At 76.8% G+C, this 56285-nt stretch carries 56 protein-coding genes and 1 pseudogene (2 of these 57 only partly in view); 30 read left to right on the top strand and 27 right to left on the bottom strand.

Annotated elements, in window-relative coordinates; genetic code table 11:
* Positions 1 to 488: the start of a flavin-containing monooxygenase gene (locus tag ACI78S_RS14215; RefSeq protein ID WP_456974336.1), read on the bottom strand. 1054 nt of this gene lie to the left of the window's left edge; the window shows 488 of its 1542 coding nt (coding positions 1-488); its start codon is at positions 486 to 488; its stop codon lies off the left edge, out of view.
* A 100-nt stretch (positions 489 to 588) separates the two neighbouring features.
* Here ACI78S_RS14215 and ACI78S_RS14220 point away from each other — a divergent pair, with 100 nt between their 5' ends.
* Positions 589 to 1485 (top strand): short-chain dehydrogenase/reductase, encoded by an 897-nt coding sequence (locus tag ACI78S_RS14220; RefSeq protein ID WP_456974338.1) that lies wholly within the window; start codon positions 589 to 591, stop codon positions 1483 to 1485.
* 75 nt (positions 1486 to 1560) lie between these two features.
* Here the strand turns inward: ACI78S_RS14220 and glpK are convergent, their stop codons facing one another.
* Positions 1561 to 3048, bottom strand: a complete 1488-nt coding sequence (gene glpK / locus ACI78S_RS14225) for a glycerol kinase GlpK (protein WP_456974340.1) — start codon at positions 3046 to 3048, stop codon at positions 1561 to 1563.
* Between the two features lie 35 nt (positions 3049 to 3083).
* Here glpK and ACI78S_RS14230 point away from each other — a divergent pair, with 35 nt between their 5' ends.
* The 6 genes from ACI78S_RS14230 (at position 3084) to ACI78S_RS14255 (ending at position 8167) form a co-directional block, all read left to right on the top strand.
* The gene (locus ACI78S_RS14230) at positions 3084 to 3566 is read left to right on the top strand and encodes a polyadenylate-specific 3'-exoribonuclease AS (protein WP_456974342.1); all 483 of its coding nucleotides are present in this window, start codon (positions 3084 to 3086) and stop codon (positions 3564 to 3566) included.
* Positions 3563 to 4057 (top strand): hypothetical protein, encoded by a 495-nt coding sequence (locus ACI78S_RS14235; RefSeq protein WP_456974344.1) that lies wholly within the window; start codon positions 3563 to 3565, stop codon positions 4055 to 4057. The genes ACI78S_RS14230 and ACI78S_RS14235 overlap by 4 nt, the downstream gene beginning before the upstream one ends.
* Positions 4058 to 4124: 67 nt before the next feature.
* Positions 4125 to 4643: a GNAT family N-acetyltransferase gene (locus ACI78S_RS14240; protein WP_456974346.1), complete on the top strand. Its 519-nt coding sequence runs from the start codon at positions 4125 to 4127 to the stop codon at positions 4641 to 4643.
* 132 nt (positions 4644 to 4775) lie between these two features.
* Entirely contained in the window at positions 4776 to 5801 is a 1026-nt protein-coding gene (locus ACI78S_RS14245) for a 6-phosphofructokinase (protein ID WP_456974348.1), read from the top strand.
* 25 nt (positions 5802 to 5826) lie between these two features.
* A complete protein-coding gene (locus ACI78S_RS14250) occupies positions 5827 to 7164 on the top strand; it encodes a class II 3-deoxy-7-phosphoheptulonate synthase (protein WP_456974350.1) in 1338 nt (445 codons plus the stop codon).
* A complete protein-coding gene (locus tag ACI78S_RS14255; protein ID WP_456974352.1) occupies positions 7157 to 8167 on the top strand; it encodes a threonine aldolase family protein in 1011 nt (336 codons plus the stop codon). The genes ACI78S_RS14250 and ACI78S_RS14255 overlap by 8 nt, the downstream gene beginning before the upstream one ends.
* A gap of 37 nt (positions 8168 to 8204) precedes the next feature.
* Here ACI78S_RS14255 and ACI78S_RS14260 read toward each other — a convergent pair whose 3' ends face one another.
* The 6 genes from ACI78S_RS14260 to ACI78S_RS14285 all read right to left on the bottom strand — a co-directional run bounded on the left by ACI78S_RS14260 (position 8205) and on the right by ACI78S_RS14285 (position 13842).
* Complete coding sequence (locus tag ACI78S_RS14260; protein ID WP_456974354.1) at positions 8205 to 9452, bottom strand: S8 family serine peptidase; 1248 nt, start codon at positions 9450 to 9452, stop codon at positions 8205 to 8207.
* 57 nt (positions 9453 to 9509) lie between these two features.
* Positions 9510 to 9992 carry a bacterioferritin gene (gene bfr, locus ACI78S_RS14265; RefSeq protein ID WP_456974356.1) on the bottom strand — a complete coding sequence of 161 codons (483 nt, stop codon included), beginning with the start codon at positions 9990 to 9992 and terminating at the stop codon, positions 9510 to 9512.
* Positions 9993 to 10097: 105 nt separating this feature from the next.
* Positions 10098 to 10292 carry a (2Fe-2S)-binding protein gene (locus tag ACI78S_RS14270; protein ID WP_456974358.1) on the bottom strand — a complete coding sequence of 65 codons (195 nt, stop codon included), beginning with the start codon at positions 10290 to 10292 and terminating at the stop codon, positions 10098 to 10100.
* 110 nt (positions 10293 to 10402) lie between these two features.
* Positions 10403 to 11323 (bottom strand): deoxyribonuclease IV, encoded by a 921-nt coding sequence (locus ACI78S_RS14275; protein WP_456974360.1) that lies wholly within the window; start codon positions 11321 to 11323, stop codon positions 10403 to 10405.
* Between the two features lie 11 nt (positions 11324 to 11334).
* Positions 11335 to 13332, bottom strand: coding sequence for a Stk1 family PASTA domain-containing Ser/Thr kinase (pknB, locus tag ACI78S_RS14280; RefSeq protein ID WP_456974362.1), 1998 nt, complete (start codon positions 13330 to 13332; stop codon positions 11335 to 11337).
* A 90-nt stretch (positions 13333 to 13422) separates the two neighbouring features.
* Positions 13423 to 13842: a pyridoxamine 5'-phosphate oxidase family protein gene (locus ACI78S_RS14285; protein ID WP_456974364.1), complete on the bottom strand. Its 420-nt coding sequence runs from the start codon at positions 13840 to 13842 to the stop codon at positions 13423 to 13425.
* Between the two features lie 78 nt (positions 13843 to 13920).
* On the opposite strand from ACI78S_RS14285, the gene ACI78S_RS14290 reads away from it, so the two are divergent.
* The 3 genes and pseudogenes from ACI78S_RS14290 to ACI78S_RS14300 all read left to right on the top strand — a co-directional run.
* On the top strand, positions 13921 to 14244 hold the full coding sequence (locus tag ACI78S_RS14290) for an Rv2175c family DNA-binding protein (protein WP_456974366.1): 324 nt from the start codon (positions 13921 to 13923) through the stop codon (positions 14242 to 14244).
* 7 nt (positions 14245 to 14251) lie between these two features.
* The gene (locus tag ACI78S_RS14295; RefSeq protein ID WP_456974368.1) at positions 14252 to 14596 is read left to right on the top strand and encodes a lycopene cyclase domain-containing protein; all 345 of its coding nucleotides are present in this window, start codon (positions 14252 to 14254) and stop codon (positions 14594 to 14596) included.
* Positions 14593 to 14802: pseudogene (locus ACI78S_RS14300) on the top strand (lycopene cyclase domain-containing protein); the annotation flags it as partial. The gene ACI78S_RS14295 and the pseudogene ACI78S_RS14300, both read left to right, overlap by 4 nt.
* Here the strand turns inward: ACI78S_RS14300 and ACI78S_RS14305 are convergent.
* Genes ACI78S_RS14305 through ACI78S_RS14315 form a run of 3 tightly spaced genes read right to left on the bottom strand, consistent with a single transcriptional unit; the run spans position 14799 to position 18402 of the window.
* A complete protein-coding gene (locus tag ACI78S_RS14305; protein ID WP_456974370.1) occupies positions 14799 to 15734 on the bottom strand; it encodes a phytoene/squalene synthase family protein in 936 nt (311 codons plus the stop codon). The pseudogene ACI78S_RS14300 and the gene ACI78S_RS14305 overlap by 4 nt on opposite strands.
* Positions 15731 to 17212: a phytoene desaturase family protein gene (gene crtI / locus ACI78S_RS14310; protein WP_456974372.1), complete on the bottom strand. Its 1482-nt coding sequence runs from the start codon at positions 17210 to 17212 to the stop codon at positions 15731 to 15733. The genes ACI78S_RS14305 and crtI overlap by 4 nt, the downstream gene beginning before the upstream one ends.
* Positions 17209 to 18402 (bottom strand): polyprenyl synthetase family protein, encoded by a 1194-nt coding sequence (locus ACI78S_RS14315; protein WP_456974374.1) that lies wholly within the window; start codon positions 18400 to 18402, stop codon positions 17209 to 17211. The genes crtI and ACI78S_RS14315 overlap by 4 nt, the downstream gene beginning before the upstream one ends.
* Positions 18403 to 18527: 125 nt before the next feature.
* On the opposite strand from ACI78S_RS14315, the gene metF reads away from it, so the two are divergent.
* Positions 18528 to 19418, top strand: a complete 891-nt coding sequence (gene metF, locus ACI78S_RS14320; RefSeq protein WP_456974376.1) for a methylenetetrahydrofolate reductase [NAD(P)H] — start codon at positions 18528 to 18530, stop codon at positions 19416 to 19418.
* Here the strand turns inward: metF and ACI78S_RS14325 are convergent.
* Positions 19408 to 20016, bottom strand: coding sequence for a hypothetical protein (locus tag ACI78S_RS14325; RefSeq protein ID WP_456974378.1), 609 nt, complete (start codon positions 20014 to 20016; stop codon positions 19408 to 19410). The genes metF and ACI78S_RS14325 overlap by 11 nt on opposite strands.
* 105 nt (positions 20017 to 20121) lie before the next feature.
* On the opposite strand from ACI78S_RS14325, the gene ACI78S_RS14330 reads away from it, so the two are divergent.
* Genes ACI78S_RS14330 through ACI78S_RS14340 form a run of 3 tightly spaced genes read left to right on the top strand, consistent with a single transcriptional unit; the run spans position 20122 to position 22963 of the window.
* Complete coding sequence (locus ACI78S_RS14330) at positions 20122 to 21231, top strand: LolA family protein (protein WP_456974380.1); 1110 nt, start codon at positions 20122 to 20124, stop codon at positions 21229 to 21231.
* A complete protein-coding gene (locus tag ACI78S_RS14335) occupies positions 21228 to 22157 on the top strand; it encodes an ABC transporter ATP-binding protein (protein ID WP_456974382.1) in 930 nt (309 codons plus the stop codon). The genes ACI78S_RS14330 and ACI78S_RS14335 overlap by 4 nt, the downstream gene beginning before the upstream one ends.
* Positions 22154 to 22963: an ABC transporter permease gene (locus ACI78S_RS14340; RefSeq protein WP_456974384.1), complete on the top strand. Its 810-nt coding sequence runs from the start codon at positions 22154 to 22156 to the stop codon at positions 22961 to 22963. The genes ACI78S_RS14335 and ACI78S_RS14340 overlap by 4 nt, the downstream gene beginning before the upstream one ends.
* 9 nt (positions 22964 to 22972) lie before the next feature.
* On the opposite strand, the gene bla is transcribed toward ACI78S_RS14340, so the two are convergent.
* Positions 22973 to 23914 carry a class A beta-lactamase gene (gene bla, locus ACI78S_RS14345; protein ID WP_456974386.1) on the bottom strand — a complete coding sequence of 314 codons (942 nt, stop codon included), beginning with the start codon at positions 23912 to 23914 and terminating at the stop codon, positions 22973 to 22975.
* A 101-nt stretch (positions 23915 to 24015) separates the two neighbouring features.
* Between bla and ACI78S_RS14350 the strand changes: the two genes are divergently transcribed.
* A complete protein-coding gene (locus ACI78S_RS14350; RefSeq protein WP_456974388.1) occupies positions 24016 to 24594 on the top strand; it encodes a GNAT family N-acetyltransferase in 579 nt (192 codons plus the stop codon).
* 61 nt (positions 24595 to 24655) lie between these two features.
* Here ACI78S_RS14350 and ACI78S_RS14355 read toward each other — a convergent pair whose 3' ends face one another.
* Entirely contained in the window at positions 24656 to 25294 is a 639-nt protein-coding gene (locus ACI78S_RS14355) for a dihydrofolate reductase family protein (RefSeq protein WP_456974390.1), read from the bottom strand.
* A 92-nt stretch (positions 25295 to 25386) separates the two neighbouring features.
* Positions 25387 to 26196 carry a lipase family alpha/beta hydrolase gene (locus tag ACI78S_RS14360; protein WP_456974392.1) on the bottom strand — a complete coding sequence of 270 codons (810 nt, stop codon included), beginning with the start codon at positions 26194 to 26196 and terminating at the stop codon, positions 25387 to 25389.
* A 54-nt stretch (positions 26197 to 26250) separates the two neighbouring features.
* On the opposite strand from ACI78S_RS14360, the gene ACI78S_RS14365 reads away from it, so the two are divergent.
* Positions 26251 to 26916 carry a CDP-alcohol phosphatidyltransferase family protein gene (locus ACI78S_RS14365; RefSeq protein ID WP_456974394.1) on the top strand — a complete coding sequence of 222 codons (666 nt, stop codon included), beginning with the start codon at positions 26251 to 26253 and terminating at the stop codon, positions 26914 to 26916.
* A 96-nt stretch (positions 26917 to 27012) separates the two neighbouring features.
* Entirely contained in the window at positions 27013 to 27990 is a 978-nt protein-coding gene (locus ACI78S_RS14370) for a carbohydrate kinase family protein (RefSeq protein WP_456974396.1), read from the top strand.
* 25 nt (positions 27991 to 28015) lie between these two features.
* Here ACI78S_RS14370 and ACI78S_RS14375 read toward each other — a convergent pair whose 3' ends face one another.
* The 6 genes from ACI78S_RS14375 to ACI78S_RS14400 are packed head-to-tail and all read right to left on the bottom strand — an operon-like array spanning position 28016 to position 33290.
* On the bottom strand, positions 28016 to 28672 hold the full coding sequence (locus ACI78S_RS14375; protein WP_456974398.1) for a flavin reductase family protein: 657 nt from the start codon (positions 28670 to 28672) through the stop codon (positions 28016 to 28018).
* Positions 28669 to 29808, bottom strand: coding sequence for a glycosyltransferase family 2 protein (locus ACI78S_RS14380; RefSeq protein WP_456974400.1), 1140 nt, complete (start codon positions 29806 to 29808; stop codon positions 28669 to 28671). Before ACI78S_RS14380 ends, ACI78S_RS14375 begins: the two co-directional genes overlap by 4 nt.
* A complete protein-coding gene (locus ACI78S_RS14385) occupies positions 29805 to 30581 on the bottom strand; it encodes a carotenoid biosynthesis protein (RefSeq protein ID WP_456974402.1) in 777 nt (258 codons plus the stop codon). Before ACI78S_RS14385 ends, ACI78S_RS14380 begins: the two co-directional genes overlap by 4 nt.
* A complete protein-coding gene (locus ACI78S_RS14390) occupies positions 30578 to 32155 on the bottom strand; it encodes a phytoene desaturase family protein (protein ID WP_456974404.1) in 1578 nt (525 codons plus the stop codon). The genes ACI78S_RS14385 and ACI78S_RS14390 overlap by 4 nt, the downstream gene beginning before the upstream one ends.
* Positions 32156 to 32160: 5 nt before the next feature.
* A complete protein-coding gene (locus tag ACI78S_RS14395; RefSeq protein WP_456974406.1) occupies positions 32161 to 32748 on the bottom strand; it encodes a GNAT family N-acetyltransferase in 588 nt (195 codons plus the stop codon).
* Complete coding sequence (locus ACI78S_RS14400; RefSeq protein WP_456974408.1) at positions 32745 to 33290, bottom strand: YbaK/EbsC family protein; 546 nt, start codon at positions 33288 to 33290, stop codon at positions 32745 to 32747. The genes ACI78S_RS14395 and ACI78S_RS14400 overlap by 4 nt, the downstream gene beginning before the upstream one ends.
* A 397-nt stretch (positions 33291 to 33687) precedes the next feature.
* Here ACI78S_RS14400 and ACI78S_RS14405 point away from each other — a divergent pair, with 397 nt between their 5' ends.
* The 6 genes from ACI78S_RS14405 to ACI78S_RS14430 all read left to right on the top strand — a co-directional run bounded on the left by ACI78S_RS14405 (position 33688) and on the right by ACI78S_RS14430 (position 40996).
* Positions 33688 to 34038, top strand: a complete 351-nt coding sequence (locus ACI78S_RS14405) for a DUF6504 family protein (RefSeq protein WP_456974410.1) — start codon at positions 33688 to 33690, stop codon at positions 34036 to 34038.
* The gene (locus tag ACI78S_RS14410; RefSeq protein WP_456974412.1) at positions 34038 to 34535 is read left to right on the top strand and encodes an SAV_6107 family HEPN domain-containing protein; all 498 of its coding nucleotides are present in this window, start codon (positions 34038 to 34040) and stop codon (positions 34533 to 34535) included. Before ACI78S_RS14405 ends, ACI78S_RS14410 begins: the two co-directional genes overlap by 1 nt.
* Entirely contained in the window at positions 34532 to 38272 is a 3741-nt protein-coding gene (locus ACI78S_RS14415) for a DNA polymerase III subunit alpha (RefSeq protein ID WP_456974414.1), read from the top strand. The genes ACI78S_RS14410 and ACI78S_RS14415 overlap by 4 nt, the downstream gene beginning before the upstream one ends.
* A 181-nt stretch (positions 38273 to 38453) precedes the next feature.
* The gene (locus ACI78S_RS14420; RefSeq protein ID WP_456974416.1) at positions 38454 to 38936 is read left to right on the top strand and encodes a VOC family protein; all 483 of its coding nucleotides are present in this window, start codon (positions 38454 to 38456) and stop codon (positions 38934 to 38936) included.
* Positions 38937 to 39014: 78 nt separating this feature from the next.
* Complete coding sequence (locus tag ACI78S_RS14425; RefSeq protein ID WP_456974418.1) at positions 39015 to 39764, top strand: class I SAM-dependent methyltransferase; 750 nt, start codon at positions 39015 to 39017, stop codon at positions 39762 to 39764.
* Positions 39761 to 40996 carry an alkaline phosphatase family protein gene (locus tag ACI78S_RS14430; RefSeq protein WP_456974420.1) on the top strand — a complete coding sequence of 412 codons (1236 nt, stop codon included), beginning with the start codon at positions 39761 to 39763 and terminating at the stop codon, positions 40994 to 40996. The genes ACI78S_RS14425 and ACI78S_RS14430 overlap by 4 nt, the downstream gene beginning before the upstream one ends.
* Here ACI78S_RS14430 and ACI78S_RS14435 read toward each other — a convergent pair.
* The 3 genes from ACI78S_RS14435 to ACI78S_RS14445 are packed head-to-tail and all read right to left on the bottom strand — an operon-like array spanning position 40993 to position 43450.
* Positions 40993 to 41916 carry a sucrase ferredoxin gene (locus tag ACI78S_RS14435; RefSeq protein ID WP_456974422.1) on the bottom strand — a complete coding sequence of 308 codons (924 nt, stop codon included), beginning with the start codon at positions 41914 to 41916 and terminating at the stop codon, positions 40993 to 40995. The genes ACI78S_RS14430 and ACI78S_RS14435 overlap by 4 nt on opposite strands.
* The gene (locus tag ACI78S_RS14440) at positions 41913 to 43193 is read right to left on the bottom strand and encodes a cupin domain-containing protein (protein WP_456974424.1); all 1281 of its coding nucleotides are present in this window, start codon (positions 43191 to 43193) and stop codon (positions 41913 to 41915) included. Before ACI78S_RS14440 ends, ACI78S_RS14435 begins: the two co-directional genes overlap by 4 nt.
* The gene (locus ACI78S_RS14445) at positions 43190 to 43450 is read right to left on the bottom strand and encodes a BatC protein (protein ID WP_456974426.1); all 261 of its coding nucleotides are present in this window, start codon (positions 43448 to 43450) and stop codon (positions 43190 to 43192) included. The genes ACI78S_RS14440 and ACI78S_RS14445 overlap by 4 nt, the downstream gene beginning before the upstream one ends.
* 196 nt (positions 43451 to 43646) lie before the next feature.
* On the opposite strand from ACI78S_RS14445, the gene dinB reads away from it, so the two are divergent.
* The gene (dinB, locus tag ACI78S_RS14450) at positions 43647 to 44990 is read left to right on the top strand and encodes a DNA polymerase IV (RefSeq protein ID WP_456974428.1); all 1344 of its coding nucleotides are present in this window, start codon (positions 43647 to 43649) and stop codon (positions 44988 to 44990) included.
* 124 nt (positions 44991 to 45114) lie between these two features.
* Positions 45115 to 45513, top strand: coding sequence for a DUF3040 domain-containing protein (locus ACI78S_RS14455; RefSeq protein WP_456974430.1), 399 nt, complete (start codon positions 45115 to 45117; stop codon positions 45511 to 45513).
* Between the two features lie 208 nt (positions 45514 to 45721).
* On the opposite strand, the gene ACI78S_RS14460 is transcribed toward ACI78S_RS14455, so the two are convergent.
* The 3 genes from ACI78S_RS14460 to ACI78S_RS14470 are packed head-to-tail and all read right to left on the bottom strand — an operon-like array spanning position 45722 to position 50507.
* A complete protein-coding gene (locus ACI78S_RS14460; protein WP_456974432.1) occupies positions 45722 to 48130 on the bottom strand; it encodes a transglutaminaseTgpA domain-containing protein in 2409 nt (802 codons plus the stop codon).
* The gene (locus ACI78S_RS14465) at positions 48127 to 49518 is read right to left on the bottom strand and encodes a DUF58 domain-containing protein (RefSeq protein WP_456974434.1); all 1392 of its coding nucleotides are present in this window, start codon (positions 49516 to 49518) and stop codon (positions 48127 to 48129) included. The genes ACI78S_RS14460 and ACI78S_RS14465 overlap by 4 nt, the downstream gene beginning before the upstream one ends.
* A 5-nt stretch (positions 49519 to 49523) precedes the next feature.
* On the bottom strand, positions 49524 to 50507 hold the full coding sequence (locus ACI78S_RS14470) for an AAA family ATPase (RefSeq protein WP_456974436.1): 984 nt from the start codon (positions 50505 to 50507) through the stop codon (positions 49524 to 49526).
* Positions 50508 to 50742: 235 nt separating this feature from the next.
* Here ACI78S_RS14470 and mraZ point away from each other — a divergent pair, with 235 nt between their 5' ends.
* The 5 genes from mraZ to ACI78S_RS14495 form a co-directional block, all read left to right on the top strand.
* On the top strand, positions 50743 to 51177 hold the full coding sequence (mraZ, locus tag ACI78S_RS14475; protein ID WP_456974438.1) for a division/cell wall cluster transcriptional repressor MraZ: 435 nt from the start codon (positions 50743 to 50745) through the stop codon (positions 51175 to 51177).
* A 374-nt stretch (positions 51178 to 51551) separates the two neighbouring features.
* Positions 51552 to 52526 carry a 16S rRNA (cytosine(1402)-N(4))-methyltransferase RsmH gene (rsmH, locus tag ACI78S_RS14480; protein WP_456974440.1) on the top strand — a complete coding sequence of 325 codons (975 nt, stop codon included), beginning with the start codon at positions 51552 to 51554 and terminating at the stop codon, positions 52524 to 52526.
* The gene (locus ACI78S_RS14485) at positions 52523 to 53140 is read left to right on the top strand and encodes a hypothetical protein (RefSeq protein WP_456974442.1); all 618 of its coding nucleotides are present in this window, start codon (positions 52523 to 52525) and stop codon (positions 53138 to 53140) included. The genes rsmH and ACI78S_RS14485 overlap by 4 nt, the downstream gene beginning before the upstream one ends.
* Positions 53141 to 53143: 3 nt before the next feature.
* Positions 53144 to 54976, top strand: a complete 1833-nt coding sequence (locus ACI78S_RS14490; RefSeq protein WP_456974444.1) for a peptidoglycan D,D-transpeptidase FtsI family protein — start codon at positions 53144 to 53146, stop codon at positions 54974 to 54976.
* An 82-nt stretch (positions 54977 to 55058) separates the two neighbouring features.
* On the top strand, positions 55059 to 56285 hold the 5' portion of the coding sequence (locus ACI78S_RS14495) for a UDP-N-acetylmuramoyl-L-alanyl-D-glutamate--2,6-diaminopimelate ligase (RefSeq protein ID WP_456974446.1). It continues 336 nt past the right edge of the window; only the first 1227 of its 1563 coding nucleotides appear in the window; the start codon lies at positions 55059 to 55061; its stop codon lies beyond the right edge, outside the window.

Here is a 56285-nt window from a genome sequence, read left to right on the forward strand (position 1 = left end):
ATGTCGGGGTAGGTGGGGTCGGCGAGCGCGCCGGCCGCCGAGATGAGCACCCGCGCGCGGAACTCGCCGGCGGTCGTGCTGATCCGCCAGCGGCGCTCGTCGTCGTCCCACCGGGCGGCGGTGACGTCGGCGCCGAAGACCACCTGCTCGCGCACGCCGTACCGCGCGGCCACGTCCTGCAGGTAGGCCTGGATCTCGGGCTGCGCGGAGTAGGAGCGCGGCCAGTCGGGGTTCGGCGCGAAGGAGAACGAGTAGAGGTTCGACTGCACGTCGCAGGCGGCGCCGGGGTAGCGGTTGTCGCGCCACGTGCCGCCGACGTCGTCGGCCCGCTCGAGGACGACGACGTCGGTCTCGCCGCGCTGCCGGAGCTGGATCGCCATGCCGAGGCCGGCGAACCCGGACCCGATGATCGCGATCCCCACCTCGCGCGCGCCGCCGTGGGCGTGGGTGGCCCGGTTCTCCGGGGTCTTCTCCAGTGGCGAGGTCACGACAGGGGCTCCTTCGCGGGCGTCCTCGGCTTGCTGAGCACTGCTCGACAAGCTACAACCTCTGTTGAGCAGTGCTCAACACGAAGCAGAGGAGCCTCCGGTGGCCCGTCGTCCCCGCACCCCCCTCGCCGGCCGGTCGGTGCTGATCACCGGCGCCGCCCGCGGCATCGGCGCCGCGCTGGCCCGTGAGGCGGCCGCCCGCGGCGCCCGGGTCGCGCTGGTGGGCCTGGAGCCCGAACTGCTGGCGCAGGTCGCCGACGAGCTGGGGCCCGAGCACCTGTGGGTGGAGTGCGACGTCACCGACGCCGAGGCGCTGGCCGCCGCGGTGCGCCGGACCGTCGACACCTTCGGCGGGCTGGACGTGGTGGTGGCCAACGCCGGCATCGCGCCGCTGACCACGGTGGCGACGTCGTCGGCGCGGGCGCTGTCGCGGACGGTCGAGGTCAACCTGATCGGCGCGGTGCTCACCGCGCACGCGGCCCTGCCGGCGGTCGCGGAGCGGCGCGGGCACGTGCTGCTGGTCAGCTCGGCCGCGGCGTTCACCGTGCTGCCGGGGATGAGCGCCTACTGCGCGGCCAAGGCGGGCCTGGAGCGGTTCGGCGACGCGCTGCGGCTGGAGGTGGCGCACCGCGGCGTCACCGTGGCCAGCGCGCACCCGACGTGGATCGACACCGACCTGGTGCGCGACACCGAGGAGGCGCTGCCCACCTTCGCGGCCACCCGCCGGCGGCTGCCGGGCCCGCTGGGCGCCTTCACGTCGGTGGAGGCCTGCGCCGAGGCGCTGGTGGAGAACCTGGAGACGCGGGGCCGGAGGGTGTTCGTGCCGCGCTCGGTCGGTGTCGTCTCGGCGCTGCGCCAGGTGGTCACCGGCGCGGTCGCGGAGCGGCTCGCGCTCAGGATCTCCGCCGGTCGGGTGCCCCAGCTGGAGCGGGACATCGCCGCGCTGCAGGGCCGCGAGTTCGGCCGGAACTCGGTGGGCGACCGCGGCGCCGCCTGACCCCGGGCTCGACCGGGCGTGATCATCGGCAGGTGGTCGGCCGACACGCCGGTGCGGGCAGCCACCCGCCGATGATCACGGCACGCTGCCCCGGGTCCAGCCGCCGGCGCGGCGGACGGCGTCGCGCCAGCGGTCGTAGCGGCCGTCGTCGCGGCGGCCGGGGGTGGGCTCCCAGCGGGCGTCGAGGGTCCAGGTGGCGGCCAGCTCGTCGGTCGAGCCCCACACGCCGGTGCCCAGCCCGGCCAGGAACGCCGCGCCCAGCGCCGTCGTCTCGGCCACCACCGGTCGGCGCACCGGCACGCCCAGCTGGTCGGCCTGCAGCTGCAGGAGCAGGCCGTTGGCGCTCGCGCCGCCGTCGGCGGAGAGCTCCGGCACCGACAGCCCGGCCTCCGAGACCATCACGTCGACGACGTCGCGCACCTGGAAGGCGATCGCCTCCAGCGTCGCCCGCACCAGGTGCGCCCGCGTCGTGCCGCGGGTGATGCCGAGGACGGCGCCGCGGGCGTGCGGGTCCCAGTGCGGGGCGCCCAGGCCGGTCAGCGCGGGCACGAAGACGACGTCGCCGGAGTCGGGCACCGTGCGCGCCAGCCCCTCGGTCTCGGCGGCGGAGTCGATGAGGCCGAGGCCGTCGCGCAGCCACTGCACGGCCGCGCCGGTGACGAAGATCGACCCCTCCAGCGCGTACACCAGGCCGTCGCCCAGGTCCCACGCCACGGTGGTGAGCAGCCCGGCGTCCGACCGGACCGGCGTCGGCCCGGTGTTGGTGAGCACGAACGAGCCGGTGCCGTACGTGCACTTGGTGTCGCCGGGGGAGAAGCAGGCCTGGCCGAACAGCGCGGCCTGCTGGTCGCCGGCGATCCCGGCGATCGGCAGCTCCAGGCCGAGGAAGGAGTCCGGGTCAGTGGTGCCGACGACGCCGGAGTTGGGCACCAGCTCGGGCAGCGCGTCGCGGGGGACGCCGAACAGCTCGCACAGCTCGTCGGACCAGCCGCCCCCTTCCAGGTCGTAGAGCAGCGTGCGGCTGGCGTTGCCGGGGTCGGTGACGTGCCGGGCGCCGCCGGTCAGCCGGGCGATGACGTAGGAGTCGACGGTGCCCAGGGCCAGCGCGCCGTCGCGGACGCCGGACCACAGCGACGGCTCCTCGTCGGCCAGCCAGCGGAACTTCGTGCCGGTGAAGTAGGGGTCCAGGCGCAGGCCGGTCAGCGCGGCGACCCGCTCCTCGTGGCCAGCCTCGCGCAGCGCGTCGCAGACGGCGCTGGTGCGGCGGTCCTGCCAGACGATCGCCGGGCGCGGCGCGCGCAGCGTGCGGCGGTCCCAGACCACGGCGGTCTCCCGCTGGTCGGTGATGCCCAGGCAGGTCGGCCGCGCGTCGGTGCGCGCCAGCGCCTCGCGGCAGGCGGCGACGGTCGCCGTCCAGATGTCGTCGGGCTCGTGCTCCACCCAGCCCGGGCGGGGGAACAGCTGGGCGAACTCGCGGTAGCCGCGGGCGAGGACGCCGCCGTCCTCGCCCACGACCAGCGCGGTCACCCCGGTCGTGCCTGCGTCGACGGCCAGGACGGGCATGGGCGGCAACCTAGCGCCTTGCCTACGGTGAGGCGGTGCGGCGGTACTTCTACGACACCGAGTTCATCGAGGACGGGACGACGATCGACCTCGTCTCGATCGGCGTCGTCGACGAGGACGGCCGCGAGTTCTACGCCGTCAGCACCGAGTTCGACGACCGCAAGGCGATCCCGTGGGTGCGCCGCAACGTGCTCGACAAGCTGCCCTCGCCGGCCGACCCGGCCTGGCGCAGCCGCGAGCGCATCCGCGAGGACCTGCTCGCCTTCCTCACCGGGCCGGGGGAGGGCGTGGAGCTGTGGGCCTGGTTCGCCGCCTACGACCACGTCGCGCTCGCCCAGCTGTGGGGGCCGATGACGGCGCTGCCCCGGGCGATCCCGCGGTTCACCCGCGAGCTGCGGCAGCGGTGGGACGACGTCGGGCAGCCGCCGCTGCCGCCCAAGCCGGGCGGCGCGCACGACGCGCTGGTCGACGCCCGCTACAACCTCGCCCGCTGGCGGGTCATGGAGGCGGCCCGGTGAGCATCCGGACCGGCGGGGTGGCCGACCTGCCCGCCGTCCTCGGCCTGCTCGACGGCGCCGTCGCCCGGCTGGCGGCGCAGGGGCGGACCGGGCAGTGGGGCGACCGGCCGTGGTCGGAGTCGCCGCAGCGGGTCGAGCGGATCCGGTCGATGATCGAGGCCGGCGAGCTGCTGCTGCTCGACCGCGACGGCGCCGCGGTGGCGGCGCTGGTGCACGGCCCGGTGGCGCACGACTACGTGCCGCCGGCCGAGGAGGCGGAGGACTACGTCCTGCTCCTGGTCGGCCACCCCGCCGCGCGCGGCGCCGGGCGGCGGCTGCTGGACGAGTCGTGGGCCCGCGCCCGGGCCCGCGGGATCGGCCGGCAGCGGGTGGACTGCTACGGCGGGGACGACGGCAAGCTGGTGCGGTTCTACGAGTCCGCCGGCTTCACCCGCACCGAGCGCTTCGAGGTGCGGGGCTGGCCGGGGCAGCTGCTCGAGAGGGTGGCGTGAAAGAGGACCCCTCTGCCCCCCCGCCACTCGCGGGCTCGCGGCGGGCCCCTGCAGATGGGCCACGCTGATGGCGTGGGTCTTCCCCGACGCCGACACGCGGCCGCACTGCCGCGCGGCGGTGTTCGGCCTGTTCGCCGAGCAGTACCTGCGCGCCGGCCGGGTCGACGCCGTCCGTCGTTCCGGGCTCGTCGCCGTCGCGATGTGGCGGTGGCCCGCGCCCGGGCCGGACGGCGCGGACGACGACGCGCTGCCGACCCTGCCGGGGCTGATGGTCGCCCTCATGGGGGCCGAGCGGGCCGCCGCGGTCGGCCGGGCCGTGGCGGTCGTCGGGGAGCTGCGCCCGCCGGAGCCGCACGCCCACCTGCCCCTGCTCGGCGTCCACCCCGACGCGCGGGGGCGGGGGCTCGGCGGCGAGGTGCTCGAACGGGGGCTGGCCGCGGCCCGCGACGCCGGGCTGGTCGCCTGCCCGGAGACGAGGAACCCCGCCAACGTCCCCTTCTACGAGGCGCACGGCTTCGCGGTGCGGCACGAGACGCGGCTGGCCGCCGGCGGCCCGACGGTGTGGGGGATGGCCACCACCGGGTAGTGGCGGGGTCGAGACGGCGGTCCGTGCGCGGGACCGCCGCCCGGCGCAGTGTCGCTACGGGTGCCGGTGCGGCCCCGACCTGCGGCATCATGGCGCGGACGGGCCCGGCGACCCCTTCCCGGAGGACGGCACATGCGGATCGGCATCCTCACCGGCGGCGGCGACTGCCCCGGCCTCAACGCGGTCATCCGGGCGGTGGTGCGCAAGGGCGTCACCGAGCACGGTGACGAGATCGTCGGGTTCCGCGACGGCTGGCGCGGCGTGCTGGAGGCCGACACCGTCCCCATGGACCTCGCGGCGGTGCGCGGCATCCTGCCCCGCGGCGGCACCGTGCTCGGGACGTCGCGGACCAACCCCTACGGCGTGGAGGGCGGCGCCGACCGGGCGCTGGCCAACCTGGAGCGGCTGGGCATCGAGGCGCTCGTGCCGATCGGCGGCGAGGACACCCTCGGCGTCGCCACCCGGCTGTCGGAGGCCGGCGTCCGCGTCGTCGGCGTCCCGAAGACGATCGACAACGACCTCGACGCCACCGACTACACGTTCGGCTTCGACACCGCGGTGGGCGTCGCCATGGAGGCGATCGACCGGCTGCACACCACCGGCGACAGCCACCACCGCACGCTGGTGGTCGAGGTCATGGGCCGGCACGCCGGCTGGATCGCGCTGCACGCGGGGATGGCCGGCGGGGCCAACGTGATCCTCATCCCCGAGCACCCGTTCGACGTCGACGCCGTCGTCGCGCACTGCCAGCACCGCTTCGCCTCCGGCTACTCGCCGATCGTGGTGGTGAGCGAGGGCGCCGCGCCGAAGGGCGGGGAGCTGGTGCTGTCGACCGGGCAGACCGACGCGTTCGGCCACGTCCGCCTCGGCGGCATCGGCGCGGCGCTGGCCTCGCTGATCGAGGAGCGCACCGGCCGGGAGTCCCGCGCGGTCGTGCTCGGGCACATCCAGCGCGGCGGCACGCCGTCGGCCTTCGACCGCGTGCTGGCCACCCGCTTCGGCCTGGCCGCGGTGGACGCCGTCCACGACGGGCAGTCCGGGGTGATGGTGGCGCTGCGCGGCACCGACATCGTCCGGGTCCCCCTCACCGCGGCCACCGCGCAGCTGAAGCTGGTGCCGGTCGAGCGCTACGCCGAGGCCGAGGTGTTCTTCGGCTGAACCGGGCCCCCGTACCCTGGGACGTGTGACTCTCACGGATCCAGCCGAGCTGGTCCCCGGCCTGGACCGGTGGCGTGAGCTGCCGGCCGCCCAGCAGCCGACCTGGCCCGACCGCGCCGCCCTCGACGCCGTCCTCGAGACGCTGTCGACCGTGCCGCCGATCGTGGCCCCCGCCGAGGTCGACACGCTGCGCGCGCAGCTGGCCGACGTCGCCCACGGCAAGGCGTTCCTGCTGCAGGGCGGCGACTGCGCCGAGACCTTCGACCTCAACACCGAGCCCCACCTGCAGAGCACCACGCGCACCCTGCTGCAGATGGCGATCGTGCTCACCTACGGCGCGAGCGTCCCGGTGGTCAAGGTCGGCCGGGTGGCGGGCCAGTACGCCAAGCCGCGGTCCTCCGACGTCGACGCGCTGGGCCTGCCCTCCTACCGCGGGGACATGGTCAACGCGCTGGAGCCGGTGGCCGAGAAGCGGGTGCCCGACCCGACCCGGCTGGTGCGGGCCTACGCCAACTCGGCCGCGGCGATGAACATGATCCGCGCCTACGCCCGCGGCGGCCTGGCCGACCTGCACGCGGTGCACGACTGGAACAAGGACTTCGTCGCCAGCTCCCCGGCCGGGGTGCGCTACGAGGTGATCGCCCGCGAGATCGACCGCGCGCTCGCCTTCATGAAGGCCTGCGGCATCGACCACGCCGCGATGCGCTCGGTCGACCTCTACAACAGCCACGAGGCGCTGATCCTCGACTACGAGCGGGCGCTGCTGCGGGTGCACGAGGGCCGGGCGTACGACCTCTCGGCGCACTTCGTGTGGGTGGGCGAGCGCACGCGGCAGATGGACGGCGCGCACATCGAGTTCGCCTCGCGGATCGCCAACCCGATCGGCGTCAAGATCGGCCCGACCACCACGCCGGAGCAGGCGGTGGAGCTCGTCGAGCGGCTGGACCCGGAGGGCATCCCCGGCCGGCTCACGCTGATCAGCCGGATGGGCAACGGCAGGATCCGCGACGTCCTGCCGGGCATCGTCGAGAAGGTCACCGCCAGCGGCCACCTCGTGGTCTGGCAGTGCGACCCCATGCACGGCAACACCCACGAGTCCTCCACCGGCTACAAGACCCGGCACTTCGACCGGATCGTCGACGAGGTCCTCGGCTTCTTCGACGTCCACCGGGCGCTGGGCACCTGGCCCGGCGGCATCCACGTCGAGCTCACCGGCGAGGACGTCACCGAGTGCCTCGGCGGCGCCATGGAGATCAGCGACGAGGACCTCAACAGCCGGTACGAGACCGCCTGCGACCCCCGGCTCAACACCGGGCAGTCGCTGGAGCTGGCCTTCCTGATCGCGGAGATGCTGCGTGGTTAGCCCTGTCGACCTCCGTTCCGACACCGTCACCCGCCCGACCGAGGCGATGCGCCGCGCCATGGCCGCCGCCGACGTCGGCGACGACGTCTACGGCGAGGACCCCACGGTCAACGCGCTCGAGGAGCGGGTCGCGGGGCTGATGGGCCACGAGGCGGCGCTGTTCGTGCCGACCGGGACCATGGGCAACCAGATCGGCATGCGGCTGCTGGCCGAGCCCGGCCAGGAGGTGCTCTGCGACGCCGACGCGCACGTGGTCACCTACGAGATGGGCGCCGCGGCCGCCGTGTTCGGCCTCTCGACGCGCACCGTCGTCTCGGCCGGCGGCCGGCTCGACGCGCAGGCGCTGATCGACCAGGTCCGCCCGAAGGGCGACTGGCACCTGACCCCCACCGCGGCGATCGCGGTGGAGAACACGCACAACCGCGGCGGGGGCCTGGTCCAGCCGCTCGACCAGCTGCAGGAGCTGTGGAACTGGTCGCGGGGCAGCGGGGTGGGCGTCCACCTCGACGGCGCGCGGCTGTTCAACGCCTCCGTGGCCTCCCGGGTCGACCTGGCCACCTACGGCCGGCTGGCCGACACCGCCTCGGTGTGCCTGTCCAAGGGCCTCGGCGCCCCGGTCGGCTCGGTGCTGGTCGGCTCCGCCGAGCGGATCGCCGTCGGCCGGCTGTGGCGCAAGCGCCTCGGCGGCGGCATGCGGCAGGTCGGTGTGCTCGCCGCGGCCGGGCTGCACGCCCTCGACCACCACGTCGAGCGGCTCGCCGAGGACCACGAGCACGCCCAGCTGCTGGCCAAGCGGCTCGGCGTCGACCCGGCCACGGTGGAGACGAACATGGTGGTGCTCGACGACGTCGCCGCGCCCGTGGTGGCCGAGGCGGCGAAGGCGCAGGGCGTGCTGGTCAGCCGGGTGAGCGCGCGCCGGCTGCGGCTGGTGACGCACCTCGACGTCGACCGCGCCGCCGTGGAGCACGCCGCCGACGTCCTGGCCGACCTGCTGGGGCGCTGAGCGGGCCACCCCGGGCGGGCGGCCCGCTCAGCGGGGGTCACCAGACGGTGTGCAGCAGGTCGTTGTTGGTGGTGCGGTTCGTGGGGACGGCGTTCTGCAGCACGTTCGACCGGATCGCGCGCGTCACCTCCGACGGGGTCGCGTCCCGGTCGGTCTGCAGGTAGAGCGCCGCGACGCCGGCCACGTGCGGCGTGGCCATCGAGGTCCCGCTGATCGTGCGCGTCGTGCCGCCGGTCCAGGCGCTGGTGATGTCCACGTCGGGTGCGTACAGGTCCACGCACCTGCCGTAGTTGCTGAAGGGCGCCGGGGCGTCGGTGCTGTCGCTGGCCGCCACGGTCAGCGCGCTCCCCACCCGCGCCGGCGACGACTTGCACGCGTCCTGCGGGACGCCGGCCGTGTTGCCGTTGCCGGCCGCGACGGCGTAGGTGATGCCGTCGGCGACCGACGAGCCCACGGCGTTGTCCAGCGCCGTGCTGGTGCCGCCGCCCAGGCTCATGTTCGCCACCGCGGGCGCCCCGGCCGCGTGCTGCTCCGTGACCCAGTTGATGCCGGCGATCACGTCCGACGTGCTGCCCCGGCCGTCGCAGCCGAGCACCCGGACGGGGACCAGCGTGACGTCCTTCGCGACGCCGGAGGCGGTGCCGCCGACGGTCCCCGCGACGTGGGTGCCGTGCCCATTGCAGTCGTCGCCCACGGCGTCGTCGTCGACGAAGTCCACCCCCGGGGCCGCGCGGCCGCCGAACTCCGGGTGGTCGAGGTCGATGCCGGTGTCGATGACGTAGGCGGTCACCCCGGTGCCGGTGGCGGTGTAGACGTAGGTCCCGCTGAGGGGTGAGCGCGCGACCTGGTCGATCCGGTCCAACCCCCACGTCGCTCCAGACTGGATGGTGGACGCGGTGACGACCCCGTCGACCTCGATGCCGATGACGCCGGGCAGCCGGCCGAGCCGGTCCACGGCGGTCGTGGGCAGCGTGACGGCGAAGCCGTCCAGCGCGGTGTCGTACACGTGGGTGACCCGGCCGCCCAGGCCCCGGGCGCGGTCGGCGACAGCCGCGGCGGGGCTGCCCGGCGTCAGCGTGACGACGTAGGACTGCAGCGGGGGAGCGGCGGGCGCGGCGACCGCCGGGGCGGCGGTCAGCCCGACGCCGGCGGCGGTCAGGGCCGCGGCGGCGGCCAGGGAGCGGCGGGTGCGCACGAGTGCCTCGTCTCGGTCGGCGGCACGCCGGTGGTCGGCGTGCTCGGCGCCGCAGTAGAACCCGGCACCTGCGTCACGAGAAGCAGCCACGCGGAAACTCCCTGTAGCCCCACGGGGGTACAGGGGAGGCCCGCGCACGGCGCGCGCTCAGTCGCCGGAGGGGTGCTCCACCTGCCCGGCCAGGTACAGCTGCTCGCCGAGGTGGTCCATCAGCGCCAGCTGGGTCTCCAGGTAGTCGATGTGGTGCTCCTCGTCGGCGAGGATCTCCTCGAACAGCCGCTTGCTCGTGTGGTCGCCGACCTGCTCGCAGTAGGCGATCGCCGGGCGCAGCCGGTCGATGACCTCGACCTCGATCGCCATGTCCGACTCGAACTGCTCGCGCACCGTCTGGCCGATGCGCAGGGCGAAGAGCTTCTGGTAGTTGGGCAGGCCCTCGAGGAAGAGGATGCGGTCGGTCAGCCGCTCCGCGTGCGTCATCTCCTCGATGGACTCGGCCCGGGTGTGCGCGGCGAGCTTCGTGTAGCCCCAGTTCTCCTGCATCTTCGCGTGCAGGAAGTACTGGTTGATGGCGGTCAGCTCGCTGGTCAGCTGCTCGTTGAGCATCTCGATCACGCGGGCGTCACCCTGCATGCGGTTCCCTCCTCGGTCCGGATCGGCCGAGGCTAGCGGGTCGTGCGGTGCCCGGCCGCGCGACCGCGCCCGGTCCGCTCCGCCGCTGCGCTCCCGGCGCCGTCGTCAGGCGACGGCGGGGACGTCGAGGCCGTGCGCGGGGTCGGCGGCGCGCAGCCGGTCGCAGATGCGGTCCAGGCAGCTGCCGCAGCCGGTGCCGGCGTCGCAGGCGTCGCCGACCTCCTCCTCGGTGCGCGCACCGTCGGCGATCACCTCGGCCAGCCTGGACTCGCTGACGGCGAAGCAGATGCAGACGTACACGCGGCACTCCGGTGTGCGGGGAAGCAAGGCTCGCCTAAGTTAGCCGACCCTTACCCGACCCGCCAAGCACCGCAGGTCAGGCCGGGGGTCCCACGCCGCGGGCCGGCGGATCAGGCGGCGGCGGGGTCCGCGGCCGCGCCGTCGCGCAGGGAGCGCAGCAGCGCGATGTCCCGGGCGTGGCCGGCCGACGGCGACCCGTCGAGCTCGCTGGGCGTCTCGACCACCACCGGGACCCCGGCCAGCGCGGGGTGGGCCAGCAGCTCGCGGAACGGCCCCAGGCCGTAGGCGCCGCCGCCGATCGTGCCCTCACCGATGGTGGTGTGCCGGTCCCGCTTGGAGCCGCACGCGTCGAGGGAGTCGTTGGCGTGCACCAGCCCGAGCCGGCCCCGCCCGACGGTCCGCTCCAGCGCGTCGAGCGTCGCCGTCATCCCGCCCGGCACGGCCAGGTCGTGACCGGCCGCCCACGCGTGGCAGGTGTCGAAGCAGACGCCGACCAGCGGGTGGTGCTCCAGCGCGGCCAGGTACGGGCCGAGGTCCTCGACGGTGGCCGCCAGCGACCTCCCGCCGCCCGCCGTGGGCTCGACCAGCAGCCGCGGGCCGTCGTCCGGCAGGGCCTCGAGCACCGGCAGCAGCCGCTCGTGCAGCTGGCGCAGCGCGTCCTCGTAGCGGTCCTCGCCGACCGCGGAGCCGGCGTGCACGACGACGCCCCGGCAGCCCAGCTGCGCCCCGCGCAGCAGGTTGTGCCGGATCGTGGCGATCGACTGCTCGACGGTCGCCTCGGTGGGGGAGCCGACATTGACCAGGTACGGCGTGTGGACGAACGACGGCACGCCGCGCTCGGCGCAGCCGGCGGTGAAGGCGGCGTCCTGCCGGGGGTCGCCGGCGGTCAGCTTCCAGCCGCGCGGGTTGCCGACGAAGACCTGCACGGCCCGGGCCCGGACGGCGTCGGTGTAGGCCAGCCCGCCCTTGGCCAGGCCGCCCTTGATCTGGATCTGCGCGCCGATCGGCGGCACACCCGCGGTGGTGCTCACGCGTGCTGTTCCTATCCGAAGCTCACGCCGAGCTGCACGGTCGTGCCCTCGTCGACGGTCTCGCCGGGCCGGGGGCTCTGCTGGTAGACGCGGTCGCCGGCGATGAAGGTGCTGACCTTCACCTCCAGCCCCGCGGCCTGGAGGACCTGCGTGGCCTCGGCCGCGCTCCTGCCCCGCACGTCGGGCACGGTCACCTGGGGCACGCCGGCGGAGACCTGGATCGTCACCGTGCTGCCGTAGGCCACCGGGCCGGCCGAGGGGTCGGGGGACACCGCCATGACCTGGCCGACGGCGACGTCGCGGCTGCGGCCGTCGCCGCCACGCTGCACGGTGAAGCCGAGCTGCTCGAGCGTCGCGGCCGCGGCCTCGGGGGTCGAGCCGATCACGTCGGGCACCTGGACCGGCTCGTGGCCGAGGCTGACGTAGACGGTGACCAGCTGGCCGCGGGGGAGCGGGGTGCCGGCGGGCGGCTCGAACCGGACCACCAGGCCCTCGTCCACGTCGTTGGAGTAGATCTCCTCGACGGTCACCTGCAGCGCCGGCTGCTCCTGCAGCTCGGCCACCACGGTGTCCTCGGGCTGCCCGGCCAGGGCGGGGTCGACGGTGAAGCGCTCGGGGCCCCTGCTGACGACCAGGCGGACGTCGGAGCCGCGGATCGCCTCGCCGGCGGCCGGGTCGGCGGCGATCACCACACCCTCCGGGACGTCCTCGCTCCACTGCTCCTCGCAGCAGTCGGGATCGAGGTCGGCCTCCTGGAGCAGGCCGATGGCGGTGTCCTGCGACTGGCCCACCAGGTCGGGGATGGTGGTGTAGCGGCCCGAGCCCAGCCACCAGCCGACGGCGCCGATCGTCACCGCCAGCAGCAGGACGATCGCCACCACCAGCCGCGCCCGCCGCCGGCGGACGTGGTCGGGCACGCCCGGCCGGGGCCGGACCGGGGGCCGCTGGCCGGCGACGTTCTGCGTGGGGCCGGCGCCGAGGACGCTGGTGCGCCCGCCGCCGTGCCGGGGCGTGCCCAGCACCTCGGTGCCGGGCCGGATGTCGCGGGTGCCGGGGTCGCTGGGGTGCCGCGGGCGGGTGGAGTGCGGGCGGTTGGTGGGCCGCAGCGTGCCGGGGCGGGCGGAGCTGCGCCCGGTGGGCACCGGCACCCGCTCGATGCCGAGGTCGTCGCGCAGGTCGGCCAGCTCGGCCAGGAACGCCCCGGCGTCCAGCGGGCGGGCGGCCGGGTCGCGCCGGGTGACCCGGGCGACGAGGTCGTCGACCTGCCACGGGATGCCCGGGACCTCCTCGGAGGGCACCGGCATGTCGTGGTGGACGTGCTGGTAGGCCACCGCCAGCGGGGTGTCGCCGCCGTACGGCGGGTGCCCGGTCAGCATCTCGTACAGGACGACGCCGGCGGCGTAGACGTCGCTGCGGGCGTCGGCCTTGCCGCGCTCGAGCTGCTCGGGGGAGAGGTAGGCGACCGTGCCGATGAGCACGCCGCCGGTGGCCACGCTCTGGCCGCTGCCCTCGACCGCGCGGGCGAGGCCGAAGTCGGCGACCTTCACCACGCCGTCGACGCCGATGAGCACGTTCTCGGGCTTGATGTCGCGGTGCACGATGCCCGCCCGGTGCGCGGCGGTCAGGCCGGCCAGGACCGGCTCGAGGACGGCGAAGGTCTCGGCCACCGTGAGCCGGCCGCGGGCCTGGAGCAGATCGCGCAGCGTCCGCCCGCGGACCAGCTCCATGACCAGGTAGACCATGCCGCGGTCGCTGCCCTGGTCGCTGACCGACACCACGTTGGTGTGGCTGAGCATGGCGGCGGCGCGCGCCTCGCGGATGAACCGGTCGACGAACGTGGGGTCGTGGACCAGGTGGTCGGCCATGATCTTGACCGCGACGGTGCGGTGCAGGCGCAGGTCGGTGGCGGAGTAGACCGTCGACATGCCGCCGCGCGCGACGCGCTCCTCGAGGCGGTAGCGCCCCTCGAGGACGACCCCCACCACGGGATCGGTCACGGCGGTGTCCACTCCAGCGAGTGTAGGAGCGTCGGCCGCCCGACCAGGCGAACCACGCGGTGGACGGGGTGGCCGGGACGGCTGGGGCGAACGGGCCGCGCGCTAGCCCAGGTCGGCGGAGAGCCAGTGCTCGGGCCGCAGCTCGACGACGACCTGCTCGCCGTGGTCGGCGAGGGAGAACGCGACGTAGCCCTCGACCGCCTCGGGCGGCAGGTAGCGCCGGGCCATCGCCCGCACGTCGTCCGCGCCGGCCGGGCGGGTCGCGGCGACCGGCCCCTCGACCGAGACGTACCGGACCGACGGCGCGACCCGGTGCACCAGCATGCTGAACCGGCCGGCCGCCGCGACCAGCCGCGCCTTGCGGGACCCGGCCGGGGTCACGATCCACAGCGGCCCGCCGGGCCGGTAGCCGTACCAGATGGGCACGACGAGGGGGCCGCGCCCGTCGCCCGCCGCGACCGACAGCGCGGCGACGTGCGGTTCGGCCAGGAACTGCTCGCGTTCGGCGGGGGAGAGTGCCATGCCCGCGACGCTAGGTCGCACGACCGACGATCCCGGGCGGGGCCGGGACGAGGGCGGAGCCGAAATAAGCTCGGTGCCATGGAGACGCTCACCCCGCAGGAGGTCGCCCAGGCACTCGGGGTCTCGCCCAACCGCGTCCGCCAGCTCATCCGCGACGGCAAGCTGATGGCGGTCCCCGGCAGCGGCAACAGCAGGATCCCCGCCGACTTCCTCAAGGAGGGCGCGATCCTCAAGCACCTGCCCGGCCTGCTCACCGTGCTGCGCGACGGCGGGTTCAGCGACGAGGAGGCCTTCGAGTGGCTCTTCCGGGCCGACGAGACCCTGCCCGGAACGCCGGTCGAGGCCCTGCGCGGCGACCGGCACACCGAGGTCACCCGCCGCGCCCAGGCGCTGGCTCTGTAGCGCCCCGGTGGGGCACCTGACCTACCTCGCGCTCCTGGCCGGGTGCCTGCTGGTGACCGCGCCGCTGGAGCTGTTCCTGCGCACCCGCGTCTACGCCCGCTGGCGGCGGCTGCTGGTGGCGCTCGCGCCCGGCTTCGTCGTGTTCGTGGCCTGGGTGCTGTACGCGATCGCGCAGGGGCACTGGGACTACAGCGCCGACCGCACCATCGACGTGCGGCTGCCCGGCGGGATCCCGGTGGAGGAGGTCCTGTTCTTCGTCGTCGTCCCGGTCTGCGCCGTCCTGGCGCTGGAGGCGGTGCGGCGGGTCACGAGGTGGGACGCCGGCTACGAGCCGGAGGACGCCGAGCGATGAGCTACTCCGCCCTGGCGGTGGCGGCCGTCGTCGCCGTCCTCGTCGTCGACCTGGCCGTGCTGCGCACCCGGATGGTGACCCGGAAGGTGTTCTGGGTCGCCTACGCGATCATCGTGTCCTTCCAGCTGCTGATGAACGGCGTGCTCACCGGCCTGGACGTCGTCGTCTACGACGAGGCCGCCATCTGGGGGCCGCGGATCGCCTACGCGCCGGTGGAGGACCTGCTGTTCGGCTTCGCGCTCGTCGTGCTGACCCTGGCCAGCTGGGCCGCGGTCAACCGGCGGGCGAACACCGCCAGGCGCCGCGGCCTCGACACCCGCACCCGGCGGTCGAGCACCCGGTAGCCGGCCCGCTCGATCTCGGTGAGGATGCCGCCGTAGAGGGCGGTGGCCGCGCGCACGCAGTCCCGCGACTCGCGGGCGAGCATCGGGGTGCCGGGGGCGGCGTCGTCGTAGCGGCGCCGGACGATCGCGACCATCTCGCGCATGAGCGCCTCGAACCGCGCGTCGTGGCGCTTCTCGGCCAGCTGCTCGCGGGTGACGCCGTGCGCGGCCATGAGGTCGGCGGGCAGGTAGACGCGGCCACGGTCGACGTCCTCGCCGACGTCGCGCAGGAAGTTGGTCAGCTGGAACGCCTCGCCCAGCGCGATCGCGTGCGGCGCGGCCTCCTCGCGGGTCACCCCTGGCGCGGTGCCCAGCACCGGCAGCACCATGAGCCCGATGACCGCCGCGGAGCCCCACATGTACCGGTCGAGGGCATCGAGGTCGGCGTACCCGGTGACGGTCAGGTCGCTGGTCATCGCGGCGAGGAAGTCGACCAGGTGGTCGACGTCGATGGCGTACCGGCGGTAGGTGTGCACCAGCGCCAGGCGGACCGGGTCGTCGGACCAGCCGGCCTCCACCTCGGCCAGCGTGGCGCGCGACCAGTCGGCCAGGTCGCCGGCCGGGTCGGCCCCGGGGACGTCGACCAGGTCGTCGGCGGTGCGCGCGGCGGCGTAGAGCGCGTGCACCGCCGGCCGCCGGTCGGGCGTGAGCAGCCGCGTGGCGAGGTGGTAGCTCTTGCCGTGCCGGGCGGCGATGGCGGCGCAGTGCCGGTAGGCGGCGTCCAGCTGCGCCCGGCGGTCGGCGACGGCCGTCATCCGGTGATCCGTTCCGCGGCCAGCCGGCCGCTCATCAGCACCATCGGGACGCCGACCCCCGGCTGCACCGACGAGCCGGCCAGGACGACGTTCTCCGGCCCCGACCGCGGCAGCGTCGGCGTCCGGAACGGGCCGGTCTGGCCGAAGGTGTGCGCCAGGGCGAACGGCGTGCCGGCGGCCATGCCCTGCGCGGCCCAGTCCCGCGGCGTCATCAGCTCCTCCACGTCGAGGGCGTCGGTGATCCCGGTCCAGCCGCGCGCCTCGAGCGCGGCCAGCAGCTCGTCGCGGTACCGGGGGCCGAGCACCGCCCAGTCGATGCGCGGGTTGCCGCCGCTGCGCGGGTCGAGGTTCGGCGTGGGCGCCACGACGCTGAGCACCTGACCCCCCGCGGGCGCCAGCGAGCGGTCGGTGACCGACGGCATGCTGACCAGCAGGCTCGGGTCGCTCATCAGGCGCCCCTCGACCGTGAGCTCGCGGAAGACCTGCTCCCACGCGGCGCCGAAGCTGATCGTGTGGTGCGCCTGGCCGGGCAGCTCCGCCCGCACGCCGAGGTGCAGCGCCACGCACGACGGCGAGTGGACCGGCCGGCGCGGCCCGCGCAGGCCGGGGACCAGCCGGTGCGGCGCGTCGGCGGTGACGACGACGGCGTCGGCCGGCAGCAGCTCGCCGTCGGCCAGCCGGACCCCGGTGACCCGCCGGCCGGACGCCGGCAGCTCGCGGACCGCCGCGCCGTACCGGAACGCCACCCCGGCGGCGGCGGCGGCGTCGGCCAGCGCGCGGGGGACGGCGCCGATGCCGCCCACCGGGTGCCAGACGCCGGCGCCGATGTCGAGCTGGGCGATCACGGCGTAGGCGGCGATCGCGCGGAACGGGGAGACGCCGGCGTAGAGCGCCTGGAAGCTGAAGAGCCGGCGCAGCCGGTCGTCGGCGAAGCGCCGCGCCACGTGGCTCGACAGCCGGCCGAACCCGCCCCGGCGGACCAGCGCGACCAGCTCGGGGCCGAGCAGGTCGAGGGGGGAGTCGAGGTTGCGGTCGATGAAGGTGCGCAGCTGCAGGCGGTAGAGCTCGGCCAGCTCGGCGAGGTAGCGGCGCAGCGCCGCGGCCTCGGCCGGCCCGCACAGCTCCTCGACCGACGCGGCGAACCGGTCGGGGTCGGCGTGCACGTCGAGGTGCGTGCCGTCGGCGAACTGCGCGCGGTAGGTCGTCTCCAGCGGCCGCAGCGTCAGGCGGTCGGCGAGCTTGTCACCGACGGCGGCCAGGGTGTCCTCGAGCACCTCCGGCGCGGTGAACACCGACGGCCCGGTGTCGAGGACGTAGCCGCCGCGCTCGACGACCCCGGCCCGCCCGCCCGGACCGGGACCCCGCTCGACGACGGTGACCTCGCGGCCGGCGCCGCGCAGCCGCAGGGCGGTGGCCAGCCCGGCCAGCCCGGCGCCGACGACCACGACGCGGTCGGTGCGCCCCGGGACGGTCCTCACGCGGTGCGGGAGGTGGCCGCCACGGCGAGCGCGTCCAGCGCCGCGCGGGCGTCCTCGGCGATGGGAGCCGCGGCGATGGCGGCGCGGGCCTGCGCGGTCCGCTCGGCGATGCGCTCCTCCACCCGGGCCCGGGCGCCGGTGGTCTCGATCAGGTGGCGCAGCGCGTCGAACTGGTCGGGCCCGGCGGCCGGGTTGCCCAGCGACTCGCGCAGCAGCGTCCGCCCGGTCTCGTCGGACTCCAGCTCGGCCAGCGCGATGAGCAGCGTCTGCTTGCCCTCGCGCAGGTCGTCGTCGGCGGACTTGCCCGTGACCTCGGGGTCGCCGAAGACCCCGAGGACGTCGTCGCGCAGCTGGAAGGCCTCGCCGAGGGGCAGGCCGATGGCGGTGTAGGCCTCGAACACCCGGGGGCCGGCGCCGGCGATCGCCGCCCCGAGCTGCAGCGGCCGCTGCACCGTGTAGCCCGCGCTCTTGTACCGGGCCACGGTCAGCGCGCCGTCCGGCCCGGGCAGCCCGCCGGCGGCGCGCAGCAGGTCGAGGTACTGGCCCGCGGTGACCTCGGTGCGCATGGTGTCCCAGACCCCGCGGGCGCGCGTCAGCGCGGCGGTCGTGATCCCCGAGCAGCGCAGCAGCTCGTCGGACCAGACCAGCGCCAGGTCGCCGACCAGGATCGCCGCGCCCACGCCGAAGGCGCCGGCGTCGCCGTCGAGGCGCTGGTCGCCGTGCCGGGTGGCGAAACCGAGGTGGGTGGCGGGCCGGCCGCGGCGGGTGCTCGCGCCGTCCATCACGTCGTCGTGCACCAGGGCGCTGACGTGCACGAACTCCAGCGCGGCGACCGCGCGCAGCACGGCCTCGTCGTCCTCCACCGGGCCGCCGGCCTCGGGCGCGGCGCCCCGCCAGCCCCAGTACGCGAACGCCGGTCGCAGCCGCTTGCCGCCGCGGGCCAGCGCGCAGACCTCCTCGGTGACCGCGCCCAGCGCGGGGTCCATGCCGGCGAGGGTGCGGCGCTGGCGGTCGAGGAAGTCCTCGAGCGCGCGCATCACCCGGTCGCGCAGCCGGTCGAGGTCGACGGCGGCCAGCCGGTCCGGTGCGTCGACGTCCTGGGTCCCGGCGATCACGTGATCAGTATTGCCCGATCCGGTGGGGCGCCACTCCTCCAGCACGAGCCGGTGGGTCCTGCCGTCGATGGTCACCCGGTCTCCTCCCCTTCGGCAGCGGACGCTGTGCGACCTCTTCGGCCCGCGGGGCCCCGCCGGATGCAGCCGGTCGCGGGACTTCTCACAGGGGCCGGCGCGGGCGTTCCGTACCCTCGTCAACCGTGACCACGACCGTCCGCGAGCTGCTCGCCCAGGGGCGCCCGACGTGGTCGTTCGAGTTCTTCCCGCCGAAGACGCCGGAGGCTGAGCGCCAGCTGTGGACGGCGCTGCGCGAGCTCGAGCGGCTGCAGCCGTCCTTCGTCTCGGTGACCTACGGCGCCGGCGGCACCACCCGCGAGGGCACCGTCGCCGTCACCGAGCGGATCGCGACCGAGACGACCATGACGCCGCTGGCCCACCTGACCGCGGTGAACCACAGCGTCGCCGAGCTGCGGCACGTCGTCAGCCGGCTGGCCGCCGTGGGCGTGCGCAACCTCCTGGCCCTGCGCGGCGACCCGCCGGGCGCCGACCCGCAGGCGGAGTGGGTCGCGCACCCCGAGGGCTTCACCTACGCCGCCGAGCTCGTCGAGCTGATCAGGTCGATGGGCGACTTCTCGGTGGGCGTGGCCGCGTTCCCCGAGCGGCACCCGCGCTCGCCGGACTTCGACACCGACGCCGACATGTTCGTGGCCAAGTGCCGCGCCGGCGCCGACTTCGCGATCACCCAGATGTTCTTCCGCCCGGAGGACTACCTGCGGCTGCGCGACCGGGTGGTCGCCCGGGGGTGCGACGTCCCGATCATCGCCGGGGTCATGCCGGTGACCAACGTGAAGATGATCAACCGCATCGTGCAGCTGTCGGGCCAGGCGTTCCCCGAGGACCTCGCGGAGCGCTTCGCCGCCCTCGACGGCGACCCCGCCGCCGTCCGGGCGTTCGGTGTCGACGTGGCGACCGAGCTGGTGCGGACGCTGCTGGCCGAGGGCGTGCCCGGCATCCACTTCATCACCATGAACCGCTCGACGGCGACGCGGGAGATCTACGCCAACCTGGCCGAGCTCGCCCCTACGCCGTGACGGCCAGCGCCTCCCGCGCCAGCCGCGCGGCGCGGCGCAGGCCCTCCCGCTCGGCCGCGTAGCCGCCGAGGACGCCGACGACCGGCAGGTTGGCCAGCGCCCGGTGGTGCAGCCGGCCCTTGGGCCGGACGTCGAGCGCCTCGTCGATGCGGCCGAGCAGGCGGGCCAGCCGCCACACCGTGCGCACCGGCCCGCGCCTGGCGCCGAGGGCCTCCTCGCGGTAGGTGCCGCTCGCGTGGGTCATCAGCGGGCGCACCTTCTCGGCCGGCAGGTCGCGCTCGAGCAGCACCCGCGCCAGCAGCGCGACCCGCTCGGCCGGGTCGGTCACCCCGTGCTCGCCGGCCACGCCCAGGACGACGATCGACTGGACGGCGGTGCCCACGGTGTTCTGCAGCGGCAGCAGGTCGGCGAGCTTGCCGGCGAAGCGGGGCGCGGCCGACACCACGGCGGCGACGCGGGACACCTGCTCGGCCCACCAGTCGTCGCGCTGCGCCAGGGGGAGGGCCGGCGGGCGGCCGAGCCGGCGCACCAGCGGGGTGGCCAGCCGGTCGACCCGGCGCAGCACGTCGACGATCACCGCGTCGCTGATCGGAGCCATGGGGGAGCGGTGCCCCGGGCGCCCACCGGTCACGCGTGGGCCCGCCGTGGAGATCCCCCGGGCGCGCACAGGCCGGGCACGGGCTCGTCTCGTACCGTTACCAGAGTGTTATCTCGGCGGCGCGGTGCCGCGGGCCGCTGGGCGCTCGTGCTCGCGCTGGTCGCCGTCCTGGTCGCGCTGCCCGCGGTGATCGGCGCGCTGCCGGCCGAGGACGCCGACGTCTCCGCGGCCGAGCTGCGGGCCGCCGCGCTGGCCAGCGCGGACCTCGGGTTCTCCGGCTACGCGGAGTCGGCCGGGGGGCTCGCCCTGCCCGTGAGCGAGGAGCTGCCCGCGCTGGCCGACCTGTTCAGCGACCGCACCACGATGCGCGTCTGGTGGCGCGGGCCGGCCGACCACCGCGTCGACGTCGTCCGCGCCACCGGCGAGACCGGCGTGCACCGCGACGCCGAGGGCGCGTGGACCTGGGACTACGAGGCCAACCGGGCGACGCGGTCCGGGGTCACGCCGCTGGCCCTGCCGCAAGCGCCCGACCTGCTGCCCCCGACGCTGGGCCGCCGGGTGCTGTCGGAGGCGACCGACGAGGAGCTCGCGCGCACCGGCGCCGCCCGGATCGCCGGCCGCGACGCCCTCGGCCTGCGGCTGGTGCCCGCCGAGGAGGCGGCCTCGGTGGCGCGCATCGACCTGTGGGTGGACGCCGCGACGGGGCTGCCGCTGCAGGTGCAGCTCTACGCCGAGGGGGCGGCCGACCCGGCGCTGGACACCCGCTTCCTCGACCTCGCGCTGCGCACGCCGGCGCCCGGGGTGGTCGCGTTCAGCCCTCCCGAGGGGGTGTGGTTCGGCCGCGATCCGGAGGAGGGCGTGCTCGACCTGGCCGACCAGCGGCTGCGCGCCGTGGCCCTGCCCGGCACCCTGGCCGGCCTGCCCCGCCGGGCGCTCGCCGGGGCGCCGGAGGCGGTCGGCCTGTACGGCCGCGGGGTCACCCTGCTCGCCGTCGTCCCGGTGCCGGTGCGGCTGGCCTTCGACCTCCGCCGGGTGGGCGCCACCAGCCCGACGGCGGTGCAGGACGAGCTGGGCATCCGGCTGGCGGCCGGGCCGGTGGGCATCATGCTGGTCGGCTCGCCGGGACAGCAGTCGTACGTGCTCACCGGCACGGTCACCGTCGACGCGCTCGAGGCCGCGGCGCGCGAACTCCCCGAGCTGCGGAGCCGCGGATGAGCGGCGTCATCGTCACCCGCGGGCTGGTCAAGCGGTTCGGCCGGCTGCGCGCGGTCGACGGCATCGACCTCGACGTCCGCGAGGGCGACGTCTACGGGTTCCTGGGTGCCAACGGCTCGGGCAAGACGACGACGGTCCGCATGCTGCTGGGCCTGGTGCTGCCCACCAGCGGGGAGGTCGAGCTGCTCGGCGGCCGCATGCCCCGGGCCGGGCGGCGGGTGCTGCCGCGGGTCGGCGCGCTGATCGAGGGGCCGGCCCACTACGGGCACCTGTCCGGCCGCGAGAACCTCGCGCTGCTCGACGCATCGGGCCCCGGCGGCCGGCGACGCACCCGGCGCCGGCGGATCGACGAGGTGCTCGAGCAGGTCGGCCTGGGCGGGGTGGGCCGGCGGCCGGTGAAGGCCTACTCGCTCGGCATGCGGCAGCGCCTGGGGCTGGCCGGGGCGCTGCTGCGCCGCCCGGAGCTGCTGGTGCTCGACGAGCCGACCAACGGCCTGGACCCGCAGGGGATCGCCGAGATCCGCGCGCTGCTGCTGGAGCTGCACCGCGGCGGGACGACGATCTTCCTCTCCAGCCACCTGCTGGCCGAGGTCGAGCAGATGGCCACCCGGGTGGGCGTGCTCGACCGCGGCCGGCTGGTGCTGCAGGAGCGGCTGGCCGTGCTGACCGCCCCCACCGGCGCCACCGTCGTGCAGACGCCGGCGCCCGACCGGGTGCGGGCCGCCCTCGACGGGCGGGTCACCGCGGTCGACGGGCAGCGGGTCGTGGTGAAGGGCGACGACCCGGCCGAGGTCAACGCGCTGCTCGTGCGGGCCGGGGTGCCGGTGACCGGGCTGGCGCTGCAGCGGCCCACGCTCGAGGAGGTCGTGCTCGCCGCGGCCGGCGCGAGCAGCGACCGGGTGGACGCGCCGGGGGCCCTCCGGTGATCGCGGTCGAGCTGCGCAAGCTGTTCCGCCGCCCGCGGACGTGGGCGACGATCGCCGTCCTCAACGCGCTGCCGGTCGCCGTCGCCGTGCTGCTGGCGCTCACCGACCTGGCGCCGCGGCCGGGGGAGGGGCCGCCGTTCCTGTCCGCCGTCCTCACCAACGGGCAGCTGTTCACGCTGGCCGCGCTGGCCATCGTGCTGCCGCTGTTCCTGCCGATCGCCGTCGCGGTGGTGGCCGGCGACTCGGTGGCCGGCGAGGCGCAGGCGGGCACGCTGCGCTACCTGCTGGCGCGCCCGGCCGGCCGGACCCGGCTGCTGGTGGCCAAGCTGGTCGCCGTCCTGGCGTTCGTGCTGGTCACCGTGGTGGTCGTGGCGGCGGTCGGCTACCTGCTGGGCACCACGCTGTTCGACGCCCAGCCGACGGGCGGGACGTCGGTGTCGGGCACGTCGCTGAGCTCCGAGGAGCTGACGCTGCGCACGCTGATGGCGGTCGGCTACGTCGCCGTGTCGATGCTCGGGGTGGCCGCCTTCGCGCTGCTGTTCTCCACGTTCACCGACTCGCCGCTGGGCGCCACCCTCGGCGCGCTGGCCGTCCTCGTGGCCTCGTCGCTGCTGTTCACCCTCGACGCCGCCTCGCCGATCGCGCCGTACCTGCCCACCCGGTACTGGCTGTCGTTCGTCGACTTCTTCCGCGACCCGGTCCTGTGGCGCGACATCGTCCGGGGCCTGGCGCTGCAGGGCGTCTACGTCGGCGTGCTGCTGGCCGGCGCGTGGGCCAACTTCGCCACCAAGGACGTCACCAGCTAGGCGCGGCGGTCAGCCGAGCACCCCGGCGACGACCCGGGCCGCTTCGGCGACGAGCGCGTCGTCGTGCTCGGCGTCCGGGGTGGCCCGGCTCGACATGACGGCCAGCACGATCGGGGCGCGTCCGGGCGGGGTGAGCACGGCGACGTCGTTGCGGGTGCCGTACGCGCCGTCGCCGGTCTTGTCGCCGACCTCCCAGTCCTCGGGGACGCCGGCCCGGATCAGCGCGTCACCGGTGGTGTTCCGGCGCAGCCAGTCCAGGAGCAGGGCGCGGTCCCCCTCGTCGAGGACGCCGCCGTCGAGGGCGTAGGCCCGCAGCGTGGTGGCCAGCGCGCGGGGCGTCGTGGTGTCGCGCTCGTCGCCCGGTACGGCGCTGTTGAGCTCCGGCTCGGTCCGCGAGACCTGGGTGACGTCGTCGCCCACGCGCTCGAGCGCGGCGTCGAGGCCGGCGGGGCCGCCGAGCTCGCGCAGGACCAGGTTCAGGGCGGTGTTGTCGCTGAACCGCACGGCGGCGTCGCAGAGCTCGGCCAGCGTCATGCTGCCCCCCACCCGGCCGCTCGTCACGGGCGACCAGGCCGACGACAGGTCGCTCGGCCGGATCGGCACGCCGCGCTGCAGGTCGGCGGCCGAGGTCTGCGCCAGCAGCGCGCCGGCGGCGAGCGCCTTGATCGTGCTCGCGTAGGCGAACCGCTCGTCCGCGCGGTGAGCCACGGTCCGGCCGGTGCCGGTGTCCACCGCGTAGACGCCGAGGCGGGCGTCGAACCGCTCCTCGAGCGCGGCCAGCTCGGCCGCCACGTCCGGGGAGCCCGGCGACGGGGAGGCCGCTTCGCTCGTCGCGACGGCAGCCGTGCCGGGCGCCGCCCGATCGGCGCCCGCGGCCGACGAGCAGGCCGCGGTGGCGAGGAGGACGAGGCACGCCACGCCCCGGGCGGACCTGCTCCCCGGCTCGCGCATGCGCCCCTCCCTCGTGAGCTCGGCGGTCGCGACGCTAGCGGGCCAGGGGCCCGCGCGTCCGCCACCACCGCGCACGCGGTCGCCGGCGCTAGCGTGCACGGGTGGGCATCGAGATCCAGCCGGCGACGACGGCGCGGTTCGACGACGTCGCGACGATGCTGGGCCCCAAGAACCCGGACGCCAACGTCTGCTGGTGCCTCAGCCACCGGGTCGACGCGAGGACCAACCGGGAACTCGTGGGTCCGGCGCGCCGCGAGTACGTCCGGGAGCTGACCGGCCGCCCGGTCGCCCCGGGTGTGCTCGCCTACGACGACGGCGAGGTGGTCGGCTGGGCCGCGGTCGCGCCGCGCGCGGAGCTCCCCTTCGAGCGCTCCCGGAAGATCCCGCACGTCGACGACCTGCCCGTGTGGTCCCTGTGGTGCATCCGCGTGCGCCCGGGGCACCGCGGCCGCGGGATCGCGCACGCGCTCGTGCGGGGAGCGGTGGACTACGCCGCGGCCCAGGGCGCCCCGGCCGTGGAGGGGTACCCGGCCGACAACGGCGACCGCAAGGTCGACCTCACCATGGCCTTCGTCGGCACGCGGAGCCTGTTCGAGAAGGCCGGGTTCACCAAGGTCGCCGACACCGACGCCGTCGCGGGCGGGTTCCCCCGGGTGCTCATGCGCCGCTCCCTCACCTGAGCGGCCCGCGCCGGAGCCTGCCCCGAGCGGGCTTCCGGTGCCGGAAGCCCGGCTGCGGCGCTCAGCGACGGACGAGGCGGACGTGCGTGGCGGCGTCGGTCGCGACGTGCTCGACGACGGTCAGGTCGGTGCCGACGCCGTCGCCGAGCAGCCGCTCGCCGGTCCCGAGCAGGACCGGGACGACGGCCACGTGCAGCTCGTCGACCAGGCCGGCCCGCAGGTACTCGCGGACCGTGCCGGGGCCGCCGCCGAGCCGGACGTCGCGCCCGCCGGCCGCGGCGAACGCCTGCTCCAGCGCCGACTCGATGCCGTCGGTCACGAAGGAGAAGGTCGTCCCGCCGGCCATCTCGATCGGCTCGCGCGCGTGGTGGGTGAGCACGAAGACGGGGTGGTGGTACGGGGGCTCCGGCCCCCACCAGCCCTTCCAGTCGCTGTCCCCCCAGGGGCCGCGGACCGGGCCGAACATGTTGCGGCCCATGATCGTCGCGCCGATGCCCTCGTCGCCGCGGCGCGCGATGTCGTCGTCCGGGCCGGTGGTGCCGCCCCCGGCGCCCTGCACCCGCTGGAACGTCTCGGTGCGGACGAACCAGGTGTGGAGCTGCTCGCCGCCCACGCCGAGCGGGTGGTCGAGCCCCTGGTCGGGCCCGGCGGCGTAGCCGTCGAGGGACACGGACAGGTTGTGCACGCGCAGCTTCGGCATCGGTGGCTCCCCGGGGGTGGTGGTCATCCCGGGAGACGGCGGGGGGACCTGGAACTCATCGGTGCCCGGCGCCGGCGAGCGGCGCGACCCGGTCAGCTCCCGCCGAGGCGGGTGCAGTCGTCGGCGTCGAGCGGCTCCGGGTCACCGGGCGCGAGCACCGCCTCGACCATCGCCAGCACCAGCGGGGTGCGCGGCAGGCCGCCGTGGCCCACCCGGGCGTCGGCGCAGACCGACTGCACCGTCAGGTTCAGCGCGCCGTCCAGCCGGGCGGAGTCGGGCGGCGTCACCGTCTCGTCCTGCGTGGTCCAGATGGAGACCCAGCTGGGGCCGGCGGGGGTCTCGTCGCCGGCGTTGAGCTGCGCGAGCAGGTCGCTGCCGGGGGCCAGCTGCCGGCAGCCCTCCGGGCACTGCTCGGGCGCCACCTGCCCGGCGAGGTCGGCCAGCGACGTGCCGTGGTGCGGGGAGCCGAGGGTGACCACCCGCCGCACGACGTCCGCCCCGTCGTCGGCCACCCACAGCCGGGCGACGACGCCGCCGGCCGAGTACCCGACGACGTCGACGCTGGCCGCCCCGGTGCGCTCGAGGGCCGCCGTCGCGGCGTCGGCCAGGGCGTCGGCCGAGGCGTTGAGGTCGCCGGTGCCGTTCCCGGGCAGCGCGACGACGGTGGCGTCGCGGCCCGCGGCGGTGAGCCGGGACGCCAGCTCCTGCAGCGAGCCCGTGGAGCCGCCGTACCCCGGCACCAGGAGCACCGGCCCCACCTCGTCCTGCGCCACCGGCTCCGCGGACCGGCCCGGCCCGCCGGGCACGAGCAGGACGACGGCGACGGCGACGAGACCCGCGGCGACCACGGCGAGCAGCCCGAGGACGACGCGTCGGCGGGCGGGGGAGAGGCCGGCGAGCACGCTCCCACTGTCCCCGCTCTCGCCCCGCTCGACACGGGCTGGTGGACTGCGGCCGTGCTGAGCCGCGAGGAGTACCTGGCCGCGTGGGCGCGGTGGCACGGCGGCACCGACCCCGCCGCCAGCGCGCTCGTGCGCGGCTGGCTGTCGGCCGCCTACGCGCTCGCCCGCCCGCTGGCGGGGCTGCCGCCCCTGCTGGCCACCGCGCTGGGGCTGCTGGTCGCCGCGGGCGCCGCCGGGCTCGCCGTGCCGGGCGGCGGCTGGCTGGTGCTCGCGGGCCTGCTCGTGGGGCTGTCCGGGCTGCTCGACAGCCTCGACGGCGCGCTGGCGATCGCCACCGGCCGCGCCTCGCGGCGCGGGTTCGTCCTCGACTCCGCCGTCGACCGGCTGACCGAGGCCGCCTACGCGGCCGCGCTCTGGGTCGCCGGTGCCCCCGGCTGGCTGGCCGCCGCCTTCGGGGCGCTGTGCTGGCTGCCCGACTACCTGCGCGCCCGCGCGGGCCAGGCCGGCGTGGCCGAGACCGGCGCGATCTCGGTGTTCGAGCGGCCGACGCGGGTGGCCCTCACCGGGTTCACGCTCGGCGGCGCGGGGGTGCTGGCCCTCGCCGGCGCCGGCGGCCTGGCCGACGACGTCACCACCGCCGGGGCGGTGGCCGGCGCGCTGCTCGGGGTGGTCGCGGTGGCGCAGCTCGGGGTGTCGCTGCGCCGGGCGCTGGGCGGCTGAGCCCCCTCGACGGGCGGGCGGACCGCGGCGCCACCTACCCTGAGGTGCTCGACCGCCGAGCGTTCCGTGCTGCCCGTTGCCTCGAGGAGGGCCTGCGTGCCCGTCGCCGTCACCGGTTCCATCGCCACCGACCACCTGATGACCTTCCCCGGCTCCTTCTCGGAGCAGTTCGTGGAGGGCCAGATGGAGAACGTGTCGCTGTCCTTCCTCGTCGACGACCTGGTGCAGCACCGCGGGGGCGCCGGGGCGAACATGGCCTACGGCCTGGGCCTGCTCGGCCTGGGCCCGGTGCTGGTCGGCGCCGTCGGCAACGACTTCGCCGACTACGAGGCCTGGCTCAACCGGCACGGCGTCGACACCGCCAGCGTGCACCGCTCCGAGCTCAAGCACACCGCCCGGTTCGTGTGCACCACCGACGTCAAGAACAACCAGATCGCGTCGTTCTACTCGGGCGCGATGTCGGAGGCCTCGCAGATCGAGCTGGCGCCGGTCGCCCGGCGGGTGGGGGCGCTCGACCTGGTGGTCGTCGGCCCCAACGACCCCACCGCGATGGTGCGCCACACCGAGGAGTGCCGGGAGCGCGGCTACCCGTTCGCCGCCGACCCCAGCCAGCAGCTGGCCTGGGCCGACGGGGCGATGATCCGCAGCCTGGTCGAGGGCGCCGACGTGCTGTTCACCAACGAGTACGAGCACGCGCTGCTGCTGCAGAAGACCGGCTGGACCGACGCCGAGGTGCTGGCGCGGGTCGGCACGTGGGTGACCACCCGCGCGTCGGAGGGGGTGCGGGTCGAGCAGGCCGGCGCCGAGCCGATCGAGGTCATCGCGGTGCCCGAGACCAAGCCGGTCGAGCCCACCGGCGGCGGGGACGCCCTGCGGGCCGGGTTCATCGCCGGGCGGGTGTGGGGGCTGTCGCTGGAGCGGGCCACCCAGCTCGGCTCCGCCGTCGCCACCGCGGCGGTCGAGGTCGTGGGCACGCAGGAGTACACGATCGACCGCGAGCACTTCCTGGCGCGCTTCACCGACGCCTTCGGCCGCGCCGCCGCCGACGAGGTGGCCGCCCACCTCCCCGCGTAGGGGTGCCCGGTACCGGGAGCCCCGCTCAGCCGCCGCGGAGGCGCTCGCCGATGCCCGGGTCCTCCGACCAGGCGCGGTAGGGGATCCGCGGGATCTCCAGCACCTCGCCCACCGTCGACCACTCGTTGCCGCCGAGGCGGGCCAGCGGGTCGAGGTGCTCGATCCGCGGCCGGCCGTCGCGCACGGCCGACTCCCAGGCGCTGATCAGCAGCACCCGCCCGAACACGACCCAGCAGTCGCCGAGCTTCACCGTGGAGTGCAGGGTGCACTCGATGCTCACCGGCGACCCGGCCACCCGCATCGCCGACACCCGCTCGCCGGGCTCCAGCCGGACGCCGGTGTGCTCGGCCTCGCTCTGGTCGGCCGGGAAGTCGGTCGCCGTCGCGTTGACCTGCTCGAACAGCCACCGCGGGGTCAGGTTGACCGTGAACTCGCCGGTCGCCTCGACGTTGTTCAGCGAGTCCTTCCGGCCCACCGAGGTGAACTGCACGATCGGCGGCCGCACGCACGCGACCGTGTAGAAGGAGTGCGGCGCCAGGTTGTGCACGCCGTCGGCCGAGCGGCTGCACACCCACGCGATCGGCCGCGGGACCACCACCGAGTTGAGCACCCGGTAGAACGCCCGCGACCCCATCTCGCCGGGGTCGAAGCGGGTGCGCGGCTGCGGGTCGGGCGGGGTCACCGGGCCATCGTCGTCGGCGGGGGCGGCGCCGGCACGGGCAGGGTCCGGCCGCGCCAGGTCAGCGTGCCCCGGCGGTGGCCCGCCACCGACCGCGCCACCAGGACGTCGAGCAGCAGCAGCGAGACCGGGTGGGCGAGGGCGTCGGGCCAGGGCCGCCCGCCGGTGCGCGCGGCGACGACCGCCCGGCCGGCCACGCCCGCGGCGTAGCCGGCCAGCCCCGCGCGGGAGCCGCCCAGCGCCGCGACCGCCGGCACCACGCCGACCGCGGTCAGCGCCGCCGCGGCGGCGACGCTCGCCGCCGGCGACCCGCCCACCGTGGCCCACAGGGACTTGGCGTAGCCGTCGCGCAGCTGCGGCCAGCCCTCGTACATGCGGCAGGCGGCCAGCCGCGATCCGTCGACCGGCACCCCGCGGCCACCGGCCCGCTTCACCGCCCGCAGCAGCGCGAGGTCCTCGAGCACCTCGCCGGCGACCGCCGCGTGCCCGCCGGCCGCGCGGTAGGCGCGCTCGCGCACCACCAGGAACTGCCCGTTGGCGGCGGCCAGCGACGGCCGCGGCGACCGCTCGGCCAGGCGCAGGGGCAGGGTGGTGGCCCACAGCCACGGCGACAGCGGCTGCACCAGCCGCTCGGCGGCGGTGCCGGCCAGCGGCCGCGGCCAGGGGGAGACCAGGTCGAGGCCGTGCGCGTCGAGCACCGCCACCGCGGCGGCCAGCGCGTCGGGCCACAGCCGCACGTCGGCGTCGAGGAACACCAGGACGCCGTCGTCGTCCCCGGCCTCGGCCGCCCCGACGGCGCAGGCGTGCGGCTTGCCCAGCCACCCGGGCGGCGGCTCGCCGGCCCGGACCAGCTGCACGCGCGGGTCGGCGACCGCGCGGACGACGTCGACGGTGCGGTCGGTCGAGCCGTCGTCGACCACCACCACCCGCAGGTCGGGCACCCCGCGCTGGTCGAGCAGGCCGGCCAGGCAGGCGGCGACCTGCCGCTCCTCGTCGCGCACCGGCAGCACGACGGTCACCGGCCGCCGGACCGGTGGCGGCGCGGCGGGCGGGCGGCGGAGCAGGGCGGTGTTGACGGCGGCGTGCAGCGCCCCGGCCACCGACGCCCCCGCCAGCAGCCGCACCAGCGGCCCGCTCACGCCCGCCTCCACCGCAGCCCGAGCGCGACGAGCACCGGGAGGGCGAGCGCCGCGCCCCACGCCGCCGAACCGGGCAGGCCGAGCCAGCCGGCGTGCGCGAGCGCCCCGCCGAGCGTCATCCAGCCCAGGGCCAGCAGGGGAGCGGCGTCCCCGAGCCGCGGCGGGGTCGCGGTGCGGCGCACCAGCCGGTCGAGCAGGGCCATGAGCACCACCCCCGCGAGCAACCAGCCGCCGAGGTTGGTCAGCGGCACGGTGTCGATGCCGGGCAGGCCCGGCGACGGGTGCTCCCAGGTCCAGTAGCCGGCCTGCACCATCTGCGGGTCGAGGACGACGTCCCACGCCGCGAAGACCGCCGCCGCCACGACCACCCGGGCCGCCGGCCGGCCGGCCAGGCGCGCGGCCAGCACCCAGCTGGGCCAGGCCATCATCAGCCAGGCCAGCGGCACGAGGAACGGCACGCCGAGCAGCCGCGGGCCGAGCACGTCGCCGTAGGTGTAGCTGCCGTACGGGAAGCCGGTGGCCAGGCCGACGGACTCGAAGACCAGCGACGTGACGACGACCAGCGCCGCCACCCCGAGCCCGGTGCGCCACCCCCGCGAGACGCCGGCGTGGCCCACCGACACCGCCGAGCCGAGCAGCACGATCGTCCAGCTCACCGCGTCGCGGGCGTCGCCCTCGGTGAGCGGGTAGGCGATCGCGGTGAGCACGAGCAGGACGGCGAGCACCAGCGGCACCCGCCGGGCGACCAGCCCGGGCGCGGTCGTCGTCGTCACCGGCGCCACCCCGCGAACCGGCGCCTCCTCCGGTCGGCCAGCACCAGCCGGGCGGCGGTGCGGCCGGAGTTGCCCGAGACGCCGCCGCCGGGGTGGGTCGACGCCCCGGCGAGGTAGAGGCCGCGCAGGCCCGGCACCCGGTAGCCGGCCAGCGCGGGCGTGGGCCGGAGGGAGAACATGCTGGCCAGGCCCATCTCCACGTGCATGACGTTGCCGCGCACCAGGCCCAGCTCCTGCTCCAGGCGCAGCGGCGTCTGCACGTAGCGGTCGAGCACCGAGGCGGCGAAGCCCGGGGCGAACCGGTCGACCGCGGCGATCAGCCGGTCGGCCTCGGCGTCGGCGAGCGCCGTCCAGTCGCCGCCGTCCCGCAGCTCGTACGGGTACCACTGGCCCCACAGCGTGACCACGTGCCGGCCGGGCGGGGCCAGCGTCGGGTCGCTCGCGGAGAACGACATGGCCAGCGGGACGGGCACGCGCGGCAGCCGGCCGGCCTGCCAGTCGCCGTGCGCGGCGGCGAGCTCGGCGCGGTCGGTGCACAGCAGCTGCAGCCCGGCCAGCGCCTCGGGGCCCGCGCCGGGGTAGGACGGCGGGGCGTCGGTGAGGCAGCGGACCACGAGGCCGAAGCCGTTGCCCAGCGGCGGGTCGGCGTCGGCCAGCGCCGGGGGAGCGGCGTCGCCGGCGAGCTCGCGGGTGGCCAGCACGTGGCAGGCGGCCACGACGGCGCCGGCCGCGATCCGCCGTCCGGACGCCGTCTCCACGCCGGTGACCCGGCCGTCGGCGGTGAGCAGCCGGGTGGCGGCGTCGCCGAGCGCGACCCGGCCGCCGTCGGCCTCCAGCCGGCGGCGCAACGCCTGCGTGAGCCCGCCGGAGCCGCCGACCGGGTGGCCGGGGGGCACGTCGTGCAGCAGCGCCACCCAGCCGACCATCGCCGCGGTCCCCGGCTCGCTCGTCGCCGGGCCGGACTGGGCGCCGAACCAGGCCAGCGCCGCCTTGAGCCGCTCGCTGGTGAACCACCGGTCGAGCAGCGCGTCGCCGGAGCCGAGGAAGTCGGCGGCGAGCTCGCCGCCGGGCGTGCGGGGCCGCCCGCCGCGGGGCGCGCCCAGCGGCCAGAACGCGCGCAGCAGGTGGCCCGCCGCCGGCCGCCCGCCGAACGCGGCGACGACGGCGCGGCTGCGCGGCCCCCACACCGCGACGAAGCGCCGGTAGGCCGCGGCGTCGGCCGGCCCGCAGGCCGCCGCGATCGAGGCGCAGGTGGCGTCGAGGTCGGTCGAGAAGACCAGCGGCGGGTCGCCGGGGGCGAAGCCCCACGGGTCGCAGTCGACGTACTCCAGCCCGTGGGCGGCCAGGTCGAGCTCCTCGACGATCCCGCTGTGCCGCACGATCACGTGCGCGCTCGAGCCCCGGTCGACCCGCACGCCGGGCCAGCGCTCCACGGTCGAGACCGCCCCGCCGAGGACGCCGTCGCGCTCCACCACCTCCACCGAGAGCCCGGCACGGGCCAGGTAGCAGGCGGCGACCAGGCCGTTGTGGCCCGAGCCGACGACGACGGCGTCGGCGGTGGAGGTCGGCGGCACGCCGGTCAGGTGCCGGCGGGGCGCAGCGGCAGGCGGGCGCCGAGGATGGCGAACGGCCGGGAGTCGCCGGGGAAGTGGTGGCCGCGGGCGAGGTCGACGAAGCCGTCGGCGTGGTACAGCCGGAAGGCCTTCGTGTCGGCGTCCGGGGTCGACAGCAGCGCCGCCGGGTAGGGCAGGTCGGCCAGCAGGGCGTGCAGCAGCTGCCGGCCCAGGCCGCGGCTCTGGTGATCGGGGTGCACGTGCAGCTCGCACACCTCGAAGGCGCCGGGCAGCCAGCGCTTCGCCGTCCGCCGGTCGAGGGCGGCGCGCACCTGGTCGTGCCACCACTGGCCGGGCGCGACCAGGTAGCCGTAGCCGAAGCCGACGAGCTCCTCGGCGGCGGCGTCCTCGCCCCCGCGGGTCTCGGCGAAGGCGCCCACCGCGCGGAAGCCCGGACGCTCGGTGTGCTGCATCGCGTAGCCGTAGCGGCCGGCGACGACCGAGGGGTCGTAGCCCATGGCCAGGCCGTAGATGGCCAGCGCCTCGTGCATGTGGTCGCGGATCCACCGCACGGGCAGCTCGGTGACCCGCGTCGCGGGCCTGGTGCCGGTCACGGTGCCTCCACCGCCTCCTCGACATGGGATCCGGTGACATGGGATCCGGTGCTCGGCTCGAGGCCGCCGCCGACCTCGGCCGCCGTGCCGGCGGTGAGCCGGAGCAGCTCGTCGTAGCTGGTGGGGAAGACGGCCATGGGGTGGCCGGCCGAGGCCCACACCTGCTCGTAGCGGGCCAGCTCCACGTCGACCAGCGTGCCGATCGGCTCGGGGTGGCCGATCGGGGCCACCCCGCCGATCGGCTGCCCGGTGTGCCGGCGGACGAAGTCGGGCGAGGCCCGCCGCACGCGCGGGACGCCGAGCAGGCCGGCCACCTGGACCTCGTCGACGCGGTGGCCGCCGCTGGTCAGGACCAGCAGCGGCGCGCCGTCGACGTCGAACACCAGGCTGCTGGCGATCGCGCCGACCGGCACCCCGAGCTGCGCGGCGGCCTCGGCGGCGGTGCGGGCGCTGCCCGGCAGCTCGCGCACCGGGCCGACGGCGCCGGCGGCGGCCAGGAGCTCCGCCATCTCGGCGACCCGTGGGTGCGCGGGGCGGGTCATGGGGGAATCCTGCCACCGGCGCGGGGGCCCGCGCCCGCCAATCCGCCGGGCGCGCGCCTTCTCTCCCGGCTCTTCCGGCTCCCTCCCGGCTCGTTCCGGGCCGGATCGGCGATCCGGTCGCTCCCGGAGCCCGTGGCGACCGGCTCGCCGGTGTGGACGCGGCGGGCTCCGGCCGTCCCGGAAACCGTCGGTGGTGGCTGGTGCAATCGGCTCGAGGTGGGCGGCGCGCCGGGAGCCGCCCGACTTGACGGGCCCGCACCCGTCCGGTGTACTTCTCGGTGTTCGAACAGGCGTTCGAACGACAGGTGGGTTCGGGCGCAGCCGACTCCCGCCGCTCCCGGGTCTTCCCCGCCCGGAGCGGCGGGCCGGCGGCGGAGGCGGAGCAGGGGAGTGTGCGATGAGCCGGGTGCTCGGCAGGGCTGCGGTCGGGGGACCGACCCAGCTCGGCGAGGAGGTCCAGGTCGAGCGCGGCCCGCTCGGCCCGGCGCAGTTCTGGCGCGGGCAGTCGCGCTACGTCGTGGGCGAGCTGCTCGACTCCTGGGTGGAGACCGCCCCGTGGTGGCGGCAGCACGCCGTGTCCTCCCCGGGGTCCTCCTCCGGCGCCTCGGCCGACCTGGTCGCCTCCCGCGAGGTGTGGCGGGTCGAGGCGGTGCGGGCCGGTCGGTCGCGCATGAGCTTCGCCGGGGTCTACGACCTGTCCTGGGACGCCGCCGGCAACCGCTGGTGGCTCGTGCGGGTGCACGACTGATGGGCGCCGCGCGAGCCATGTCGTTCGAGCCCGCCGACCAGCTGCCCCTGCCGCCGCCCCTGCCCCCGGCGGCGGCGGGGCTGCTCGACCAGGCGCGCCGCTCGCTGGCCGAGGCCGCGGCGTGCACTGACGACCCGCGCCGCCGGTACGCGACCGCGCACCTCGGCGCGCTGCGCGGCGCCGCCGCCGTGCTGGCCGCCCGCACCCGCCCGGAGGCCGGGCGCCGGCGGCCGCGCAGCGCCTGGGTGCTGCTCGGCCAGGTCGCGCCCGAGCTGGGGGAGTGGGCCACCTTCTTCGCCGCCGGGGCCGCCAAGCGCGCCGCGGCCGAGGCGGGCCTCTCCCGGGCGGTCACCGAGCGCGAGGCCGACGACCTCGTCCGCGACGTCGGCGCCTTCCTCACCGTGGTCGAGCACACCCTCGGCACCCTCGTCCCGGAGCCGGTGCGGCCGGCCGCCACCCGTCCCCGGGTGGTCGGCGGGTCCGGCCGCCGGCGGTGACGGCCGACCCCTTCGTCCACCTCCACGTCGCGTCGGGCTACTCGATGCGGTACGGCGCGAACCATCCCGCCGACCTCGTCGCCCGGGCCGCCGAGCACGGCATGACCGCGCTGGCGCTCACCGACCGCGACGGCCTCTACGGCGCGGTGAAGTTCGCGCTCGCCTGCCGGTCGGCCGGCGTGCGGCCGATCTTCGGGGTGGACCTCGCGATGGCGCCGGCCGTCGACTCCGCCGTCCCGCGGCCCCTGGCCCGGCCGCTGGGGGAGGCGTCGCAGCTGAGCCGGCCGCCGGCCACCCGCCGGGTGCCGGCCCGCGGCGGGGCCAGCGTCGACCCGCGGCTGCCGCGGGTCACCTTCCTCGCCCGCGACGGCGCGGGGTGGCGCTCGCTGTGCCGGCTGACCAGCGCCACCCACCTGCGCGGCACGCGGGGCGAGCCGGTCAGCTCCCTGGCGGTCGCCGCGGAGCACGCGACCGGGCTGGTCGCGCTGCTCGGGCCGGACTCGCCGGTCGGGCGGGCGCTGGCCACCGGCCGGGCCGACGAGGCCGTCGCCGCGCTGGCCGCCTGGCGCGCGGTGTTCGGTCCCGGGCGGCTGGCGGTCGAGCTGGTCCACCACCGCGGCCGCGGCGACCGGGCGCGGGCGGCGGCGATGCTGCGGTTCGCCGCCGAGCAGCAGGTGCCGGTGGTGCTCAGCAACGCCGTCCGCTACGTCGACCCCCTCGACGCGCCCACCGCCGACGTCCTCGACGCCTCCCGCCGGCTGGTGCCGCTGGACCTGCGGCACGTCGACCGGCGCACCGCCGAGGGCTACCTGAAGTCGGGCAAGGAGATGGCCGAGGTGGCCGAGGACCTCGTCGGCCCCGACCGCGACGCCGCGCTGCGGCTGCTCGAAGGCACCGCGCGGCTGGCCGAGCAGTGCACCGTCGACGTCCGGGACGACCTCGGCATCGGCACGGTGCGCTACCCCGAGCTCGACGTCGTCACCACCGCCGCCGAGCAGGGGATGGGCCCGTCGCAGGTGCTGCGCGCCCGCTGCGAGGCGGGCCTGGGCCGCCGGGGGATGGCGCTGACCGAGCGGGTGCGGGTGCGGCTGGAGGAGGAGCTGGGCGTCATCGACTCCCTCGGCTACCCGTCCTACTTCCTCACCGTCGCCGACGTGGTCGACCTCATCAAGAGCCTGAGGGTGCGCGCGGCGGCGCGCGGGTCGGGCGCCGGCAGCCTGGTCACCTACCTGCTCGGCATCTCCGACGTCGACCCGATCCGCTACGGCCTGCTGATGGAGCGCTTCCTCTCCCCGCTGCGCCACCAGCTGCCCGACATCGACATCGACGTGGAGTCGGCCCGCCGGATGGAGGTCTACGACGCGGTGATCGAGCGCTTCGGCGCCCACCGGGTCAGCTGCATCTCGATGATGGACACCTACCGGGTGCGGCACGCCATCCGCGACGTCGGCGCCGCGCTGGGCATGCCGGTCGCCGAGGTCGACGCGATCGCCAAGGCGTTCCCGCACATCCGGGCCAACCAGGTGCACGCCGCGCTGCGCGACCTGCCCGAGCTGCGGGCCAGCCGGATGGGCTCCAGGCGCGGCGGCGGCACCGGCGACCTGGACCTGCTGTTCGACCTGGTCGCCCGGCTCGACGGGCTGCCCCGGCACATCGCCCTGCACCCGTGCGGCGTGCTGCTCTCCGACGCCACGCTGCTCGACCGCACCCCGGTGGAGAACAGCTTCCTCGGCTACCCGATGAGCCAGTTCGACAAGGACGACGTCGAGGAGCTCGGGCTGCTCAAGCTCGACCTGCTCGGCATCCGCATGCAGTCGGCGATCGCGCACGCCCTCGACGAGATCGAGCGGGTCGACGGCGAGGTCGTCGACATCGACGCGATCCCGCGCGACGACCCGACGACGTTCGAGCTGATCCGCAGCACCCGGACGCTGGGCATGTTCCAGATCGAGTCGCCGGGGCAGCGGGAGCTGGTCGGCAAGTTCGGGCCGCGGACGTTCGAGGACATCGTCATCGACATCTCGCTGTTCCGGCCCGGGCCGGTGAAGAGCGACATGGTGACCCCGTTCCTCATGGCCCGCAACGGCTGGCGGGAGGCCGAGTACCCGCACCCCGACCTCGAGTTCTGCCTGGAGGAGACCGCCGGCGTGGTGGTCTTCCACGAGCAGGTGCTGCAGATCGTCTCCCGCATGACCGGCGTGACCCTGGCCGAGGCCGACGAGGTGCGCCGGGCGCTGGGGGAGAAGGACGCCCACCCGGAGGTGCGCGCCTGGTTCGTGCCACGGGTGCTGGACGCGGGCTACCCGGTCGAGGTCGCCGAGCGGGTGTGGGAGGTGCTGGCCGCCTTCGGCTCGTTCGGCTTCTGCAAGGCCCACGCCGCCGCGTTCGCCCTGCCCACCTACCAGTCGGCGTGGCTCAAGGCGCACCACCCGGCGGCGTTCCTCGCCGGGGTGCTCACCCACGACCCGGGCATGTACCCGAAGCGGCTGATCCTCGACGACGCCCGCAACTTCGGCATCCGCGTGCTGGGCCTCGACGTCAACGCCTCGGCGGGCAGCTACCGGGTGGAGCGGCTCGACCCTGACCCTGAGGTGGAGCTGGAGACCGGGGACGAGGGGTGGCGGCGCCCGGAGTGGATGCCGGAGGCGATGCGCGCGCCGTCCCGCTACGGCATCCGGCTCGCGCTGGCCGACGTCAAGGGGATCTCCGAGGACGAGGTCGGGCGGATCGTCGACGGCCAGCCCTACCGGTCGCTGGCCGACTTCTGGCAGCGGGCCTCGGTGTCCCGGCCGGTGGTCGAGCGGCTGGTGCTCGCCGGCGGGTTCGACTCCCTCTACGGCTTCGGGGTGCGCGACCGGGAGGCCGGCCGGCCCACCCGCCGCCGTCGGCAGGTGACCCGCCGCGACCTGCTGCTGCAGATCGGCGAGCTGGACCGCTGGACCCGCAGCGGCGCCCGGGCCGGCTCGCGCGGCCAGCTCAGCCTCGACCTGATGGGGCTCGACGTCCCCGACGACGAGGCCCTCCCCGACGACGAGGCCGTCCCCGACTGGGCCGACAGCAGCGGGCTGCCCGAGTTCACCGACGCCGAGCTGGTGCGGGCCGAGCTCGAGGTGCTCGGCCTCGACGCCAGCCGGCACGTCGTCGACTTCTACCGGCGCTTCCTCGCCGAGCTGGGCGCCGTCCCGGCGGGCGAGCTGCTCACCTGCCGCAGCGAGTCCGAGGTGCTGGTGGCCGGGGTGAAGGTGGCCACGCAGACGCCGCCGATCCGCTCCGGCCGCCGGGTGGTCTTCGTGACCCTCGACGACGGCACCGGCTGCACCGACTCCACCTTCTTCGAGGACGTGCAGGGTCCCTACGCCGCGACGGTCTTCCACTCGTGGCTGCTGGTGGTCCGCGGGGTGGTCCGCCGCACCGGGCCGCGCGGGGTCTCGCTGCGGGCCACCGGGGCGTGGGAGCTGCCGGCGCTGCACGAGGCCTGGGAGACCGGTGGGCTGACGGCGGTCGCCGAGCAGATGGTCGCTCCGGGCCAGTACACCGAGCAGGCCATCGCCGGGGCCGCGGCGTCCCACGGCTCGCGGCCGGTCGTGGTGCGCCCGGTGCTGGTGCACCCGACCGGCTTCCGCATGTCGCCCTACGCCGACATCAAGCCGGCGGGGGAGGACACCAAGGTCGCCGCCCGCCGGGCCGCGGCACCCCGCAAGCTCTGGCACTCCAGCCCGGGCAGCTCCGGCCACTGAGGCCGCGGTCCGCAGCCGGTGATCCGCGAGATCGGGGAAGCGGGGCCGTGGGGTGGCGTCGCGGACCCCCGGATCCCCGAGACCACGCGCCGTGCTCCGCCGATGAGTCCTCGGCCGCGCGACGGTCCCACCGGGCGAGAGCCTCCCGAGAGGGGGCGCATCCCGAGAGAGGACGGCGACCATGCCGAAGACCGTGATCTGCCTGTGGTTCGACACCGAGGCCGAGGAGGCGGCGCGCTTCTACACCTCCGTCTGGCCCGACGCCGAGATCCTCGGCACCGTGCGCTACGGCGCCGAGGCCCCCGAGCGCGAGGGCCAGGCCCTGACGGTGTCCTGGCGGCTCGGCGACACCGAGTACGTGGGCCTCAACGGTGGCCCGCAGGACTGGGCCTTCAGCGAGGCCATCTCCTTCCAGATCATGTGCGCCGACCAGGCCGAGGTCGACCACTACTGGGACCGGCTCACCGACGGCGGCCAGGAGGCCCCCTGCGGCTGGCTCAAGGACCGCTTCGGCGTCTCCTGGCAGGTCGTGCCGATCCGCCTGCTGGAGCTGCAGTCCGACCCCGACGCCGACCGCCGGCAGCGCGCCGTCCAGGCGATGTTCACGATGAAGAAGATCGACATCGCCGAGCTGGAGCGCGCCGCGGACGCCGTTCCGGCGTGACGCAGGACCCCGCCGCCCCCCACCGCTCGCGGGCTCGCGGTGGGGCCCCGCGGCGGGGCCACCACTAGGCTCGGGCGGGTGCCGCCCGCCCCCGCCTCAGCCGCCGCGGAGCAGCTCTCCGCCCGCACCGCGGCCGTCTGGGCCGCCCTCGACCCCGTCGTCCGCGGGGGCACGCCGCTGCGCGTGCTCGACGTCGGCGGCGGCAGCGGCATCTTCGCCGTCCCGCTGGCCCAGCTCGGCCACGAGGTCACCGTGGTCGACCCCAGCGCCGACGCCCTGGCCACGCTCGGCCGGCGCGCCGGCACCGCCGGGGTCGTCCCGCGCGTACGGGCCATGCAGGGCGACGGCGACCTGCTGCACGAGGTGCTGCCGGCGGCCGGCGGCGCGGGCCGCTTCGACCTCGCCCTCTGCCACTCGGTGCTCGAGGTCGTCGACGACCCCGCGGTCACCCTGCGGGAGATCGCCGGCGCGCTGCGCCCCGGCGGCCAGGTGAGCGTCGCGACGGTCAACCGCGCCGGCGCCGTGCTGGCCCGCGCCCTCTCCGGGCACCCCGTCGAGGCGCTCGCCCTGGTCGAGGACCGCGACCCCGCCCCCGGGCGGGCCCGGCCGGCCCGCCGCCGGTTCGACCCCGAGGAGCTGCTCGCCCTCGTCGAGGGCGCCGGGCTGCGCGCGACCGCCTGGCGCGGCGTCTCGGTCGTCGCCGACCTGCTCGACGCGACCTCCGGGGCCGACCCCGCGGCGGTCCGCGCGCTGGAGCTCGCCCTCGCCGGGCGGTCGCCCTACCGCGACGTCGCCACCGGCCTGCACGTGCTGGCCACGCTCGCGTGACCGGACCGCCTCGTCCAGGGTCCCGCCCCGAGCCCGCGCAGGACCCCCAACCCCGTCCAGGGGGCCTCCGGCTGCCGGCCGACCTGGTCCGGCCCCGCTACGGCGCGGCCTCCCTCGCCGACGTGCTGCCCGGCGCGGCGGCCGCGGTCGGGGTGCCGGTCGAGCGAGACGACCTGCCGGCCGATCCGCTCGGCCTCACCTCGGCGCTCGGTGGCGCCCGCCGCGTCGCCGTGCTGCTCGTCGACGGGCTGGGCGCCGACCTGGTGCGGGCGCACGCCGACCTCGCGCCCACGCTCGCCGCGCTCGCCACCCCGGTCGGCGACCTGCAGGCGCCCTGCCCGAGCACCACCCCGGTCAGCCTCGCCACCCTGGGCACCGGCCTGCCGCCGGGCAGCCACGGCGTCCTCGGCTTCGTCACCGACGTGCCGGGGGAGGACCGGCTGCTCAACCACACCCAGTGGACCGACGACCCCGACCCGCAGACCTGGCAGGCCCGGCGCACCGTCTTCGAGCAGGCCTGGGACGCCGGCCTGGCCGTCACCGCCGTCGGGCCCTACGCCTTCCGCGGGTCGGGGCTGTCCGAGGCCGCCTACCGCGGCGCGGACTACGCGGGCGTGGTCGGCCCCGGCGATCTCTGCGCGGTCACGCTGCAGGCGCTGCGCGCGGCCCCGCGGGCGCTGGTCTACGCCTACACCTCCGAGCTCGACCTCACCGGGCACGTGCGCGGCGTCGACTCCGCCAGCTGGCGGGCGCAGCTGACGATCGTCGACCGGATGGTCGAGCAGCTCGTCGCCGGCCTGCCCGACGACGCCGCGCTGCTGGTCACCGCCGACCACGGGATGCTCGACGTCCCCGCCGGCACCCGGGTGGACGTCGACGACGAGCCCGACCTGCTCGACGGCGTCCGCGTGCTGGCCGGCGAACCGCGGGCCCGGTACGTGCACGCCGTGCCCGGCGCGGAGGCCGACCTGCTCGACCGCTGGCGGGGCGTGCTGGGGGAGCGGGCGTGGGTGGCCGGCCGCGAGGAGGCGATCGCCACCGGGGTGTTCGGCCGGGTCGACGACCGCGTGGCCGCGCGGGTCGGCGACGTCGTCGCGCTGGCCCGCGGCAGCTGGGCGGTCACGGCGAGCCGCTTCGAGCCCGGTCCGAGCCGGCTGGCCGCCTACCACGGCTCGCTCACCGCGACCGAGCTGGCGATCCCGCTGCTGCTGGCCCGGGGCGCCGCGCTCTAGGTCAGCGACTCCAGCCGCCAGGTGCGCTGGTGCGCGGGGTGCCGGGCCGAGCAGGTCAGCAGCGCCGCCGCCTCCGACGGGCGGCTCTCGACCGTGGCCGCGAGCTCTCCCTCGGGGCCGGCCAGGGTCACCGTCCAGCGCTCGACCTCGGCCCCGGGCGCGGTGTGCTGCCGGACCCCGAGCGGCCGCAGGTCGTCGACCCCCAGCAGGCCGAGCCGCTCCCGGGCCAGGTGCTGCGCCGCCTGCGCGGGGATGGCGAACCCGGCCCGGCCGCGCAGCCACGGCAGGGCCACCCGCCCGGCGGTGTGCGCCGCCACCAGCTCGGCGCCGTCCCCGGGCACCTGCCCGTAGTAGAAGCCGTGCGGCAGGACGACGACGTTGGCGGCGAACCGGTCGCCGCCGAGGTGGCTGCACTCCCACACGTCGGCCGGCCCCGGCGCGGGAAGGCTGCGGGCCAGCGGCCGCCCGCGCAGGGCGCAGCAGGCGTCGTGGCCCCCGTGCGTGCAGACCAGGTACACCGGGCCCCCGGCCCGCTCGCCGACCGAGCCGTCCCACGGCGCCTCGAGCAGGTCGGCGTCGGCGGACCGGACCGACCACCACAGGCCCTCCCGGCCGGGCCGCGAGTCGACGTAGGCCCACCGCCGGCCGGAGTCGGTCAACCGGTCGCCGGGGCGGCGCACCAGCAGCAGCCGCACGTTCTCGGCGCGGCACCGGTGGGCCAGCAGCGGCGCCACCGTCCGGTCGAACCGGGACTGCGTCAGCGCGTCGCGGCCCCACGGACCCGGCTGCTCCACGAGCAGCCACCGCTGGGCCAGGGAGGCGGTGGCCAGCATCGCGTCGCCCCGCGCCAGCGCCTGCACCGAGCAGCGCGACGGGTCCAGCCGCCCCGCCGGTCGAGCCGCCCGCGGGGCGGCGGTCACGCCGTCCCGGTGGCGTCCGGCACGGTCGCGATCCCGTCCGTGACCAGGCGACGGGCCAGCGTCAGCTGGTCGGCGGGGTCCAGACCGGGCAGGTCGCCCACCTTGAGCTCGCCGACGGCCAGCAGCTCGGCGAGCGCGGAGCCGGTCTGCGCCGGCAGCTCGTGGCTGCGCCGGCCGGCCACGAGCGACACGCGCCCGTCGACGGCGGGGCGCAGCTGCGCGCGCAGCCGGCGCCGCAGCCGCAGCACGGTGTCGGCGGACAGGGCCGCGGCCGCCGCGGACTGGGCCAGCGGGGCCACCGGCTCGGGGCGGACCTGGGCCCAGGTGCGGGCGCGCAGCCGGTCGGCCACCTCGGCCGGGTCGACCCGGCCGAGCCACTCCCGCAGCCCCGCGATCACGGCGGTGACGTCGTCGGCCAGGGAGTCCGGGTCGGCGAGGTCGACGCCCAGGGGCAGCGAGCGGCGCAGCTCGGGGTCGTCGGCGGCGAGCGTGCGGACCAGGTCGAGCGCCGACTCCGCGGCGGCCCAGCGGGTCACGGAGTGCACGCCGATGGTCAGGTGGCCGCTGATCGCGCCGAGCGCCTCGGCCGAGTGGAGGTAGCCGCGCGGCAGGTAGAGGACGTCGCCGGGCCGCAGCACGGTGTCGACCACCGGCTCGCGCTGCGCGGCCGCGGCCACGGCGGCGGCGCGGTCCTGCCAGGGCTGGGTGCGCAGCGGGTCGGGGTGCACCGGCTCGTGGATGCGCCAGTGCTTCTCGCCGGCGAACTGCAGCACGAACACGTCGTGGACGTCGTAGTGGGGGCTGAACCCGCGCGAGGACGGCGGGGTGACGTAGGCGTTGACCTGCGTCGGGTGGCCGAGGTCGGCGGCCAGCTGGTCGGCGAACTCCATGATCGGCGGCCACAGCCGGTGCAGGCCCTGCAGGACGACGGTGCTGCCGTCGGCGAACAGCCGCAGCACGGCGTCGGAGGAGACCTGGTCGGCGACCTCGGCGCCCGCGCCCCCGGAGCCGGTGAACCGCTTGGCGTCGACGACGGCGCCGTCCTTGGCGATCCGCAGGAACGGCGTGCGCAGCCCGCGGCGGGTGAGCAGCTCGTCGACCGCGTCGAGGGTCAGCAGGTCGGCGAAGGACTCACCGGTGTCCTCGGCCCGGGCCAGCAGCGGCCGGCGGGCCCAGTGCTCCCGGGCGAACGTCCCGGGATCGGTGTGCGTGCACCGCCACAGGGCCGGACGGGACGACGGTCCCGTCCGGCCCCGGGTGGCGAGGTCCTCGCTCACGCGCCGCTGTCGGCCCCGCCGTCGGCCCCGCCGTCGGCCCCACCGTCGGCACCGCCGTCCGCGCCACCGTCGGCACCGCCGTCCGCGCCACCGTCGGCACCGCCATCAGCGCCACCGTCGGCACCGCCGTCCGCGCCACCGTCGGCACCGCCGTCCGCGCCACCGTCGGCACCGCCGTCGTGCACCCCGGGGGTGCCGGACGCACCGCCGTCGGCAGGGCCCTCCGTGCTGGTCATGTCGTCGTCGTCGAGCGCCATGGCTCCTCCGCTCCTGACTCGGGCGCCCTCGGGTGGGCCCCCTCCGGCGCCCTTCCTACCGCAGTCGATCACGCGCCACACCTGATCGGTCGCGCACCACCGAACCGATCCGCGCGCGCCGCCCGGGCGGCGGCGGGTTCGGCCGCTACGCTGCCCGGGTATCGAACAGGCGTTCGAGCAGGGAGGAGAGGTCGCCATGCCGTCGCCGGGCCGCGCCGAGGGGTGCACCGTCCTGCACGTCGACATGGACGCCTTCTTCGCCAGTGTCGAGGTGCGGCGGCACCCCGAGCTCGCCGGCACGCCGGTGATCGTCGGGGGCGCGGGCAACCGGGGCGTGGTCACCTCGGCCACCTACGAGGCGCGGCGCTACGGCGTGCACGCCGCCATGCCGACGGCCCGGGCCCTGCGGCTGTGCCCGACGGCCACGGTGCTGCCTGGCGACATGGCCCTCTACGCCGAGGTCTCCCGGGCGGTCATGGCGCTGTTCCGGTCGATCACACCGCTGGTGGAGCCGCTCTCGCTGGACGAGGCGTTCCTCGACGTGGCCGGGGCCGGCCGGCGGCTGGGCGACGCGGCCGAGATCGGCGAGTACCTCCGCGCCCGCGTCTACGACGAGCAGGGGATCACCTGCTCGGTCGGGGTGGCGCCGACCAAGTTCGTGGCCAAGCTGGCCTCCACCGCGGCCAAGCCCGACGGGCTGCTCGTCGTCCGCCCGGCCGAGGTCATGGACTTCCTGCACCCGCTGCCGGTGGGCGCGCTGTGGGGCGTGGGCCCCAAGACCGAGGAGCAGCTGCTCCGGCTGGGGCTGCGCACGGTGGGCGACCTCGCGCACGTGCCGGCCCGCACCCTGCAGCGGGCGGTCGGCGCGGCGGCCGGGTCGCACCTGCACGATCTGGCGTGGGGTCGCGACCCCCGCCGGGTGGTGCCCGACGAGCCGGAGCGCTCCACCGGGGCGGAGGAGACCTTCGCCACCGACGTGGACGACCCCGCGGTCATCCACCGCGAGCTGCTGCGCCTGGCCGAGCGCACCGCCGGCCGGCTGCGCGCGCACGGGGCGCTGGCCCGCACGGTCAGCATCAAGGTCCGCTTCGCCGACTTCGCGACGATCACCCGCAGCCGCACCCTCGCCGTCCCGACCGACGTCGGCCAGGAGCTCTACGACACCGCCCGCGCCCTGTTCGACGCCCTCGGCCTGGACCGCGCGCGCATCCGCCTGGTCGGCGTCCGGGCCGAGCGGCTGGTCGACGCCGACGCCGCCCCGCGGCAGCTCGAGCTGGGCGCCCGCGAGCACGGCCGGCGCGAGGCCGAGCTGGCCGCCGACCGGGCCGCCCGCCGGTTCGGGGCCGGCGCGGTCCGCCCGGCCACGCTCATCCCCGGGAGCGGCGCAGCCGCTGACCGGTGGGCCCGCGGCGAGGGGGAGGGCGGCCTGGCCGCGAGCCGGGCGATCCCGCGCCCCGACCGGCCGCGACGGCGGGCCGGGGCCGGCGACCAGGGGCCTTCGGCCTCGCCGGCGGGAGCCGGTGGGCACCCGGGGGAGTGATCTGCGGACGAACCCGGCGGGTCGCCGCGGACTCGCCTTTCGCAGCCTGCGATCGGCTCGTATCCTCGATGGCACGCCGGCCGGACGTGCCGGCGGTCTTGGCTTGGGCCCACTGGAGGTCGACGTGCCGCTCTCCGAGCACGAACAGAGACTGCTGGAGCAGATCGAGCGCGCCCTCGTCGACGACGATCCGAAGTTCGCCTCCTCGGTCCGCAGCGGCGACCACCGCCTCAAGGCGCGCCGCAAGCTGCAGCTGGGTGCGCTGATGGTGCTGCTCGGCCTGGCCGGCCTGGTCGGTGGCGCCGTCGCCGGCTCGGTCTGGCTGGGGGTCGTCGGCTTCCTCGTGATGTTCGGCGGTGCCGCGCTCGGCGTCCTCAACTACAAGTCCGCCTCCGGCGGCGCCGACGCCGGCGCGCCCGGAGCCGCCGCTCCCCGCGGCACCACCGGCCGCAAGGGCCGCCCGCGCAAGCAGCCGCTGAAGAACCGCCTCGAGGAGCGCTTCCGCCGCCGCTACGACCAGTAGCCCCCCTCCTCCGAACGGCCGCCGTCCTCCCGGGACGGCGGCCGTTCGCGTTCGGCGGGCGGTGCGCTCGACCGCCGCCGTTCGCGTCCGGCGGGCGGTGCTCGACCGCCGCCGTCCTCCCCCACCGCGACGGCTCCTCCCACGCGTCCCGGCACGAGGGAGGACCCGTCATGACCAGGCCGGCTGATCCCGGCCGCGGCGACCGCGCTCAGGCGGGGCGGGGGCGGCGGCGCAGCAGCGCGGCCAGCCGGCGCCCGAGCACCCCGGCGCCGCGCCGGCCGGCGCCGGACACCAGCGAGGCCGGCCACACCGCGGCCCGCAGCCGCCCGCGCCGCGGCGTCGCCCGCACCAGCCCCCGGCGGGCGGTCCGCAGCGCGTCGGCCAGCCCCGGATCGCCGGGCGTGCCCGGCCGCGCGTAGCTCGCCGCCTCCTCGGCCAGCGCCAGGCGGCGCAGCGCGTCGACGGCGGCCGTCGCCGCGCCGTCGCCGGGACGGCGCACGGCCGGCTGCGCGGCCGCGCCGGGCGCCGAGCCGGTCACCACCCCGGCCAGGTGGCGGGCGCTCTGCCGCGGCGTGCGGGCCGGGTGCAGGGCCATCCCGAGGTCGCGCGCGGTGGCGGCCAGCTCGTCCCACAGCGCCGCGGGGCTGCCGTCGGCCAGCCGGCGCCGCCGCTGCAGCCCCCGCAGCGCGGCCGGGGTGGCGAGCAGCGCCACGACCAGCAGCGCGCCGCCGCCGCCGAGCAGGACCGGCCGCACCCACCCGGCCGTCTGCTCCTGGGGCAGGTCCAGCGGGACGAACTGGTCGTCCCGGTCGATCTCCACGGTGGGGCGGGAGGTGGCCGACGCCGAGGGCAGGGGGGTGTCGGCGGCCGGCCCGTCCTCCTGCGGCGTGTCGGCGCGCGGCGCCCACGGCAGCTCGACGCGGCGCTCGGTGGCGATCGGCGTCGGGTCGAACGGCACCCAGCCGAGGTCGGCGAAGTAGACCTCGACCCAGGCGTGCGCGTCGTCGCTGGTGATCAGCCGCGTCCCGTCGGGCTGCACCTCACCGGGGGTGTAGCCCAGCGCGACGCGGGCCGGCACCCCGGCCGCGCGGACCATGACCGCCATCGCCCCCGCGTACTGCTCGCAGTAGCCGCGCCGCAGCCGCAGGAAGTCGGCGAGGTCGTCGCCGGTGGTGCCCGGCGCGGTCGACAGGCTGTAGACGAAGCCGTTGGCCCGGTCGGTGAGGTGGTCGAGGACCGCCCGCACCCGCTCGTACGGCGTGCGGGCGTCGGCGGTCAGCTGCTGGACCAGGTCGACCACGGTGGGGTCCAGCGGCGGCAGCTCGGTGTAGCGCGCCTGCACCGCCGTGGTGGCCGACAGCGCCGGAGACTCCTCGAGCGCCTCCACCGACGGCCGGGGCTGGCTCGCGACCACCTCGTAGGACAGGCCGGCGGTGGTGACGTCGCGGCCGAAGACGGTGCCGGTGGCGGGGTCGAAGCGCCAGCTGCCGTCGTCGCCGCCGGCGACGTCGACCTCCTGCGGGGAGGTGAGCACCGGCAGGAAGCGGTCGGCGTGCCCGACCGAGTCGATCGTCGCCGTGATCGGGCGGCCCTGCTCGCGGTCGGGCAGGGGCGCGAGCCGGTCGTCGTCGACGATGGACTCCTCGCCGTCGAGGTTGGACAGCGTCCAGCCGGCCTCGCCGTCGTAGACGTCCAGGGAGACCGCGCGCAGGTAGCCGGGGTCGTCGACCGACGCGTCGACGCGCAGCAGGTCGATGGCCTCGGGCAGGGTGAGCTGGCCCTGCAGGGCGGCCACGGGGTCGAGGGCGCGGCCGGTGCTGCTGCCGTCGCCCTGGCCGCCGCCCAGCCCGGTGGTGAACGACCCCTCGGCCAGGGTGGGGACGACGCCGCCCAGCACCAGCCCCGCCACCAGGGCGAGCACGCCGGTGCGGACGGCCAGCAGGGTGCCGGTGCCCAGCGGGGCGCGGCGGCCCGGCTGCGCCCGCCGGGACAACCGCCGGTTCTGGTCGGCCCACAGCAGCAGCGCCAGGCCCGCGGCAGGGGCGGCGACGGCGGTGAACCCGATGCCGCCGGTGATGGTGGCGACCGGCACGCAGTAGAGGACGAGCAGGCCGAGGCCGGCCAGGGCCGGCTGCCGGCCGGCGACGGCGACCAGGTCGACGGCGATCGCGACCAGGCCGACCAGGACGACGGTCAGCGCCAGCAGGCCGCGCAGCGGCAGCGCCGGCGTGGCCTGCTCGCGCAGCTCGGCCGAGCCGTCGGCCAGCACCCCGGCGAGGTCCCCCAGCGCGGTGGGCGTGGGCACGACACCCAGCAGCGCCGCGTCCGGGGCGTACAGCGCGACGAGCAGGCAGCCGACCAGCGCCACCTGGCCGAGGGGCACGAGCGGCACCGCCAGCGCGCCGAGCCGCGGCGGGACCGGGCGGCCGCGGGCGACGCGCGCCCACAGCGCCGGGCCGGCGCTGCGCAGCAGCAGCCCGCCGGCCAGCACGACGACGGTGGTGGCGAGGACGGGCCCGAACCAGCCGGCCGTGGCGAAGACCGGGGTCAGCGCGAAGGCGCCGAGCAGCGTGGCCAGCGCCGCGGCCACCGCCGAGGTGGTGTCCTGCCGGGTCACGCCGGTACCCCCAGCCGGCCGGCGGCCGGGCCGGCGACGGTGGCCGGACCGGTCAGCTCGGCCCAGACCTGCTCGACGGCGACGTCGGCGCGGGCGATCGCGACCCGCCAGCCGGCGGCGCGCAGCAGGGCGGCCGCGTCGTCCCGCTGCCGGTCGAGCTCGGCGCGGGCGGTGGCCGCCGGGGCGCGCCGGCCGCGCATCAGCCCCGCGTCGGCCCAGCTGCCGATGTCGGCCAGGACGGCGAGGTCGGTGACCGGGCCCGAGCGGGCGCGCACCAGGTCGGCCACGTCGTCGGCCCCCACCGCGCCGAGCAGGCACACCACCGGGCCGTCGCCCGCGGCGCGGGCCAGCTCCTCCACGCCGGCGGTCAGGCCCGAGACCTTCGACGGGCGCAGCGAGGCCAGCCCGTCGAGGAGCTCGCCGGGTGCCAGCCCGCCCCGCCCGCCGGTGGTGGAGAGCTCCCCGGACTCGGTGACCAGCCGCAGCGTCGCGCCGCGGCGGCCGAGGGTGACCCCGATGCTGGCCGCGGCCTCGATCAGCCACTCCAGGCTGTCGGGGGGCGGGCAGTCGTCGCCGGCCGGCCCGGCGATCTCCGCGGCCCCCCGCGCGGCGGCGTCGCGGTTGGCCACCAGGTGGGCGCGCGAGCGGGTGTCGAGCAGCAGCGTCGCCTGCGCCCGCCACGGCCGCTCCTCGAGCCGGACCATCAGCTCCCCGGTGCGGGCGGTGGTCCGCCAGTGCACCTTGCGCAGGTCGTCGCCGTGCCGGTACTCCCGCACGCTGACGTCGTCCTCGCCGTGGACGGCGATCGAGCGGCGGTCGCCCTCGCCGCCGCCGCCGTGCCCGCCCGACGGGCCGCCCGGGCCTAGGGCGCGCACCCGCGGCACGACCACCAGCGGGACGGTGTCGGCGCCGGTGGCGGTGCGCAGGACGAGGCCGAACGGGTCGACCAGCCGCAGCCGCAGCGGGCCGAGGGTGTGCCGGCCGCGCCGGGTGCCGCGGACCCGGTAGGCCAGCGCCGCCGTCTCGCCGCCGGCCAGCCGCTCCACCACGAAGCCCGGGGAGGGGCCCAGCTCGGCCGGCAGCTGCTCGGAGAGCAGCCACAGCCCGGCGGTGCGGGTGTCGGCGTTGGTGATCTCCAGCCGCACGTCCGCGTCCTGCCCGCGCGGCACCCGGGAGGGGGTCACGGTGCGCCGCGAGGCGAGCCGGAACCGCTCTCGCGCGACGGCGGCCGCCGACAGCAGGGGCAGCGCCAGCACGAACACGGCCAGCTGCACCAGCGCCCGCTCGCCGAGCACCGCGCCGAGCGCCAACAGCGTGCCGCCGGCCGCGACCAGGCACCGGCCGCGCAGCGTCAGGGAGGACAGCGCCGTCCCGACCCGGCCCCGCACGGCGGTCAGCGCCCGCGGGGGACCGGCACCGTGGCCAGCAGGTCGGCGACCACCTGCTCGGGGCTGCGGCGCGCCAGGGTGGCGTCGGCGGTGAGCAGCAGCCGGTGCGCCAGCACCGGCACGGCCATCGCCTGGACGTCGTCGGGCAGCACGTGGTCGCGGCCGGCCAGCGCCGCCGCGGCCCGCGCGGCGCGCAGCAGCTGCAGCCCGGCGCGCGGGGAGGCGCCCAGGCGCAGGTCGGGCGAGCGCCGGGAGGCGTCGACCAGCGCGACGACGTAGCGGCGGACCGCCTCGGCGACGTGCAGCCCGCCCACGGCGGCGATGAGCGCCCGGACGGTGGCGGCGTCGGCGACCGGGGGCAGGGAGGCCAGCGGGTCGGCGGTGGCCCGCTCGTCGAGCATGGCCAGCTCCGCCTCGCGGTCGGGGTAGCCCATGGAGACCCGCGCGGTGAAGCGGTCGCGCTGGGCCTCGGGGAGGGGGTAGGTGCCCTCCATCTCGACCGGGTTCTGCGTGGCCATCACCAGGAACGGGCGGGCCAGCTCGTAGCTGACGCCGTCGACGGTGACCTGGCGCTCCTCCATGCACTCCAGCAGCGCGGACTGGGTCTTGGGCGAGGCCCGGTTGATCTCGTCGGCGACGACGAGGTTGGCGAAGATCGCGCCGGGCTTGAACTCGAACTCCCGCGTCTCCTGGTCGTAGACGCTGACGCCGGTCACGTCGCTGGGCAGCAGGTCCGGGGTGAACTGGATGCGGCGGACGCTGGCGTCGATCGACGCGGCCAGGGCCTTGGCAAGGGTGGTCTTGCCCACGCCCGGCACGTCCTCGATGAGCAGGTGCCCCTCCGCGAGCAGGACCACCAGCGCGAGACGGACGACGTCCGGCTTGCCCTCGATGACCCGGCTGATGTTGGCCGCGATCCTCGCGCCCTCCGCGGCGACGTCGACCGACGACCCGGCCGTTCCGTCGGCGGTCCGTGTCGCCTCCGTCACGCGCACCAAGGTACGTGCCCCGGCGCGTCCTCAGGGCGGTCGCGCGCCCCACCGCGCCCCACCTGGCCGCGGACCGCGCTGACCTGCGCCGTTCGGAGGGGACGGGAAGGTCACGACACGGCGACGAGTGGTGTCCAGTGGGGGCCAGTGGGTTACTGTGTCGCCCGGTGGGGAGCAGTTCCCGGACCAGGGGGAGCTGCGCAACCGGGGGAGGACCAGTGACGGGGGTGATCCGGTGTTCGTCGGCAGCTATCCGCTGCGCCTCGACGAGAAAGGCCGGCTCGCCCTTCCCGTCCGCTTCCGCGAGCAGGTGGCCGACGGCATGGTGATCAAGAAGGGCCAGGAGCGCTGCATCTACGGCCTCACCATGGCCCGCGTCGCCGAGCAGAGCGCCGCCCTGGCCGCCATGGCCCCGGCCGACACCGCCGCCGCCCGCATGCGCGCCCGCATGAGCTTCGGCTCGATGGTCGAGGTGGAGCCGGACAAGACCGGCCGCATCACGATCCCGGCCAACCTGCGCGAGTACGCCCACCTCGACCGCGACGTGGTCGTGGTGGGCGTCGACACCCGCTTCGAGATCTGGGACTCGGCCACCTGGGAGGCCTACGTGGCCGAGCAGGAAGCCGCCTTCGCCGACATGGAGAGCGAGGGGATGCCGACGCTGTCGTGACCCCCGAGACCTCGTCCGCCACCACCCGGACCTCCGCGCGCCCGTTCGAGCCGTCTTCCCCGCGGCTCGAGCAGGACCGGCCCGAACCGCCTTCCCCGCGGCTCGGTCCACCCGCGAGGAGCAGCCGGGGACCGGCGGGCCGCCCCGTCCCCGCGGGGCCCCACCTGACGCACTTCCCCGGCGCCAGGCGGGCCCCGCGGGGGACGGGATCCCCCCTCCGTCCCGGGACGCCACCCCACTCGGCTCCACTTCCCCCACCGCGCCCCACCGGGCCGCCCGCTCCGCCCCGCCGCGCCGCACGGCTCCCACAGTCCGCCGCGTCCCTCCGTCACCATCGGGGGACGCCGTCCGACCCGTTCGAGAGGCAGCCGACGATGAGCAGCACCGAGCACGTGCCCCCCGTGCACGTGCCCGTCCTGCTCGACCGGGTCCTCGAGCTGCTCGGCCCGGCCTGCGCCGGCGACGGCGCCGTCCTCGTCGACGCCACGCTCGGCCTGGCCGGCCACTCGACCGCCCTGCTCGCCGCCCACCCCGGGCTGCGGCTGGTGGGCCTGGACCGCGATCCCGAGGCCCGCGCCGAGGCCGGCCGCCGGCTCGCGGCCGCCGGCCTGGCCGACCGGGCGACCGTCGTGCCCGCGGTCTTCGACGAGCTGCCCGACGTCCTCGACCGGCTCGGGCTGGCCGAGGTGCACGCCGTGCTGTTCGACCTCGGCGTCTCCTCGCTGCAGCTGGACCGGCGCGAGCGCGGGTTCAGCTACGCCGCCGACGCGCCGCTGGACATGCGCATGGACCCCACCGCGCCGCGCACCGCGGCCGACGTCGTCAACACCTACCCGGCGCGCGAGCTGGCCCGGGTGCTGCGCGAGTACGGCGAGGAGCGCTTCGCCTCCCGCATCGCCGCCGCGATCGTGCGCGAGCGGGACCGCGAGCCGTTCACCGGCACCGGCCGGCTGGCCGAGCTGGTGCGCGACTCGATCCCCGCGGCCACCCGGCGCACCGGCGGCCACCCGGCGAAGCGGACGTTCCAGGCGCTGCGGATCGAGGTCAACGACGAGCTCGGCGCGCTGCGCCGCGCCCTGCCCGCCGCGCTGGACGCCCTCGCCGTCGGCGGCCGGATCGCCGTGATCACCTTCCACTCGCTCGAGGACCGGATCGTCAAGCAGACCCTCGCCGCCGGCGCCACCGACGCCACCCCGCCGGGCATGCCGGTGCCGCTGCCCGAGCACCTGCCGGTGCTGCGGCTGCTCACCCGGGGTGGCGAGGCGCCGTCGGAGGCCGAGAGCGCGGCGAACCCGCGCGCCGCCTCCGCCCGCGTGCGCGCGGCCGAGCGCATCCGGAGGGCGGCGTGAGCAGCCCCGCGCGCCGGCCCGCCGCGTCGTCCGGCACCCCCCGGACCACGCCGGCCCGCGGCCGCACCCCCCGCACCGGTGCGGTCCGCACCCGCGGCGGGCGCGACCTGCGCCCGGCCGCCGCCACCGGGGCGGCGGGGCGCGCGACCCGCAGCACGCCCACGCGGCCCGACCTCTGGCTGGTCCCGGCGGGGGAGGCGGCCCGGCGGGCGCGGCCGGCCCCGCGGCGGCGCGCCCCGTTCGTCCTGCTCCTCGTCGCGCTGCTGCTGGCCACGACGCTCGGGCTGCTGTTCCTGAACACCGCGATCGCGGTCGACTCGCTCAGGGCCACCCAGCTGCGCACCGAGAACGCGCAGCGGCAGGAGGAGATCCAGCGCCTGCAGCGGCAGGTGGTGCAGGGCGGCACCCCCGCCGAGCTCGCCCGCGAGGCGGCCGAGGCGGGGCTGGTGCCGGCCGGGCCCCCGGCCTACCTCGTGCTCGAGCCCGACGGCGGATCCACCGTGCGCGGCGCGCCGCAGCCGGCCGCCGAGGACGGCACCGAGGACGGCGCGGAGGACGGCACCGAGGACGACGCGGAGACCGACGGCGGGACCGAGGACCCGGGGGTGGACTGACGCGTGTCGAGCACCCTGCGCCCACCGCCCCCGACCGGCCGCCCGCCGCGCCCGCGCGCGGCCGGCCCCTTCACCCCCCGCCGCGCGCCGGGCAGCCGCCGCAGCTCCGGCGGGCTGAGCCTCGAGCAGCGCGGCCGGCGCCACCGCTGGGGGCTGGTCGTCCTCGTCGTCCTGCTGGTCCTCGTCCTCGTCCGGCTGGTGTTCCTGCAGGGCGTCGACGGCAGCGACTACGCCACCGCCGCCCAGCAGGACCGGCTGCGCACCTATCCCATCGCGGCGCTGCGCGGCGAGATCGTCGACCGCGACGGCAACACGCTCGCCTACACCGTCGACGCCTACCGCGTCGTCGCCGACCCCACGGTGGTCGACGACCCGGCGCGCACCGCGCTCGCGCTCACCACGCTGCTCGACGTCCCCGCCTCGGAGCTGACCGACCGGCTGTCCGGGGACGGCCGCTACGTCGTCCTGGCCCGGCAGGTGCCGCCGGAGACCACCGACGAGATCACCGAGCTGAAGCTCGCCGGCGTCTTCCTCGAGGACGACCCGCTGCGGCTGTACCCGGCCGGGTTCGTGGGCGGGCAGGTGGTCGGCTTCGTCAACCGCGACGGCGACGGCCAGGCCGGCATCGAGCGGCGCTTCGAGGACGTGCTGGCCGGCACCGACGGGGAGCGCCGGGTCGAGGTCGGCACCGGCGGCAACCCCATCCCGTCGGGCATCGACGAGTCCACCCCCGCCGTGGACGGCAGCACCGTCACCCTGACCCTCGACCAGGACGTGCAGTACGTGACCGAGCAGCGGCTGGCGGAGGCGTGCGCCGACGGCGCCACCACCCGCGCCTCGGCCGTCGTCCTCGACGTGCACACGGGCCAGGTGGTCGCGATGGCCTCCTGCCCCGGCTACGACCCCGGCGACTACTCGCGGACCGACCCGGACCTGCTGGGCAACCCCGTCGTGTCCGACGTCTTCGAGCCCGGCTCGGTGATGAAGGCGGTGACCCTGGCCGCCGCGCTCGAGGAGGGCGTGGCCACCCCCGACACCGTGCTCACCGTCGACGGGCACATCCAGGCCGGCGACGCCGTGGTCACCGACGCCCACGACCACGAGCCGGTCGACTGGACCGTCACGGGGATCCTCGCCAAGTCCAGCAACGTCGGCACGATCATGCTGGCCCGCCAGATCGGGGACGAGACGCTCGAGCGCTACCTGCGGGCGTTCGGCGTCGGCGAGCCCACCGGCATCGAGCTGCCCGGCGAGAGCGCCGGCATCCTGGAGGACTCCGCCGACTGGACGGCGAGCCGGGCGGCCAACGTGCCGATCGGCCAGGGCGTGTCGGTGACCACCCTGCAGATGGCCTCGATGTACCAGGCCATCGCCAACGGCGGGGTGCGCGTCGAGCCGCGGGTGGTGCGGTCGGTCACCGCGGCCGACGGCACGGTCACCCACCCGGACGTCCCCGAGGGCACGCGGGTGATCAGCGAGGAGACCGCCGCGGACATGGCCGCCATGCTCGAGGCGGTCGTCGGGCCCGGCGGCACGGCCCCGCTCGCGCAGGTCGAGGGCTTCCGCGTGGCCGGCAAGACCGGCACCGCCCAGCGGCCCAACCCCGAGACCGGCGGCTACGACGGCGGCGGCTACATCACCACCTTCGTCGGGTTCGCGCCGGCCGACGACCCGCAGTACGTGGTCGCGGTCGACCTCGAGCGGCCGACCAGCTCGGCGGAGGGCGGCCAGGTGGCCGCGCCGGTCTTCGCCGACGTCATGCGCTACGCCCTCACCGCCGGCGGCGTCGTCCCCTCGGGCACCCCCCGGCCGGACTTCCGCCTCGAGGGTCCCTGACCCCTCGCCCCGCCGCGGCACGCCCCCGGCAGCCCGCGCGCGTGCGCGGGCCCCGGGCCGCGCGCCGGTAGATTGGAGCCCCGTGATCCCGACCGCCCCCGGGTCGGTGCCCCGGCCTGCGGGTACCCGGCCGCTGCCGCTCGCCGAGCTGGCCGACCTCGTCGGCCGGCCGGTCGCCGGACCCGCGGAGGAGACGGCGGTCCGCGGGGTCACCCTGGCCTCCGCCGAGGTGCAGCCCGGTGACCTCTACGCGGCCCTGCCCGGCTCCCGCACCCACGGCGTCCGCCACCTCCCCGAGGCCGTCACCCGCGGCGCGGTCGCCGTCCTCACCGACCCCACCGGCCGCGACGAGGCCGCCGCCGCGGGGCTGCCCGTGTGCGTGGTGGACGACCCGCGGGCCGTGCTCGGCGACGTCGCCGCCCGCGTCTACGGCGACCCGGGCAGCCGGCTGCCCGTCATCGGCATCACCGGCACCAACGGCAAGACGACGACGAGCTACCTGGTCGAGGCGGGGCTGGCCGCCGCCGGGCGGGCGACCGGGCTGATCGGCACCGTGCAGACCCGCACCCGCGGTCGCGACGGCGTCCCCACCACGTGGCCCAGCGCCCGCACCACCCCCGAGGCCCCGGTGCTGCACGCCCTGCTGGCCACCATGGCCGAGGCCGGGGTCTCGGCGGTGGTCATGGAGGTCTCCAGCCACGCCCTGGTGCTGGGGCGGGTCGGCGGCCTGCGCTTCGCCGCCGCCGGCTTCACCAACCTCAGCCAGGACCACCTCGACTTCCACGGCGACCTCGAGGAGTACTTCCGCGCCAAGGCGCTGCTCTTCGACGGCCGCGCCGCCGCCGAGGTGGTCGACGTCGACGACGCCTACGGTCGCCGCCTCCTCGACCGGCCCGGCCGGCCGCGGCCGGTCACCGTCTCGAGCTCGGGGGCCGACGCCGACTGGACGGCGACCGGTGTCGCCGCCGCCCCCGACGGCGGCTCCACCTTCACCCTGCACGGCCCCGGCGGGCGCAGCTGGCCCGGCCGCGTCCGGCTGCCGGGCCGGTTCAACGTCGCCAACGCCGTGCTGGCCGTGGCGCTGCTCGACGCAGTCGGCGTGGACCCGGCCACCGCGCTGGCCGGCCTCGCCACCACCGTCGTCCCCGGCCGGATGGAGCCGGTGGACGCCGGGCAGCCGTTCGTCGCCGTCGTCGACTACGCGCACACCCCCGACGCCGTCCGCACCGCGCTGGAGGCCCTGCGCACCGGGACCACCGGCCGGCTGATCACGGTGCTCGGCTGCGGCGGCGACCGCGACCCCGGCAAG

The sequence above is a fragment of the Geodermatophilus sp. SYSU D00815 genome (genome assembly GCF_054050035.1).

Coding starts and splice junctions, on each gene's coding strand:
- glpK (WP_456974340.1), bottom strand. CDS start 3,048: ATGCCCGTCCTGGCCGTCGACGCAGGCACGACCGGGGTGACCGCGCTG.
- ACI78S_RS14240 (WP_456974346.1), top strand. CDS start 4,125: ATGGCGTGGGTCTTCCCCGACGCCGACACGCGGCCGCACTGCCGCGCG.
- ACI78S_RS14245 (WP_456974348.1), top strand. CDS start 4,776: ATGCGGATCGGCATCCTCACCGGCGGCGGCGACTGCCCCGGCCTCAAC.
- bfr (WP_456974356.1), bottom strand. CDS start 9,992: ATGCAGGGTGACGCCCGCGTGATCGAGATGCTCAACGAGCAGCTGACC.
- ACI78S_RS14285 (WP_456974364.1), bottom strand. CDS start 13,842: ATGGCACTCTCCCCCGCCGAACGCGAGCAGTTCCTGGCCGAACCGCAC.
- ACI78S_RS14290 (WP_456974366.1), top strand. CDS start 13,921: ATGGAGACGCTCACCCCGCAGGAGGTCGCCCAGGCACTCGGGGTCTCG.
- ACI78S_RS14305 (WP_456974370.1), bottom strand. CDS start 15,734: ATGACGGCCGTCGCCGACCGCCGGGCGCAGCTGGACGCCGCCTACCGG.
- ACI78S_RS14325 (WP_456974378.1), bottom strand. CDS start 20,016: ATGGCTCCGATCAGCGACGCGGTGATCGTCGACGTGCTGCGCCGGGTC.
- ACI78S_RS14335 (WP_456974382.1), top strand. CDS start 21,228: ATGAGCGGCGTCATCGTCACCCGCGGGCTGGTCAAGCGGTTCGGCCGG.
- bla (WP_456974386.1), bottom strand. CDS start 23,914: ATGCGCGAGCCGGGGAGCAGGTCCGCCCGGGGCGTGGCGTGCCTCGTC.
- ACI78S_RS14355 (WP_456974390.1), bottom strand. CDS start 25,294: ATGCCGAAGCTGCGCGTGCACAACCTGTCCGTGTCCCTCGACGGCTAC.
- ACI78S_RS14400 (WP_456974408.1), bottom strand. CDS start 33,290: ATGACCCGCCCCGCGCACCCACGGGTCGCCGAGATGGCGGAGCTCCTG.
- ACI78S_RS14405 (WP_456974410.1), top strand. CDS start 33,688: ATGAGCCGGGTGCTCGGCAGGGCTGCGGTCGGGGGACCGACCCAGCTC.
- ACI78S_RS14410 (WP_456974412.1), top strand. CDS start 34,038: ATGGGCGCCGCGCGAGCCATGTCGTTCGAGCCCGCCGACCAGCTGCCC.
- ACI78S_RS14420 (WP_456974416.1), top strand. CDS start 38,454: ATGCCGAAGACCGTGATCTGCCTGTGGTTCGACACCGAGGCCGAGGAG.
- ACI78S_RS14445 (WP_456974426.1), bottom strand. CDS start 43,450: ATGGCGCTCGACGACGACGACATGACCAGCACGGAGGGCCCTGCCGAC.
- dinB (WP_456974428.1), top strand. CDS start 43,647: ATGCCGTCGCCGGGCCGCGCCGAGGGGTGCACCGTCCTGCACGTCGAC.
- rsmH (WP_456974440.1), top strand. CDS start 51,552: ATGAGCAGCACCGAGCACGTGCCCCCCGTGCACGTGCCCGTCCTGCTC.